This window comes from Pseudomonas sp. B8(2017), from assembly GCF_002113575.1.
GTDB lineage: Bacteria > Pseudomonadota > Gammaproteobacteria > Pseudomonadales > Pseudomonadaceae > Aquipseudomonas > Aquipseudomonas putida_Z.
Genome location: NZ_NEIO01000011.1, coordinates 115,344 through 169,951, shown reverse-complemented (window position 1 = coordinate 169,951; position 54,608 = coordinate 115,344). Strand labels below are relative to the sequence as shown.

48 protein-coding genes, 1 tRNA gene and 1 pseudogene are annotated in these 54,608 nt (G+C 59.8%); 30 read left to right on the top strand and 20 right to left on the bottom strand.

What is annotated here, in order from left to right:
* Positions 1 to 2,120 (top strand): TonB-dependent siderophore receptor (locus CAG22_RS17275; protein ID WP_085705848.1); only part of this gene is annotated, 2,120 nt, incomplete at its 5' end.
* A 170-nt stretch (positions 2,121 to 2,290) separates the two neighbouring features.
* On the opposite strand, the gene CAG22_RS17270 is transcribed toward CAG22_RS17275, so the two are convergent.
* A tRNA-Ser gene (locus CAG22_RS17270) sits at positions 2,291 to 2,380 on the bottom strand.
* Positions 2,381 to 2,578: 198 nt separating this feature from the next.
* Between CAG22_RS17270 and CAG22_RS17265 the strand changes: the two genes are divergently transcribed.
* The 3 genes from CAG22_RS17265 (at position 2,579) to CAG22_RS17255 (ending at position 5,205) form a co-directional block, all read left to right on the top strand.
* A complete protein-coding gene (locus tag CAG22_RS17265; protein WP_085590072.1) occupies positions 2,579 to 3,268 on the top strand; it encodes a crotonase/enoyl-CoA hydratase family protein in 690 nt (229 codons plus the stop codon).
* A gap of 181 nt (positions 3,269 to 3,449) precedes the next feature.
* Positions 3,450 to 4,169 (top strand): 1-acyl-sn-glycerol-3-phosphate acyltransferase, encoded by a 720-nt coding sequence (locus CAG22_RS17260; RefSeq protein ID WP_025338167.1) that lies wholly within the window; start codon positions 3,450 to 3,452, stop codon positions 4,167 to 4,169.
* Between the two features lie 64 nt (positions 4,170 to 4,233).
* Positions 4,234 to 5,205 (top strand): magnesium and cobalt transport protein CorA, encoded by a 972-nt coding sequence (locus tag CAG22_RS17255; RefSeq protein WP_085590070.1) that lies wholly within the window; start codon positions 4,234 to 4,236, stop codon positions 5,203 to 5,205.
* A 132-nt stretch (positions 5,206 to 5,337) separates the two neighbouring features.
* Here CAG22_RS17255 and CAG22_RS17250 read toward each other — a convergent pair whose 3' ends face one another.
* A complete protein-coding gene (locus CAG22_RS17250) occupies positions 5,338 to 6,069 on the bottom strand; it encodes an amidotransferase (protein WP_085705847.1) in 732 nt (243 codons plus the stop codon).
* Between the two features lie 219 nt (positions 6,070 to 6,288).
* Here CAG22_RS17250 and CAG22_RS27860 point away from each other — a divergent pair, with 219 nt between their 5' ends.
* Complete coding sequence (locus tag CAG22_RS27860) at positions 6,289 to 6,531, top strand: hypothetical protein (RefSeq protein ID WP_128637193.1); 243 nt, start codon at positions 6,289 to 6,291, stop codon at positions 6,529 to 6,531.
* A 66-nt stretch (positions 6,532 to 6,597) separates the two neighbouring features.
* Positions 6,598 to 7,398, top strand: a complete 801-nt coding sequence (locus CAG22_RS17245; protein WP_085590066.1) for a cytochrome c — start codon at positions 6,598 to 6,600, stop codon at positions 7,396 to 7,398.
* Positions 7,399 to 7,513: 115 nt separating this feature from the next.
* Here the strand turns inward: CAG22_RS17245 and CAG22_RS17240 are convergent, their stop codons facing one another.
* From CAG22_RS17240 to CAG22_RS17225, 4 genes are all read right to left on the bottom strand, one after another.
* A complete protein-coding gene (locus CAG22_RS17240) occupies positions 7,514 to 7,846 on the bottom strand; it encodes a ribonuclease E inhibitor RraB (protein ID WP_003260395.1) in 333 nt (110 codons plus the stop codon).
* 176 nt (positions 7,847 to 8,022) lie between these two features.
* Positions 8,023 to 8,259 carry a hypothetical protein gene (locus CAG22_RS17235; RefSeq protein WP_025338164.1) on the bottom strand — a complete coding sequence of 79 codons (237 nt, stop codon included), beginning with the start codon at positions 8,257 to 8,259 and terminating at the stop codon, positions 8,023 to 8,025.
* Positions 8,260 to 8,466: 207 nt separating this feature from the next.
* Complete coding sequence (locus CAG22_RS17230) at positions 8,467 to 10,542, bottom strand: LTA synthase family protein (RefSeq protein ID WP_025338163.1); 2,076 nt, start codon at positions 10,540 to 10,542, stop codon at positions 8,467 to 8,469.
* Between the two features lie 240 nt (positions 10,543 to 10,782).
* On the bottom strand, positions 10,783 to 10,974 hold the full coding sequence (locus tag CAG22_RS17225) for a PLDc N-terminal domain-containing protein (protein ID WP_012271091.1): 192 nt from the start codon (positions 10,972 to 10,974) through the stop codon (positions 10,783 to 10,785).
* 124 nt (positions 10,975 to 11,098) lie between these two features.
* Between CAG22_RS17225 and CAG22_RS17220 the strand changes: the two genes are divergently transcribed.
* Positions 11,099 to 12,037, top strand: coding sequence for a ZIP family metal transporter (locus CAG22_RS17220; RefSeq protein ID WP_085705846.1), 939 nt, complete (start codon positions 11,099 to 11,101; stop codon positions 12,035 to 12,037).
* Between the two features lie 122 nt (positions 12,038 to 12,159).
* Here CAG22_RS17220 and CAG22_RS17215 read toward each other — a convergent pair whose 3' ends face one another.
* Together CAG22_RS17215 and CAG22_RS17210 are read right to left on the bottom strand one after the other, a co-directional pair.
* The gene (locus tag CAG22_RS17215) at positions 12,160 to 12,690 is read right to left on the bottom strand and encodes a hypothetical protein (protein ID WP_075044091.1); all 531 of its coding nucleotides are present in this window, start codon (positions 12,688 to 12,690) and stop codon (positions 12,160 to 12,162) included.
* Between the two features lie 60 nt (positions 12,691 to 12,750).
* Complete coding sequence (locus CAG22_RS17210; protein WP_085590060.1) at positions 12,751 to 13,275, bottom strand: ankyrin repeat domain-containing protein; 525 nt, start codon at positions 13,273 to 13,275, stop codon at positions 12,751 to 12,753.
* A gap of 265 nt (positions 13,276 to 13,540) precedes the next feature.
* On the opposite strand from CAG22_RS17210, the gene CAG22_RS17205 reads away from it, so the two are divergent.
* The gene (locus CAG22_RS17205) at positions 13,541 to 13,813 is read left to right on the top strand and encodes a DUF3509 domain-containing protein (RefSeq protein WP_025338158.1); all 273 of its coding nucleotides are present in this window, start codon (positions 13,541 to 13,543) and stop codon (positions 13,811 to 13,813) included.
* A gap of 123 nt (positions 13,814 to 13,936) precedes the next feature.
* Here CAG22_RS17205 and CAG22_RS17200 read toward each other — a convergent pair whose 3' ends face one another.
* The 3 genes from CAG22_RS17200 to aroC form a co-directional block, all read right to left on the bottom strand.
* Positions 13,937 to 14,473 carry an oxidase gene (locus tag CAG22_RS17200; protein WP_085590058.1) on the bottom strand — a complete coding sequence of 179 codons (537 nt, stop codon included), beginning with the start codon at positions 14,471 to 14,473 and terminating at the stop codon, positions 13,937 to 13,939.
* A complete protein-coding gene (locus tag CAG22_RS17195; protein WP_085692431.1) occupies positions 14,473 to 15,627 on the bottom strand; it encodes an MFS transporter in 1,155 nt (384 codons plus the stop codon). Before CAG22_RS17195 ends, CAG22_RS17200 begins: the two co-directional genes overlap by 1 nt.
* A gap of 132 nt (positions 15,628 to 15,759) precedes the next feature.
* Positions 15,760 to 16,851, bottom strand: coding sequence for a chorismate synthase (gene aroC, locus CAG22_RS17190; protein WP_025338155.1), 1,092 nt, complete (start codon positions 16,849 to 16,851; stop codon positions 15,760 to 15,762).
* Between the two features lie 236 nt (positions 16,852 to 17,087).
* Here aroC and CAG22_RS17185 point away from each other — a divergent pair, with 236 nt between their 5' ends.
* Together CAG22_RS17185 and CAG22_RS17180 are read left to right on the top strand one after the other, a co-directional pair.
* Positions 17,088 to 18,050, top strand: coding sequence for an alpha/beta hydrolase (locus tag CAG22_RS17185; RefSeq protein WP_085705845.1), 963 nt, complete (start codon positions 17,088 to 17,090; stop codon positions 18,048 to 18,050).
* A 200-nt stretch (positions 18,051 to 18,250) separates the two neighbouring features.
* On the top strand, positions 18,251 to 19,033 hold the full coding sequence (locus tag CAG22_RS17180) for a hypothetical protein (RefSeq protein ID WP_085665305.1): 783 nt from the start codon (positions 18,251 to 18,253) through the stop codon (positions 19,031 to 19,033).
* 123 nt (positions 19,034 to 19,156) lie between these two features.
* Here CAG22_RS17180 and prmB read toward each other — a convergent pair whose 3' ends face one another.
* Positions 19,157 to 20,065 (bottom strand): 50S ribosomal protein L3 N(5)-glutamine methyltransferase, encoded by a 909-nt coding sequence (prmB, locus tag CAG22_RS17175; protein ID WP_015269350.1) that lies wholly within the window; start codon positions 20,063 to 20,065, stop codon positions 19,157 to 19,159.
* 180 nt (positions 20,066 to 20,245) lie between these two features.
* On the opposite strand from prmB, the gene CAG22_RS17170 reads away from it, so the two are divergent.
* From CAG22_RS17170 to CAG22_RS17150, 5 genes are all read left to right on the top strand, one after another.
* Positions 20,246 to 20,836 carry a cysteine hydrolase family protein gene (locus CAG22_RS17170; protein WP_025338152.1) on the top strand — a complete coding sequence of 197 codons (591 nt, stop codon included), beginning with the start codon at positions 20,246 to 20,248 and terminating at the stop codon, positions 20,834 to 20,836.
* 86 nt (positions 20,837 to 20,922) lie between these two features.
* Positions 20,923 to 21,243 carry a hypothetical protein gene (locus tag CAG22_RS17165; RefSeq protein ID WP_024086500.1) on the top strand — a complete coding sequence of 107 codons (321 nt, stop codon included), beginning with the start codon at positions 20,923 to 20,925 and terminating at the stop codon, positions 21,241 to 21,243.
* A gap of 163 nt (positions 21,244 to 21,406) precedes the next feature.
* The gene (locus CAG22_RS17160) at positions 21,407 to 21,967 is read left to right on the top strand and encodes a Smr/MutS family protein (RefSeq protein ID WP_024086499.1); all 561 of its coding nucleotides are present in this window, start codon (positions 21,407 to 21,409) and stop codon (positions 21,965 to 21,967) included.
* A gap of 70 nt (positions 21,968 to 22,037) precedes the next feature.
* On the top strand, positions 22,038 to 22,583 hold the full coding sequence (folE, locus tag CAG22_RS17155) for a GTP cyclohydrolase I FolE (RefSeq protein ID WP_013971502.1): 546 nt from the start codon (positions 22,038 to 22,040) through the stop codon (positions 22,581 to 22,583).
* A gap of 59 nt (positions 22,584 to 22,642) precedes the next feature.
* On the top strand, positions 22,643 to 23,014 hold the full coding sequence (locus CAG22_RS17150; protein ID WP_075044087.1) for a glutaredoxin: 372 nt from the start codon (positions 22,643 to 22,645) through the stop codon (positions 23,012 to 23,014).
* Positions 23,015 to 23,144: 130 nt separating this feature from the next.
* Here the strand turns inward: CAG22_RS17150 and CAG22_RS17145 are convergent, their stop codons facing one another.
* Entirely contained in the window at positions 23,145 to 23,747 is a 603-nt protein-coding gene (locus CAG22_RS17145; RefSeq protein ID WP_061302973.1) for a glutathione S-transferase family protein, read from the bottom strand.
* A 145-nt stretch (positions 23,748 to 23,892) separates the two neighbouring features.
* Between CAG22_RS17145 and CAG22_RS17140 the strand changes: the two genes are divergently transcribed.
* Positions 23,893 to 25,083, top strand: coding sequence for a benzoate/H(+) symporter BenE family transporter (locus CAG22_RS17140; protein ID WP_084785075.1), 1,191 nt, complete (start codon positions 23,893 to 23,895; stop codon positions 25,081 to 25,083).
* A 144-nt stretch (positions 25,084 to 25,227) separates the two neighbouring features.
* Here the strand turns inward: CAG22_RS17140 and CAG22_RS29010 are convergent, their stop codons facing one another.
* From CAG22_RS29010 to CAG22_RS17130, 3 genes and pseudogenes are all read right to left on the bottom strand, one after another.
* Positions 25,228 to 26,091, bottom strand: coding sequence for a methyl-accepting chemotaxis protein (locus tag CAG22_RS29010; protein WP_371858040.1), 864 nt, complete (start codon positions 26,089 to 26,091; stop codon positions 25,228 to 25,230).
* Positions 26,089 to 26,616: pseudogene (locus tag CAG22_RS29005) on the bottom strand (HAMP domain-containing protein); the annotation flags it as partial. The pseudogene CAG22_RS29005 and the gene CAG22_RS29010, both read right to left, overlap by 3 nt.
* A 668-nt stretch (positions 26,617 to 27,284) precedes the next feature.
* Entirely contained in the window at positions 27,285 to 28,682 is a 1,398-nt protein-coding gene (locus tag CAG22_RS17130) for a PLP-dependent aminotransferase family protein (RefSeq protein WP_085590048.1), read from the bottom strand.
* A 226-nt stretch (positions 28,683 to 28,908) separates the two neighbouring features.
* Here CAG22_RS17130 and CAG22_RS17125 point away from each other — a divergent pair, with 226 nt between their 5' ends.
* On the top strand, positions 28,909 to 30,084 hold the full coding sequence (locus tag CAG22_RS17125; RefSeq protein ID WP_085705844.1) for an MFS transporter: 1,176 nt from the start codon (positions 28,909 to 28,911) through the stop codon (positions 30,082 to 30,084).
* A gap of 59 nt (positions 30,085 to 30,143) precedes the next feature.
* Here CAG22_RS17125 and CAG22_RS17120 read toward each other — a convergent pair whose 3' ends face one another.
* The gene (locus tag CAG22_RS17120; protein WP_025338144.1) at positions 30,144 to 30,905 is read right to left on the bottom strand and encodes an SDR family oxidoreductase; all 762 of its coding nucleotides are present in this window, start codon (positions 30,903 to 30,905) and stop codon (positions 30,144 to 30,146) included.
* A gap of 175 nt (positions 30,906 to 31,080) precedes the next feature.
* Here CAG22_RS17120 and CAG22_RS17115 point away from each other — a divergent pair, with 175 nt between their 5' ends.
* Together CAG22_RS17115 and CAG22_RS17110 are read left to right on the top strand one after the other, a co-directional pair.
* Positions 31,081 to 32,082 (top strand): NADP-dependent oxidoreductase, encoded by a 1,002-nt coding sequence (locus CAG22_RS17115; protein WP_085705843.1) that lies wholly within the window; start codon positions 31,081 to 31,083, stop codon positions 32,080 to 32,082.
* 470 nt (positions 32,083 to 32,552) lie between these two features.
* A complete protein-coding gene (locus CAG22_RS17110) occupies positions 32,553 to 32,828 on the top strand; it encodes a DUF3077 domain-containing protein (RefSeq protein WP_085705842.1) in 276 nt (91 codons plus the stop codon).
* Positions 32,829 to 33,016: 188 nt separating this feature from the next.
* Here CAG22_RS17110 and pyrF read toward each other — a convergent pair whose 3' ends face one another.
* Positions 33,017 to 33,718: an orotidine-5'-phosphate decarboxylase gene (pyrF, locus tag CAG22_RS17105; protein WP_085705841.1), complete on the bottom strand. Its 702-nt coding sequence runs from the start codon at positions 33,716 to 33,718 to the stop codon at positions 33,017 to 33,019.
* A gap of 181 nt (positions 33,719 to 33,899) precedes the next feature.
* Here pyrF and CAG22_RS17100 point away from each other — a divergent pair, with 181 nt between their 5' ends.
* Positions 33,900 to 34,067, top strand: a complete 168-nt coding sequence (locus tag CAG22_RS17100; protein ID WP_010952850.1) for a DUF2897 family protein — start codon at positions 33,900 to 33,902, stop codon at positions 34,065 to 34,067.
* A gap of 245 nt (positions 34,068 to 34,312) precedes the next feature.
* Here the strand turns inward: CAG22_RS17100 and CAG22_RS17095 are convergent, their stop codons facing one another.
* Positions 34,313 to 34,648, bottom strand: a complete 336-nt coding sequence (locus CAG22_RS17095) for a ComEA family DNA-binding protein (RefSeq protein WP_085705840.1) — start codon at positions 34,646 to 34,648, stop codon at positions 34,313 to 34,315.
* Between the two features lie 692 nt (positions 34,649 to 35,340).
* Between CAG22_RS17095 and wecB the strand changes: the two genes are divergently transcribed.
* From wecB to CAG22_RS17050, 9 genes are all read left to right on the top strand, one after another.
* Positions 35,341 to 36,483: a non-hydrolyzing UDP-N-acetylglucosamine 2-epimerase gene (gene wecB / locus CAG22_RS17090; RefSeq protein WP_085617718.1), complete on the top strand. Its 1,143-nt coding sequence runs from the start codon at positions 35,341 to 35,343 to the stop codon at positions 36,481 to 36,483.
* Positions 36,480 to 37,742, top strand: coding sequence for a UDP-N-acetyl-D-mannosamine dehydrogenase (gene wecC / locus CAG22_RS17085; protein ID WP_085590040.1), 1,263 nt, complete (start codon positions 36,480 to 36,482; stop codon positions 37,740 to 37,742). Before wecB ends, wecC begins: the two co-directional genes overlap by 4 nt.
* Before the next feature lie 13 nt (positions 37,743 to 37,755).
* A complete protein-coding gene (locus CAG22_RS17080) occupies positions 37,756 to 43,764 on the top strand; it encodes a glycosyltransferase (protein ID WP_085705839.1) in 6,009 nt (2,002 codons plus the stop codon).
* Positions 43,765 to 43,930: 166 nt separating this feature from the next.
* Positions 43,931 to 46,141, top strand: a complete 2,211-nt coding sequence (locus tag CAG22_RS17075; RefSeq protein WP_256582438.1) for a heparinase II/III family protein — start codon at positions 43,931 to 43,933, stop codon at positions 46,139 to 46,141.
* Positions 46,142 to 46,158: 17 nt separating this feature from the next.
* Entirely contained in the window at positions 46,159 to 46,545 is a 387-nt protein-coding gene (locus CAG22_RS17070) for a hypothetical protein (RefSeq protein WP_085705838.1), read from the top strand.
* 55 nt (positions 46,546 to 46,600) lie between these two features.
* Positions 46,601 to 48,352, top strand: coding sequence for a hypothetical protein (locus CAG22_RS17065; protein ID WP_085705837.1), 1,752 nt, complete (start codon positions 46,601 to 46,603; stop codon positions 48,350 to 48,352).
* A complete protein-coding gene (locus CAG22_RS17060) occupies positions 48,349 to 49,569 on the top strand; it encodes a glycosyltransferase family 4 protein (protein ID WP_085705836.1) in 1,221 nt (406 codons plus the stop codon). Before CAG22_RS17065 ends, CAG22_RS17060 begins: the two co-directional genes overlap by 4 nt.
* On the top strand, positions 49,569 to 50,777 hold the full coding sequence (locus CAG22_RS17055) for a glycosyltransferase family 4 protein (RefSeq protein WP_085705835.1): 1,209 nt from the start codon (positions 49,569 to 49,571) through the stop codon (positions 50,775 to 50,777). Before CAG22_RS17060 ends, CAG22_RS17055 begins: the two co-directional genes overlap by 1 nt.
* A gap of 67 nt (positions 50,778 to 50,844) precedes the next feature.
* A complete protein-coding gene (locus CAG22_RS17050; protein ID WP_139833480.1) occupies positions 50,845 to 51,594 on the top strand; it encodes a CatB-related O-acetyltransferase in 750 nt (249 codons plus the stop codon).
* A gap of 42 nt (positions 51,595 to 51,636) precedes the next feature.
* Here the strand turns inward: CAG22_RS17050 and CAG22_RS27850 are convergent, their stop codons facing one another.
* Complete coding sequence (locus CAG22_RS27850) at positions 51,637 to 52,869, bottom strand: hypothetical protein (RefSeq protein ID WP_139833479.1); 1,233 nt, start codon at positions 52,867 to 52,869, stop codon at positions 51,637 to 51,639.
* 609 nt (positions 52,870 to 53,478) lie between these two features.
* Here CAG22_RS27850 and CAG22_RS17045 point away from each other — a divergent pair.
* Positions 53,479 to 54,573, top strand: a complete 1,095-nt coding sequence (locus tag CAG22_RS17045) for a DUF6270 domain-containing protein (protein WP_085705833.1) — start codon at positions 53,479 to 53,481, stop codon at positions 54,571 to 54,573.
* Positions 54,574 to 54,608 lie beyond the last annotated feature (35 nt).

Sequence of the window (54,608 nt, the reverse complement as noted above, 5' to 3'; positions counted from 1 at the left end):
ACCCCCGCCTCCCCCTGAGCCTGCTCAGCCTGGGCCTGGCCCTGCATTGCCCCCATGTGCTTGCCGAAGACAGCGTGCTACTGGCCCCGCTGCAGGTGTCCGACACCTACACCAACGACGGCTACCAGGCACGCCAGGCAGCAGTAGGCGGCTTCCAGCCCGCGCCCCTGCTCGACACCCCGGCCTCGATCAGCGTGTTCAACCAGCAACTGCTGGAAGACCGCCAGGTGCGCCAGCTCAGCGAGGTGCTGCAAAGCGACGCCTCGGTGGGTGAAAGCTATGCCCCCATCGGCTACTACGAAAACTTCAACGTGCGCGGCTTCGAGCTGAATGCCACCAGCAGCTACCGTATCAATGGCCAGACCATCGCCGGCGAGCAGAACGTGGCCCTGGAGAACAAGCAGCAGGTGGAGCTGCTCAAGGGTTTGTCCGGGCTGCAGAGCGGCGTGTCGGAGCCGGGCGGCCTGATCAACTACGTGACCAAGCGCGCCGAAGACGTGCGCAGCGTCACGGTCTCGACCAACGAACAAGGCGAGCGCTACCTGGCCACCGATCTGGGCGGCTGGTTCGGCAGCGAGCGGCAGTTCGGCCTGCGGGCCAACCTGGCCCATGAAGACATCCGCTCCTACGTCGACCACGCCGACGGCAAGCGCGACTTCGCCTCGCTGGCCTTCGACTGGCAGATCAACCCGGATGCCACCCTGCAGCTGGATGCCGAATACCAGCACCGCGAACAGCGCTCGGTGCCGGGTTACCAGCTGCTCGGTGGCAGCGAAGTACCCCATGGCATCGACCCCGACGACCGCCTGGCCTACCAACACTGGGCCAAGCCGGTGCAGAACGATTCGCTGAACCTGGGTGGGCGCTTCGAGTACCGTTTCAACGAAGCCTGGACCGGGACCTTGAGCGCCTCGCGCAGCAAGGTGGTTATCGATGACTACAGCTCGTTTGCCTGGGGTTCGAGCGAAGGCGCGTTCTTCGGCAGCAACGGCGACTACGACATCTACGACTTCCGCAGCCCCGACGACACCCGCCGTACCGACGAGGCGCAGGCCATGCTCAACGGGCGTTTCGATGCGCTGGGCGTGGGGCATGAGCTGACCGTGGGCACCAGTGCGCAGCGGCGCACGCTGGATCAGCGCCCCAGCTATATGGAATGGGTAGGTACAGGCAACATCTACACGGGTGCACCGGCCTTTGATCCATCCGACAAGCCCATCAGGTCTAGCGAACGTCGCCTGGACAGCCGCCAGTACGGGTTGTTCGTGAGCGACCGCATCAGCTTCAACGAGCACTGGCAGACCGTACTGGGTGCCCGTGAAGTACGCCTGGACGAGAAAACCTGGAATGAGGACGGCGTTGCCGGTCGCCATACCCGGCAGTACGAGTTGCTGCCCAACGCCGCGCTCATCTACAAGCCGCAGCCGGATACCACGGTATATGCCAGTTATTCCAAAGGCCTGTCGGCAGGCGGCACCGCACCGTGGTTCGCCGAGAACAAATTCGAAATCCTGGCACCGACGACCTCGCACCAACTGGAACTGGGCCTCAAGCATGACTGGCAAGGCCTGAGCTTCAGCGCCGCACTGTTCCAGATACGCCAGGCATACCAGTACGCCCGCCCGGACGGCGCCGGCCACTTCACCTACGTGCAGCAAGGCCAGCAGAAGAACACCGGCCTGGAACTGGGCGCCAGCGGCTGGGTGACCTCGAACCTGCAGGTGCAGGCCAGCGCTGCGGCGATTCGGGCGCGGGTGCAGAACAGCGATACCGATGCCTATGAAGGCCACCAGGCGATCAACGTGCCCAGGTTCCGGGCGGCGCTGCAGGCGGAATACACCCTGCCGGTACCGGGCTTGGCACTGCTGGGCGGGGCGCGCTACAGCGCCAGCAAGTATGCGAGCCAGGCGGGGAATGTGGAAGTTGGTAGGTATACGGTGTTCGATGTGGGTAGCCGCTACCGCACGCGTATCGGGGGGTATGACACGGTGCTGCGGCTGACTGTGGATAACGTGTTCGACAAGCGTTATTGGCGCGATGTGGGGGATTACCTGGGGGATAACTACCTGTTCCAGGGGGCGCCGCGGACGGCTCGGCTTTCGGCTTCGGTTACCTTCTAGATTTTTTGGGGCTGCTTTGCAGCCCTTTCGCGACACAAGGCCGCTCCTACAGGAGACCGCGCACGCTTGTAGGAGCGGCCTTGTGTCGCGAAAGGGCCGCAAAGCGGCCCCCAAAGGCCCCAAAAACAAAAAGCCCCCGGCTTCTCAGCTCGGGGGCTCTTCGTAGAATGTGGCGGTGAAGAAGGGATTTGAACCCTTGATACGATTTCTCGTATACACACTTTCCAGGCGTGCTCCTTCGACCACTCGGACACTTCACCGTTTCTCTTCAAGCCTTGCAGCCTGTCGAGGTGCGCTAATTTAGTGAAAGACCTTCCCTTTGGCAAGCATTTTTTTCAATTTTTTCATGCATTTGCATTTGAGCCCCGGCGAACGCTGACCGACCAGTCAGCCTTACTGCTTTACCTCGCCCCTGGCGCTGGGTAACGTCGTCGCCACGCCAACAAAAGGACTCTGCCATGAGCGAGCTGATTACCTACCACGCCGAAGACGGCATCGTTACCCTGACCCTGAACAACGGCAAGGTCAACGCCATCTCGCCAGACGTCATCGCCGCCTTCAACGCCGCGCTAGACCGCGCCACGCAGGAGCGTGCGGTGGTGATCATCACCGGGCAGCCGGGCATCCTGTCTGGCGGCTACGACCTCAAGGTGATGACCAGCGGCCCCAAGGAAGCAGTCAGCCTGGTCACCGCCGGCTCCACCCTCGCCCGCCGCCTGCTTTCGCACCCGTTCCCGGTGGTAGTCGCCTGCCCGGGCAATGCCGTGGCCAAGGGTGCCTTCCTGCTGCTGTCGGGCGACTATCGCATTGGCGTCGAAGGGCCGTACAAGGTGTGCCTGAACGAAGTGCAGATCGGCATGACCATGCACCATGCCGGTATCGAACTGGCCCGCGACCGCCTGCGCCGCTCGGCCTTCCACCGCTCGGTGATCAATGCCGAGGTGTTTGACCCGCAGGGCGCGGTGGACGCAGGCTTCCTCGACAAGGTCGTGCCGGCCGAGCAGTTGCAGGAAGCGGCACTGGCGGCGGCGCGAGAGCTGAAGAAGCTGAACATGCTGGCGCACAAGAACACCAAGCTGAAGGTGCGCAAAGGGCTGCTGGAAGCGCTGGACAAGGCGATCGAACTGGACCAGCAGCATATGGGTTAGCCGGGCCGGCCTCTTCGCGGGCTTGCCCGCTCCCACAGGGACAGCGCCAGAGCCGAGGGCAACGCTGTACCTGTGGGAGCGGGCAAGCCCGCGAAGAGGCCGCAGCAGGCTTGCACCAGGGTTTGCCCCAACCAGTGCACATCCGTACACTGCCCGACGACTGTCTGGTGTGAGTCGTACCATGCTTTATTCATTGCGCATGTTCCTGCTGGCGCTGCATTTCCTTGTGGTTGGTACCCTGGGCCTGGTCATTGGCCTGTGCCGTCCCTTCAACCCCGACAACAGCCGCCTGTTCGCCCGCCTCTACAGCCTGCCGGCCACCTGGCTGATGCGCATCAGGGTCAAGGCCGAAGTCGGTCCGCTGTGGGATCAGCCGCCAGGCTGCGTGATCGTCGCCAACCACCAGTCCAACTTCGACCTGTTCGTGCTAGGCCAGGTGGTGCCGCAGCGCACCGTCGCCATCGGCAAGAAAAGCCTGGGCTGGATCCCGCTGTTCGGCCAGCTGTTCTGGCTGGGTGGCAACGTGCTGGTCGACCGCAAGAACGCCTACCAGGCACGCAAGGCCATGCAGAAGACCACTCGGGTGCTGCAGGACGATACCTCGATCTGGATTTTCCCCGAAGGCACGCGCAATCCCGGCGAGCACCTGCTGGCCTTCAAGAAAGGCGCGTTTCACATGGCCATCGAGGCCGGTGTGCCGATCGTGCCGGTATGCGTCAGCCGCTATGCCGGGCGCCTGAGCCTGAACAGCTGGCGCCAGCGCACGGTGATCGTGCGCTCGCTGCCACCGATCGCCACGGCGGGCATGACCCTGCAGGACCTGCCGGCGCTGATCGAACAGTGCCGGGGGCAGATGCAGCAATGCATCGACCGCATGGAAGGGGAACTGGCCAAGCGCTAGGTTGCTCTTGAGCCCACTACAGCCCAAGCTGTAACCCGTGTCCAACCGGAATAAGCGAACAACCATGGGTCGAGTCGTGGCATCGGCGGTGTACAGCGCCGGCAGAAAGGTCACCAACATCAGCATCGATGAAGGCAGCGAGTGGGCGCGCAAGCCGGGGCACTTTGTATGGATCGGCCTGGAAGAGCCCAACGCAGAGGAGCTGGCCAACCTGCAGTGCCAGTTCAACCTGCACGAACTGGCTATCGAAGACGCCCTGGAAAAGCACAGCCGGCCCAAGCTGGAAACCTTTGGCGACGCCCTGTTCATCGTCACCTATTCGCCGGTGCGCCACGAAGGCAAGCTGGAGTTCATCGAAACCCACATCTTCGCCGGCAACGGCTACATTATCACCTGCCGCAACGGCCACTCGAAATCCTATGCCCTGGTGCGCCAGCGCTGCGAGGCGCGGCCGTTGCTGCTGGAGCACGGCGAAGACTTCGTGCTGTACGCCCTGCTCGACTTTGTCACCGAGAACTACCAGCCGGTCAGCGAGGCCATTCATGGCGAGATCGAAGAGCTGGAGCAGAGCGTTCTGGGCGGTTCGCTGCAAGAGGACGATATCCGCCGCTTGCACAGCCTGCGCCGCGACATCCTGCGCCTGCGCCGCTACGTGGCACCGATGGTGGAAGTGAGCGAGGAACTGCAGCGCCTGAGCTTCCCGTTCATCGACAAGAACATGCGCCCGTACTTCCGTGATGTGCAGATCCACGTGACGCGGCAGATGGAGGACCTGGCAGGCATCCGCGACATCGCCAGCCAGACCATCGAGATCGGCATGCTGCTGGAGTCGTCACGGCAGAGCATCGTGCAGCGCAAGTTTGCAGCCTGGGCGGCGATCCTGGCGTTCCCCACGGCAATTGCCGGGGTTTACGGGATGAACTTCGAGAACATGCCGGAGCTGGGGTGGCACTATGGGTACTTCGGGGTGCTGGGGGTGATTGCGGCGGGGTGTTCGGGGTTGTATGCCAGCTTCAAGAAATCGGGCTGGCTTTGAGATTGTCGGGGCGCTTTGCGGCCCTTTCGCCGGCAAGCCAGCTCCCACAAGGACCGCACAAGTCTCAGGCCTGTGATGCCCCTGTGGGAGCTGGCTTGCCGGCGATTGGGCTGCGAAGCAGCCCCCGGCCCCTCACGCCGCGTCGTGTTTGCTCACCGGGTGCTGGATAAACCGCAACATCCACTCCCCCACCAGGTCGCCCTGGTGCTCGGTGGCCAGGCTAGCCACGGCCTTGTGGTACACCTCATCACCCAGATACTGCTGGCGCGCATCGAGCAGTGCGCGGGAGTAGTCGTGCACGAACTCGGGGTGCCCCTGGAAGCACAGCACCTGGTCACGAATGTGGTACGCAGCGTTCGGGCAGAAATCGCTGGAGGCGATCACCGTGGCGCCTTCCGGCAGCTCGGTCACCTGGTCCTGGTGGCTGATCAGCAAGGTCAGCTCCGACACCTCCGGGTCCATCCACGGCGCATGGGCCGCCAGCGAATAGCGGTGGATACCCACGCCCCAGCCCTGCTCGGCACGCTCGGCCTTGCCACCCAGGGTCAACGCCAGCAACTGGTGGCCGAAACACACACCCAGCAGCTTCTCGCCACGCTCGTACAACTTCAGCAGGTAGACCTTGAGGGTCTGGATCCACGGGTCGGTACCAAACGAGTCGGCCTTGCTGCCCGTCACCAGGTAGGCATCGAACACTTCGTTGTCGGCGGGGTAATCGCCATTCATCACGTTGTACACACGAAATTCGGCGGCGATCGGCTGACGCGAGAAGAGCTGCTCGAACATCCTGCCGTAGCCCTGGTACTGCGCGGTCAACTCCGGTCGCAGGACATCGGTTTCAAGGATGCAGATGCGTAACGACATAGGGGTAGTCCTGAACGACATGGGTGGGAATCTGCTGTAGAGACTGACGCGAAAGGCACGTACAAGCAAGTAGGCCGCACTGACGAACGGTCACATTTCGTCGGTGCCCTGCTGGCACTTGCGCCACCGTCTAGCCAGAGCATGCCAGCTGGCTGGCACTTGGCCTCATAGCCAGACGAAATCAACGAACTACAGTATTAGAACAAAGGGTTCTCAAACATGGATGACGCACACCCTACTGTTGGTTGTATATCCACTTTCAAGAGGCAGGCAGTTCAGGCGTCACGCAACGCCACTGCGATCGACCCGAAGCGCGACAGGGAAGCCAACGGGTATTCAGGAATAACAACAAGAAGGCGGTCCGCCATGTTCAGACAATCGAAAATTCGCCAAGCTGGGCTCATTCTCTTCGCCACGACTTTGCTGCTGATCCTGCCGAACCTCACACGTTTGTTCGGCTGACTGCCGCTGTGGCGCCAACAGGCAACGCACAGGTAACCTGCTGGCCTTGATGGTCGGAGATTATCCATGCGCCACTGCCTTGCACTGTTAGTGTTGCTTCTGAGCCTGCCGCTGTCGGCGGCGCAACTGCACCTTGAACTGGGCTCCACGACGCGCCAGTGGAGCAGTGCCGAACTGCTCGACCACCCGCAGGCCCGGGACATCAGCATCGACCAGGACGTTTCCTACAAGCAGCCCATGCATTATCGGGCGGTGCCGCTGGCCGCGCTGCTGGATGGCGTGAACGCCAGCGACCACCTGCAGGCGGTGGCGCTGGACGGTTTTGCCGCCGAAATGCCGGCGGCGCCACTGTTGCAGCACGGGCCGGCACAGGCCTGGCTGGCGGTGGAGGAGCCGGGCCGGCCGTGGCCACCACTGGGCCAGGGCAAGCCGAGTGCGGGGCCGTTCTACCTGGTGTGGACTGCACCGCAGGCAGGCGGCATCCGCCCGGAGCAGTGGCCGTTCCAGATTTCCACGATTCGCAAGCTGGCTTCTGTCGAGGCGCGTTTTCCGGCGCTGCTGCCCGACCCGAAGCTGCCGGCCGACAGCCCGGTGCGCCGGGGCTTTGCCTTGTTCCAGCAGAACTGCCTGGCGTGTCACCGGCTGAACGGCGCGGGGGATGCCCAGGTGGGGCCGGACCTGAATGTGCCGCATAACCCGACCGAGTATTTTCGGCCTGAATATCTACGCCAGCTGATTCGTGACCCACAGAGCCTGCGGCAGTGGCCGCAGGCGAAGATGCCGGGGTTTGCAGAAAGTGTCTTGAGTGAAACGGAGCTGGATGAATTGCTGGCCTATTTGAGGCATATGACTGGGCGCAGGCCTTGAGGGCCGTGTGTGCTTCTTCGCGGGCTTGCCCGCTCCCACAGGATCACCACAGGCTTGAAGGCCGTGAGATACCTGTGGGAGCGGGCAAGCCCGCGAAGAAGGCAACACAAAACTCTCAGGCTATGGGCCGCTCCTGCTTGACCCCCCACCCTTCCACCTCACCGCCATAAGGTGTCACCAGCTGCTCGAAGGCCTCTTCGAAGTCGCCAATCCCGCCATGGGTGGCATACATGACCTTGCTCAGCTCCAGATGCCAGGCACCGTCGCCCAGCTCCTTGACCTGGGCATTCAGCGATTCACCGCGAAACTGCCCGGCCGCGCGGCGGGCCCCTGCTTCGTCGGGGAATATGGCGTAGAACTCGATGGGGTGGATCTGGGTGAAGTCGAAACCGCCTGCCTTCATCTGGCGCAGGACGTTGCTGCTGATATCGTCGTTCTGGCTGCTCATGAAACGTCCTCCTGAATAATGCGATGGATAGACTTTCCGTGCACTACGCACCTGCCGGCAGCGGCCGGGCAGTTCGAGCTGATGCAAGACGCGAAGGGATGCGGTGCCGACCCGCAGAATAGGCCGGCACCTTCTTGCAGCGTAGTGCCTGCCAGGGCACCACGCAAACGTGTGGTTCAGGGCGTTTCGTGGATGCTGGTGATGGTCACGCCACTCTGTTCCTTGAGCCAGCGTGCGGTGGGTGAAACAGTGCGGTCCTGGAAGTCGTTGAGGTCCAGCTCGTCCATCACCGGGAACAGGTGCGAACGGATGGCCCGCGCGGCGTCCTCCTCGCTGGGGCACTGGTCGCCGTGCAGCGTCAGGGTGGTGAGCACGCCCTTCTGGTCGGCAAAGATGACTTCCCACTCTTTCATTGAACGAACCCTCTAAGTCAACGAACACCGGGTGTGTGATGCCTGAAACAAGTGACCTTGAGGTGGGGAGAATGTTCAGTCTGAGGGATTTGTGTTGGGCCCATTCGCGGGCACGCCCGCTCCCACAGGGCCACCACAAGGTCCGAAACCTGTGCTGTACCTGTGGGAGCGGGCGTGCCCGCGAATGGGCCGTGAAACGGCCCCGATCTACTTCGGCGTGCCGTGCACTACACCGGCAGTGTTATCCAGCAAGCTCTTGGTCGCGGTCTGGATATACGCTTCCAGCTTCTTCAGCATTTCCGGCTGGTCCGGGCTTTCGATCAGCTCGGCCTTGAACTCGCTGCCCAGCTGGTAGCGGTACATGCGCGGGGTCATGTCCTTGGACTCGATCAGGATGCGGTCGCCCTGCACCAGGCCGACGATCTGCTCGCTGCCCGATGGCTTGATCATGCCCACGCCCTGGTCGCCCTCAGGCAGGTTGAGCAGGTCGCGACCCCAGCACTGGTGACGGGCCTGGCCACCCAGGCGGCCCATGATGGTCGGCACGATGTCGACCTGGGTACCCACGGTGTGGTTGACCGCACCGAACTTCTCCTGGATGCCCGGGGCAATCAGCAGCAGCGGCACGTTGAAGCGGCCCAGATCCAGCTCGGTGACCTGCTGGTGGTTGCCAAAGCCATGGTCGCCAACGATGACGAACAGAGTTTCCTTGAAGTACGGCTCCTTGCGCGCCTTCTCGAAGAACTGCCCCAGCGCCCAGTCCGAATAGCGCATGGCGGTCAGGTGCTCGTCCAGGCGGCCCTGGCCGGTTACCGGCTCTACCGGCAGGTCCTTGGGCAGCGCGTACGGGGTATGGTTGGACAGGGTCTGCAGCAGCGCGTAGATCGGCTTCTTGCCATCGTGCTTGGCCAGCTCTTCGGCGCCGCGGTCGAACATGTCCTGGTCGGACACGCCCCAGGTCGGGTCGGAGAACACCGGGTTGACGAAGTCGTTACGGCCAATGAAGGTGGTCATGCCTTGGTTGCCGAAGAACCCGGACTGGTTGTCCCAGGCAAAGTCGCCGTTGTAGACGTACACGTCGTCGTAATCGCGGGCGCTGAGCAAGGCTGGCAGGCCGGACAGCTTGTGGCCGCCTTCCGGGGTCTGCATCAGGTATTCGAAGCCTGGCAGGTTGGGGAAGCAGGCCATGGTGGCGAACATGCCCTGGTGGGTATGGGTGCCGTTGGAGAAGAAGCGGTCGAACAGCAGGCCCTCTTTGGCCAGCTTGTCGAAGTACGGGGTGATGTTGTTGGGGCTGCCCAGCGCGCCCACCGAGTGGCCGGCGAAGCTTTCCATCAGGATCACCACCACGTTCTTGATCGGCAGGGTGCGCTCGGCCGGCGGCACGAAGTCGCGGCGGATGGCAGCCTCGTCGGCATCGACCAGGGTGTCGTTGGCGGTCAGCAGCTGCTCGCGCACGCTCTGCGTGGCCACGTCCTGCTCCAGCACCGGCTTCCAGATGTTGGCGCGGTCTTCGCCGAAGCGGCTCTTGGCAGCATCGATCAGGGTCAGGGTGCCGTTCAGGCCCAGCTGGTTGACGAAGTTGGAATCGGTGGTGAAGGCATCACCCCAGCGCATCGGCGGGCCCTGGCGCAGGGTGCCACGGGCGGCGACCACGGCCACCAGCAGGATCACCATGAACACCGCCAGGCGGTTGTACCACGGCGCCGCGCGGCGCTGCAGAGTGACCTCGCCGTCGCCATTGCCACGGGTCATGCGGTCGATGCCCTTGAACAGCAGGCTCAGCAGCCAGGTGCCGAACAGCCAGGCCAGCAGGTAGCGCACCACCGGGAAGCCGTACCAGAGCATGCTCAGCACGGTCTTCGGGTCTTCCTTGATGTACTGGAATACCAGGCCGTTGAGGCGCTGGTGGAACTCGCGATAGAAGTCCATCTCCATCAGGCCGAGGAACATCACTACGCTCGAGGTGATGGTCAGCCAGAAACGGAACAGGCCACGCCGGGCCATGGCCCAGGGGCTGAGGATGGCCAGCAGCAGCGGAATGCTGATGTACACCACCACCCGCAGGTCGAAGCGCAAGCCGTTGAGGAAGCCTTCGGCGACGGTCGCGTTGGGGGTATCGCCGATCATGTCGCTGTTGTAGACCAGCAGCGCCAGGCGCACGAGGCTGAGCATCAGCATGATCACCAGGCCGCTGAGCAGCGTGTAGGCCAGGTGGGATTTCAGGGTGGGCGAGAACGACGCTCGCGCGCCCCGTTGCTTCAAGGCGTCCGGGTTAGCCATGAATGGGAAGGTCCTAGGATTGCGGGTTTGCGGAGATGGCGCAGGTGTATACCAACGCAGCATTGTGCGGGTGCGGATTCTGTTTAAACCAATGTGAAAATTTTGTCACGGGGGTGTTGCCGCTTTTGTCTGTTCCGGCCCTATCGCCGGCAAGCCAGCTCCCACAGGATCACCACAGGCCCTGGCATTGTGGGGTACCTGAGGGAGCTGGCTTGCCGGCGATAGGGCCAGCACAGCCATTCAGATCCGCACATTCCCCCGCGGCCCGGCGATCGCCCAGATCACCAGGCCCACCACCGGCAGCAAGGCGATCAGCAGGATCCACAACACCTTGATGCCCACTTCGCTGCCACTCTTGATCACATTGAGGATGGCCCAGATATCCAGCGCCAGGATGATCAGCCCGACAAGGCTGTTGAACGTCGACCCCATGCCTAAACTCCTGTCCAGAGGCTTTGCCACAGCATAGCCAGCTATCACGTCGATAGAAGGGAATCCTTGGCCGTTTGCGCGGGTCACTGCTTAAACTGCTGTATCCATCGATTTCGAGGTTGCCATGCCCCCCGCTCATACCCACCCCGTTGCCCTGCCCTCGCCCGTCAGCGCCTGGCGCCAACAGATGCACGACAACCCATGGATAGGTGCCGGCCTGGCCCTGAGCCTGCTGGTGGTACTGATACTGCTGGGGGCAAGCCTGTGGAACGCAGTGAACGGCGACCACGCCGAGAACCTGCACCTGGCCGCACTGGGCGGGTTGTCCGGCTTTGGCGCCACGGCGCTGGGCGCGGTGCTGGCGGTGGTGCTGCGCGATGTCAGGGCGCGCACCCAGGATGTGATGCTGGGTTTTGCCGCCGGCATGATGCTGGCGGCCAGTTCGTTTTCGCTGATTCTGCCGGGCCTGGATGCCGCCCGCGAAATTACCGGCAACGGCCCGGCCGCGGCCTTTACCGTGGTGCTGGGCATGGGCCTGGGCGTGCTGCTGATGCTGGGCCTGGACCGCTTCACCCCGCATGAACACGAAAGCACCGGCCCGTGCGGCCCGGAGGCCGAGCGCATCAGCCGGGTGTGGTTGTTCGTGCTGGCGATTACCCTGCACAACCTGCCTGAGGGCATGGCCATTGGCGTGAGCTTTGCCAATGGCGACATGAACATCGGCCTGCCGCTGACCAGCGCCATCGCCATCCAGGACATCCCCGAGGGGCTGGCCGTGGCGCTGGCCTTGCGCGCTACCGGGTTGTCGAACCTGAAGGCTGCACTGGTGGCGATCGGGTCGGGGCTGATGGAGCCGCTGGGTGCGGTGATCGGCCTGGGGATTTCAACCGGCTTTGCCCTGGCCTACCCGGTGAGCATGGGGCTGGCGGCGGGGGCGATGATCTTTGTGGTTAGCCACGAGGTGATTCCCGAAACCCACCGCAATGGGCACCAGACAGCGGCGACCCTGGGGTTGATGGGTGGGTTTGCGGTGATGATGTTCCTCGATACCGCGCTGGGCTGAAGTTCTGGGCTGACTGTACCGGCCCTATCGCCGGCAAGCCAGCTCCCACAGGTACAGCACAGGTTTCGAACTCTGTGGTGATCCTGTGGGAGCTGGCTTGCCGGCGATAGGGCCATCAGCCTTTAGATGTGTACAGCCACTTTCAATGCCTCCAGGGCAGGCTCGACCTTGATCCCCACCTCTGCCCCCAGCTCCAGCACCCGCGCCAGGTCTTTCTGCCCCACCATCACCATCTGCAGCTCGTCATCCAGCAACTGGCTGAAGTTGAGCAGCACATAACCACCGGCCTCTTTGTTCAGAGCGCCCATCTGCACCTGGATGCGGTTGAGTGCGGTCAGCGGCTCGGTGCGGGCCAGTTGCTTGGGCTTGAGGGTGAACGGCACACTCTGGTCGAACGAATCGCTGATCTGCTGGAACAGGTCCTGGTAGCTGTCGGCCTGGAACACCACGGTGTCCGGCAGGCTGCCCAGCACCACCCATTCGCCCAGCGGGATGGGGAAGCTGTCGTCGTAGTTGATGTCGGGGTTGGCGGCCAGGAAGGCGGCGGGGTCGGCGTAGGCCTGGGCGGCCTCGTCGGCGATGCGCTCGATGTCTTCCTCGCGCATGCAGCCAGCGCCAATGAGGCTGATGAATTCGAGCAACTGAGTTTTCATGAAAGGGGGCCTGCGACGGGTGAAAAGTCGCCAAGGATAGCCGCAAATGCCCCCTTGCGGTTAGCCGGCCAGCACTTGCAGGCGCGCTGCGGCGTCCACGGCCCCCATGGTTTGCGCTGCCATCAACGCGGTGGTACCACGGGCATCCTGACGGGCCGGGTCGGCCCCCTGGGCCAGCAGGTAGTCGAGGATTTCGCTGCGGTTGAACATGGCCGCCAGCATCAGCGCGGTGCGGCCATCCTGCGCGGCGGCGTCCACCGGTACGCCGTGCTCCAGCAACAGGCGGATCATGGCCAGGTCGCCCTTGAACGCGGCACCGGCGATGGGTAGCTGGCCGTTATCGTTGGCAATCAGCGGGTCGGCGCCATGCGCCAGCAGCACGCGCACTGCGTCGTGGTGGCCGTGGTAGCTGGCCAGCATCAGCAGGGTGTCACCCTTGTGGTTGCGCAGGTTGGCCGGCATGCCGCTGGCAAGCAGGCGCCCGAGCATCTCGGCATCGCCTTGGCGAGCACGTTCGAACACCTGCTCGGCGAAGGCGGCGGTTTCGTCGTCAGTCATGGTGGCAGGCGTGGGTTGGCTGGACATTTGGAACCTCCTGGCAGAAATCGTTGCCCAAGTCTTTGTCAGGCAAGGCTGCCGGGTCAAAGGTTCAGATTCTATCGGGCCGATAGCTGGCCACGGGTCGTGCAATATGCACTGTGCAAAATGCACGACCGTGCAGCTTGCACGACAGCGTTTTGGAAAAAAATGCGTAAACGACTGAATTTAAAGGGATTTTTCAGAAAAAAATTCCTGGCACGGTCACTGCAACAATCAACTCACGTCTGCCACGCAACAGCCAGGAGTTGATATGGACCTCATCCAGGAAAAGTTCGTTTCGGTATTTTCGGCCTACCAGGTAAATACCCAGGCCCGGCCCGACGGCGGTGTGCTGCTGACCCTGCGCGCAGCTGATGGCAAGGTCACCCGCCGGGTACTGACCTATACGCAATTGCACAGTGCCGAACAGCTTTCGTGGGCGATCAGTGCGATTCGCCGGGATCTGGCCGAACAGGCCAGTGAACTGCCGGTGATTTCGATGCTGCAGAGCCAGCAGCGGTTTGCCTTGCCGACTTATCGCTGAGTTCTGTGTTGGTTGATCTGGCCTCTTCGCGGGCTCGCCCGCTCCCACAGGGATATCGCCGAGCCTGAGGGCAGCGCTATCCGTGTGGGAGCGGGCGAGCCCGCGAAGAGGCCGGCAAAGCCATCACAACTCATCAATGCCCAGAAACGCCCGCGCAGTCACATCCCCGGTAAACCTCGGCTGCATCCCCTGCTCGCTGCCATACAACCGCAACGCCAGGCAAAACGGCGCATCGCCCAGCTCGACCCAGCGCCGGGTCCCCGCTGGCACCACCAGCTGGTCACCCTTCTCGCACAGCACCGAATACACCCAATCCCCCAAACGCAGGCCAACCTGCGCCCGCCCGCTGATCACGGCAAACACCTCGTCGGCGTCATGCACATGCTCATCGCGCACATCCACCTGCGCCGGGGCCTCGCCGTCACGGTTGAGCACCACGAAGGCTTTGCTGCCATGCGCCGTCATCAACTGGTCCAGGTGCCCGCGGCAGGCCTCCAGCACCTCGTCCTGGGCCGTGCCCGGGCGCACCCGCAGGCCATGCTCGGCCTGGGTAAAGCGCACGCCCTGCTCGGCCAGGGTGGCGGCGATGTCGTCGTGGTGGGTCAGCACCTTGTTCGGCAGTTCCGGGCTGGAGGGGTGGAAAACGCTGAGAATGCTCATCAGGGGCGGGTCCTGGTCGGTTGCGAACAAAGGGCAATGATAACGGCTGCAGCCAAGGCTGCGGCACTGGCCATACCAAAGGTGAAGGTGGGCCCCAGCAGTTTCCAGCTGTAACCCGAATACAACGCCCCCAGCGCACCGCCAGTGCCCGACAGCGCCGCATACAGCGCTTGGCCCTGGCCCTGCTGGCGGGCGCCGAAGCTTGCCTGGACGAAAGCGATGCTGGCGGCATGGAAGCAGCCGAAGGTGGCAGCATGCAGCACCTGGGCGAACACCAGCACCGCCGGCTCACCGGCCAGGTTGCCCAGCAACAGCCAGCGCAGCGCCGCCAGCACGAAGCTGGCCAGCAGCACCTGCTGCACCGAAAAGCGCGCGAAGATGCGGCTCATGGCCATGAACACCAGTACTTCGGCCACCACCCCCAGTGCCCACAGCAAGCCAATGGCACCCCGGGCATAGCCCAGGTGTTCCAGGTGCAGGGTGAGGAAGGTGTAGTACGGCCCGTGGCTGAGTTGCATCAGTGCCACGCAGGCGTAGAACGCGATCACCCCGGGCGCCCGCAGCTGCTGCAGGAAGCCGCCCGCGCCGCTGCGCTCGCCCTGCTCCACCGGCTGGGCATTGGGTACCCACAGGCTGGCGGCGACGATGCCGGCCATGATCGTGACCAGCGCCACCGGGTAGATATCCAGGCTCAGCCACTCGAACAGCCGGCCCAGGCCGACCACGGTAAGGATGAAGCCGATCGAGCCCCACAGGCGCACCTGGCTGTAGCGCGCGGTTTGCCCGTGCAGGTGGGCCAGGGTGATGACCTCGAACTGCGGCAGCACCGCATGCCAGAAGAACGCGTGCAGGGCCATGACCAGCGCCAGCCAGGCGTAGCTTTTGCCTAGGAAGATCAGGGCGAAGGTGGCCAGGGTCGACAATGCGCCCAGGCGCACGATCAGCAGGCGCTGGCCGGTGCGGTCACCCAGCCAGCCCCACAGGTTGGGGGCGATGCAGCGCATGAGCATGGGGATGGCCACCAGCTCGCCGATGCGTGCTGGAGAGAAGCCCAGATGGTCGAAGTACAGCGCCAGGAACGGGGCGGTGGAACCGAGCAGGGCGAAGTAGAACAGATAGAAGCTGGACAGGCGCCAGTAGGGGATTGGTTGCATGGGGTGGCCTATGGGGTTGCCGGTACTGGCCCTATCGCCGGCAAGCCAGCTCCCACAGATACCCCACAATGTTCAGGCTTGTGGTAATCCTGTGGGAGTTGGCTTGCCGGCGATAGGGCCAGTGCAAGCGAATCAGAGCTGGCCCAGCACCGGGGTATTCACCTTCACATCGGCATTCTGCGCACGGTGGCGCAGCAGGTGGTCCATCAGCGCGATGGCCATCATCGCCTCGGCGATCGGCGTGGCGCGGATGCCCACGCACGGGTCGTGGCGGCCTTTGGTGATGACGTCCACCGGGTTGCCGTCGATGTCGATGGAGCGGCCCGGGGTGGTGATGCTGGAGGTCGGCTTCAGCGCCAGGTGGGCAACGATCGGCTGGCCCGAGGAAATACCGCCGAGGATGCCGCCAGCATTGTTGCTGAGGAAGCCTTCCGGGGTCAGCTCGTCACGGTGCTCGGTGCCGCGCTGGGCCACGCTGGCGAAGCCGGCGCCGATTTCCACGCCCTTGACCGCGTTGATGCTCATCAGCGCGTGGGCCAGTTCGGCGTCGAGGCGGTCGAAGATAGGCTCGCCCAGGCCCGGCATGACGCCTTCGGCGACCACGGTGATCTTGGCCCCCACCGAGTCCTGGTCACGGCGCAGCTGGTCCATGTAGGCCTCCAGCTCCGGCACTTTGCTCGGGTCAGGGCTGAAGAAAGCATTCTGCTCCACCGACTCCCAGGTCTTGAACGGGATTTCGATCGGGCCCAGCTGGCTCATGTAGCCGCGCACGGTAATGCCCTGGGTGGCCAGGTATTTCTTGGCGATGGCACCGGCGGCCACGCGCATGGCGGTTTCGCGGGCCGAGCTGCGGCCACCGCCGCGGTAGTCGCGGATGCCGTACTTGTGGTGGTAGGTGTAGTCGGCGTGGGCCGGGCGGAACAGGTCCTTGATCGCCGAGTAGTCCTTGGACTTCTGGTCGGTGTTGCGGATCAGCAGGCCGATCGAGCAGCCGGTGGTGCGGCCTTCGAACACGCCGGAGAGGATCTCCACCTCATCGGCTTCCTGGCGCTGGGTGGTGTGCCGGCTGGTGCCGGGCTTGCGCCGGTCGAGGTCGTGCTGCAGGTCGGCGAGGGAAATTTCCAGGCCCGGTGGGCATCCATCGACAATGGCGACCAACGCCGGGCCATGGCTCTCGCCAGCGGTGGTGACAGTGAACAGCTTGCCGTAGGTATTGCCGGACATGGACGCTCCGCGAGATCTGCCTGAAGTGAACGAAAGCGGCATTATACAGATGGATTGATCGCCTGTGCTGGCCTCTTCGCGGGCTCGCCCGCTCCCACAGGTACCCCACACGACTTGGGCCTGTGGTAAGCCTGTGGGAGCGGGCGAGCCCGCGAAGAGGCCGAACCTGCCAGGCAAGGCCCGAGAACCTTCCCGCAAACACTGGGTCAAACCCTCATCTCCCCATGTAGTACCGCATGATGTCGCGCCTCGTCGCCCTCTTCTTCCTGCTGTGCACCGGTCTGGCCCAGGCCGCCGCCCCCACCGTGCTGCAACGCCCGATCGACCTCGACACCGGCCAGGGCGTGCTGCACGGCAGCCTGCTGCTGCCGCAACAGCCCACCCCGCCACCGGTGGTGCTGATCATCGCCGGCTCCGGCCCAACCGACCGAGACGGCAACAACCCGGCGTCAGGCCGGGTCGACAACCTCAAGCGCCTGGCCCTGCTGCTGGCCAACGAGCACATCGCCAGCGTGCGCTACGACAAGCGCGGGGTGGCCGCCAGCCAGCCGGCCACGCCCGACGAGCGTGACCTGAGCGTGGAGCGCTACGTGGCCGACGTGGTCGCCTGGAGCCACAAGCTCAAGGCCGACCCGCGCTTTGGCCCGTTGATCCTGATCGGGCACAGCGAAGGCGCGCTGATCGCCAGCCTGGCCGCCGAGCAGGCCGGCGCCAGCGCGGTGATTACCCTGGCCGGCAGCGGCCGGCCGCTGGCCGAGGTGCTGCGCGAACAGCTGGCCCAGCGCCTGCCGCCGGCACAACTGGCCGGTGGCAGCGCCCTGCTCGACCGCCTGCAGGCCGGGCAGACCAGCCTGGAGGTGCCGGCGCCGCTGCGCCAGGTGTTCCGCCCCAGCGTGCAGCCCTACCTGATTTCGCTGTTCCAGCAGAACCCGGCGGCGGCCTTTGCCCGCCTGCCCATGCCCGCGCTCATTGTGCAGGGGCGCAACGACGTGCAGGTGGGGGTGGTCGACGCCGAACGGCTGAAGGCTGCCAAGCCGGATGCCCAACTGGTGCTGATCGATGGCATGAACCACATGCTGCGCATCAGCCCCAAGGCGATGAGCCAGCAGCGCGACAGCTATCTCAACCCTGAACTGCCGCTGGCAAGGGAGCTTGGCGAGCAGATTGTGTCGTTTATCCAGCATTTGCCTTCTGCCTGACCCTCAGGTCTTGGCCGGTACGGCCGATATTTCAGTATTAGCGGAACTTTGGGGCCGCTGGCGCGCCCCATCGCCGGCAAGCCAGCTCCCACAGGAACACAATAGGCCTGAATGCCCTGCGGTCCCTGTGGGAGCTGGCTTGCCGGCGATGGGCTGCGCAGCAGCCCCTGCCGCATGCCCGTACCCAAGGACAAGCCCTGATGACAACCGCCCCCGCCGCCGTAGAGCCGGCCGAAGAGCCCGAGGAAAGCACCGCCCTGCCCTGGGCCGAGCTGGCCGCCGAACATTTCCAGCTGTTGCGCCTGGCCGCCCTGCCCACCGACCGCAACACCGGCGCACGGCCGCTGCGCTTTGTGCAGTTCGGCTATGCCGAACGCCACGACAAGGCCCACAGCCTGTTGCGCATGGAAATCCAGCTGCCCGGGCAGAAGGTGCACAAGGAACAGAACCGCCTGGACATTCGCGTCGACCACACCGCGCGCCTGGTGCGCATTGGCAATGAACATGGCCTGCAACTGGAGCCGCTGAACCGTGGCATCGGCCGCTTCCTGCTGGCCCAGGCCGCGCAGTGGCTGCAGCGCAAGTGGTCGCACTACCAGATCGAGGGCATGGCGCTGCCGAGCAAGGATGCGCTGAACGAAGACTCACGCCTGCGTCGTGACCACTGCCTGCGCGGGATGGGTATCGAGGTGGAGTACGAGGACAGCCAGCATCTGAAAGGCCGTACCGTGGAAATGACGGTGGGCCAGCTCAAGGGCGCGTGGAACAGCGAGCGCTTGCAGCGAGTGGGGATACTGGATGCTGCCGGCCTGCTGCAGCAGGCTGACCAGCAGTTGCAGGAGAAGGAAGGGCAACTGCGTGAGCGGGATGAACGGGTTGCCAAGTACCAGCGTGAGGACAGCGGGTTGCGCTTTACCATCACCTGCCTGGTGGCGTTTGCGGTGTTCCAGGCGGGGTTGCTGATCTGGATTGCCACGCGCTGAGACCGCGTTGCGGCCATCGCCGGCAAGCCAGCTCCCACAAGTCCACCACAATGCTCGGGCCTGTGATATTCCTGTGGGAGCTGGCTTGCCGGCGATTGGGCTGCAGAGCAGCCCCTTTCAGGTTCAGACCCGGGCCTTGAACAGTTCCTGATGCTGGCGGCACTGCTCGGCAGTCAGCATGAACACCCCATGCCCGCCGCGCTCGAACTCCAGCCAGGCAAAGTCCACTTCGGGGTACAGCGCCTCGACATGCACCTGGCTGTTGCCCACCTCGACAATCAGCAAGCCCTTGTCGGTCAGGTGGTCCGCTGCTTCGGCCAGCATGCGCCGCACCAGGTCCAGGCCATCGTTGCCGCAGGCCAGGCCCAACTCGGGCTCGTGGTGATACTCGGCCGGCATGTCGTCGAAGTCCTCGGCATCGACATACGGCGGGTTGGACAGGATCAGGTCGAAACGCTGCCCCGGCAAACCGCCAAAGCCGTCGCCCTGCACGGTGTACACGCGCCCGTCCAAGCCGTGGCGTTCGATGTTCTGGTTGGCCACTTCGAGCGCTTCGAACGACAGGTCGGCCAGCACTACCTCGGCCTCGGGGAACACGTCGGCGGCAACGATGCCGATGCAGCCAGAACCGGTGCACAGGTCGAGAATGCGCGCCGGCTCGCTCGCCAGCCACGGCTCGAAGCGTTTCTCGATCAGCTCGCCAATCGGCGAACGCGGCACCAGCACGCGCTCGTCGACGATGAACGACATGCCGCAGAACCAGGCCTCGCCCAGCAGGTAGGCGGCCGGCACGCGTTCTTCGATACGGCGCTTCAGCAGGTGCTGCAGGCGTACCCGCTCGTCGTCCTCGAGCATGCAGTCCAGGTAGCTGTCGGCCACCTCCCACGGCAGGTGAACCGCCCCCAGTACCAACAGGCGGGCCTCGTCCCAGGCGTTGTCGGCACCGTGGCCGAAGAACAGGTCGTGCTCGTGGAAGCGGCTGACCGCCCAGCGGATGTAGTCGCGCAGCGTGCGCAGGCGGGATGTGATCACGGGGTACTCCTAATTCAGACCGGACAAAAGTCTAACAGCCCCACCCGCACATTTGTTCCTTTGCCTTACCCAATGGCTAGCCACAAGCCAGTAACCATGCCGCTTGCGTTGTCAACCATTCCCATTGGCGCCAAGGCAGGGGAGAATAGGTATACAAAAGCCCTATCCAAGGAGCCCTTGATGTCCGTTCCAACCACGATGTTTCGCCTCACTGGCCGCGACTACCCGCCGGCCAAGCTGAGCCACGCCAGCCTGATCATCATCGATGCGCAAAAGGAGTACCTCAGCGGGCCCCTGGCGCTGTCGGGCATGGACGAGGCCGTGGCCAACATCGCCAGGTTGCTCGACGCCGCGCGCAAGAGCGGCCGTCCGATCATCCACGTTCGCCACCTGGGCACTGTCGGTGGCCGCTTCGACCCACAAGGGCCGGCCGGCCAGTTCATTCCGGGGCTGGAGCCGCTGGAAGGCGAAATCGTCATCGAAAAACGCATGCCCAATGCATTCAAGAACACCCAACTGCATGAGACCCTGCAGGCGCTGGGCCACCTGGACCTGATCGTCTGCGGCTTCATGAGCCACTCCAGCGTCAGCACCACGGTACGCCGCGCCAAGGACTATGGTTACCGCTGCACCCTGGTGGAAGACGCTTCGGCGACCCGCGACCTGGCATTCAAGGATGGGGTGATCCCGGCCGCGCAGATCCACCAGTGCGAAATGGCCGTGATGGCCGACAACTTCGCTTGCGTGGCCCCCACCGCCAGCCTGATCTGATCGGCTGGGTACAACCGCCCGGCAGCCGGGCGGAACCCGATGGGCGGCTCCAGGTCGAATTCCGGATATCCACAGAGGAGAGCGGAATGAAGCTCAAAGGCAGTTTCGACGCCAAGCGCCTGCGCCCGCGCGAACCGCGTAACTGGGGCGCCCGCCTGGCGGCCGGCCTGTCGGCCATGCTGGCGACCCTTGGCGTGCTGCTGGCGATGGCCGGGGTCGCCGGCCTGCTGGGCAACTACCCTGCCCTGGCGGAGCTCAATGCCAACAAACCGCTGGCCGGCATCCTCACCGTGGCCGGCCTGCTGCTGCTGTGGCTGGGCGTGCGCTTCTGGCGGCGCAGCCGCATTCGCCTGCGCCGCGGGCGGGAACTGAACCTGTCGCCGCACCTGATGAAGAAGCATGACTGAAACCTGTACCGGCCCTATCGCCGGCAAGCCAGCTCCCACAGGTACCCCACAAGTCCTCAGGCCCTTGGTAATCCTGTGGGAGCCGGCTTGCCGGCGATAGGGTCCACACAGGCTGCACAAGGCCCCACAGTCGCGTAAACTACGCCGCCCACGTGGAGGCATCATGCAAGACGACGATTTTTCCCTGTTCAAGGCCGAAGTGCGCGGTGTCAAACCGATCACGCACGACCGCGCCGAAGTCGGCAAGCCCAAGGCCGACCGCCAGAAGCTGGCCGGCCTGCGCCAGGCGGCGACCGTGCGCAGTGACAAGGCGCTGGTTATCGACGGCATGTCCGACCAGTTCGTCATCGACGTTGGCGCCGAAGACGAGCTGCTGTGGCGCCGCGACGGCGTGCAGGAAGGCCAGCTGCGCAAGCTGAAGCTGGGGCAGATCCCGTTCGAGGGCAGCCTCGACCTGCATGGCATGACCGTGGAAAAGGCCCGCGAAACCCTGTGGGACTTCATCGCCGAAGCCACCAAACTGGAAGTACGCTGCGTGCGGGTTACCCACGGCAAGGCCGCGCGCCTGGACGGCAAGCGCCCGATGATCAAGAGCCACGTCAACACCTGGCTGCGCCAGCACCCGCAGGTGCTCGGTTTTGCCTCGTGCAACGCCCGCCACGGCGGCACCGGCGCGGTGTATGTGATGCTCAAGCGAACCATGCTCGAAGGCCGCGACGAGTAACGCCGCGCTTGCAGCGCCGCCCTCACCGCCGTACCCTTCGTTTTTGCGATTTTTTCCCACAGGTAGATCCATGTCCCTGGAACAGAACTACACCGAGATCCTCAGCCAGATTGGCGAGGACGTCTCCCGTGAGGGCCTGCTCGACACGCCCAAGCGGGCTGCAAAGGCGATGAAGTACCTTTGCCGCGGTTATGAGCAAACACTGGAAGAAGTCACCAACAACGCGCTGTTCAGCTCTGACAACAGCGAAATGGTGCTGGTCCGGGACATCGAGCTGTATTCGATGTGCGAACACCACATGCTGCCGTTCATCGGCAAGGCGCACGTGGCCTACCTGCCCAAGGGCAAGGTACTGGGCCTGTCGAAGGTGGCGCGCATCGTCGACATGTACGCTCGCCGCCTGCAGATCCAGGAAAACCTCAGCCGCCAGGTTGCCGAGGCCGTGCAGCAGGTAACCGGCGCCGCCGGCGTTGCCGTGGTCATCGAAGCCAAGCACATGTGCATGATGATGCGCGGTGTCGAGAAGCAGAACTCGACCATGATCACCTCGGTGATGCTGGGTGAGTTCCGCGAAAACGCCGCCACCCGCAGCGAGTTCCTCAGCCTGATCAAGTGATTGGCTGCTGACCCCGAGCCGACCCTGCCGGGTCGGCTTTTTCATTTCAGGAGTTGCCCATGATCGTCAAAGCCCTGCGGGTTGGCCTCGGCCAGCTCATCGTGTTCGGCGACTGGATCAGCCGCCCGGCCAAGCGCAAGCGCGACGCCGCCGCCCAAGCCCGCGTCGAGCAAGCGGCCCAGGGCCTGGCGCTGTACCAGTTCCACGCCTGCCCGTTCTGCGTCAAGACCCGCCGTACCCTGCACCGTTTGAACGTGCCGGTGGCGCTGCGCGATGCCAAGAACGACCCGACGCACCGCCAAGCCCTGCAGGAAGGTGGTGGCCGGGTGAAAGTGCCGTGCCTGCGCATTGAAGAAGCGGGCAAGGTGACCTGGATGTATGAGTCCAAGGCGATCATTGCCTACCTGGATGAGCGGTTCGCTTCGGCCTGACAGTTTGCAGGTTTCCTGTACCGGCCCTATCGCCGGCAAGCCAGCTCCCACAGGGATCCCACAGTATTCAGCCCTGTGGTGAACCTGTGGGAGCTGGCTTGCCGGCGATAGGGCCAGTACAGGCTAAAGATCAGCCCACCATCGGCACATGCCGTGGATGGCTGCTGACCCGCTCCAGCCAGGCCCTCACTGCCGGGTAGTCGGCCAGGTCGAACCCGCCCTGCTGCGCCACATGGGTGTAGGCATACAACGCCACATCGGCAATCGAATACTGCTCGCCGACCAGATACGGCGTCATCTGCAGCTGGCGCTCCATGACCCTCAGAGCCTTGTAACCGCCCTTGTGCAGCTTGCGGTACTCCTCCAGGCGCTCGTCTGGCAACCCCAGGTAGAACTGGATGAAACGCGCCACGGCAATGTACGGCTCATGGCTGTACTGCTCGAAGAACTGCCACTGCAACACCTGGGTGCGCAGGCGTGGCTCGGTGGGCAGAAACTCGCTGCCATCGGCCAGGAAGTTGAGAATGGCATTGGACTCCCACAGGTAGCTGCCGTCTTCCAGCCCCAGCACCGGCACCTTGCCGTTGGGGTTCATCGCCAGGAACTCGGGCGTTTCGGTCTCGCCCTTGAGGATGTCCACCGGGTGCCATTCATATGGCCGGCCCAGCAGGCTCAACATCAGCTTGACCTTGTAACAGTTGCCCGACTGGTAGTCGCCATAGACCTTGTACATCACCCCTCCACTCCCAAGCAGTTCTGCATTTGCGCCCAATAGTTGGCGACTGTACGGCTAAAAGCAATGGCCGCTGTATGGCAAGGATCAACCTTGCTCGCTGTAGTCTGAAAAAACTGCTTACACCTTTACAAGGATTTTGTTCATGACCGATGCCACTTCCGCACGCCTTCGGCCCCTGGCAGACAGCTCCCCGTCGGCGGTGGTCGCCGGCTTCATCGCCATGCTCACCGGCTATACCAGCTCGCTGGTGCTGATGTTCCAGGCCGGCCAGGCTGCCGGGCTGACCAGCGCGCAGATTTCGTCATGGATCTGGGCGTTGTCGATCGGCATGGCGGTGTGCAGCATCGGCCTGTCGCTGCGTTACCGCACACCGATCACCGTGGCCTGGTCCACCCCCGGCGCCGCCCTGCTGATCACCAGCCTGGGCGGGGTCAGCTATGGCGAGGCGATCGGCGCCTACATCACCTGCGCCGTGCTGGTGCTGATCTGTGGCCTGACCGGCAGCTTCGAGCGCCTGGTCAAGCGCATCCCGGCCTCGCTGGCCTCGGCGCTGCTGGCGGGCATCCTGTTCAAGATCGGCAGCGAAATCTTCGTTGCCGCCCAGCACCGCACCTTGCTGGTACTGGGCATGTTCTTCAGCTACCTGCTGGTCAAGCGCCTGTCGCCGCGTTACTGCGTACTGGCCGCGTTGCTGGTGGGCACGGTGCTGTCCGGCGCCCTGGGCCTGCTGGACTTCAGCGGCTTCCGCCTGGAAGCGGCCACGCCGGTGTGGACCACGCCAAGCTTCTCGCTGGCGGCGACCATCAGCATTGGCATCCCGCTGTTCGTGGTGGCGATGACCTCGCAGAACATGCCGGGTGTGGCCGTGCTGCGCGCGGACGGCTACCAGGTGCCGGCCTCGCCGCTGATCTCGGCCACCGGCTTTGCCTCGCTGCTGCTGGCACCGTTCGGCTCGCACGGGGTCAACCTGGCGGCGATCAGCGCGGCGATCTGCACCGGGCCGCATGCCCATGAAGACCCGGCCAAGCGCTATACCGCGGCGGTGTGGTGCGGGATTTTCTATGGCATTGCCGGGGTGTTCGGCGCGACCTTGGCGGCGTTGTTTGCGGCGCTGCCGAAAGAGCTGGTGCTGTCGATTGCGGCGCTGGCGCTGTTTGGCTCGATCATGAACGGGCTGACCGTGGCGATGAGCGAAGCGCGGGAGCGGGAGGCGGCGGTGATCACCTTCATGGTTACCGCTTCGGGGCTGACCTTGTTCTCGATCGGCTCGGCGTTCTGGGGGATTGTGGCGGGGGTACTGGCCTTGATGATCCTCAACCCGCGCAGGGCCTGAAGGTATTTGTTGCCTGTACTGGCCTCTTCGCGGGCACGCCCGCTCCCACAGGTACACCACTGCCCTCAGGTTCAGTGATATCCCTGTGGGAGCGGGCGTGCCCGCGAAGAGGCCGGTACAGGCAACACAAGCCCCGGACCCAGATCACAACCTGAAATGCCCCACCATCCCCTTCAGGTCGGTACCCAACTGCGCCAGCTCGATACTCGACCGGGCATTGTCCTGCATTGCCAACGCCGCCTGATCGGCACTACCACGGATCTGCGTGACGCTGCGGCTGATCTCTTCCGCCACCGAACTCTGCTGCTCGGCCGCCGCGGCAATCTGCTGGTTCATCTGCTGGATCAATGACACCGCCGCCGCGATACTGCCCAGCGCGCTTTCGGTTTGCAGCGCATCGGCCACCGCCAAACGCACCAGCTCGGTACTGCCGCGAATCTGCGCCACCGACTGCTGGGCATTGCCACGCAGGCTGGCGACCAGGGTCTCGATCTGCTCGGTAGACTGCCGGGTACGCCGCGCCAGCGCACGCACCTCATCAGCGACCACGGCAAAACCACGGCCCTGCTCACCCGCCCGGGCGGCTTCGATAGCAGCATTCAGCGCCAGCAGGTTGGTCTGCTCGGCCACGCTCTTGATCACTTCCAGCACGTCGCCAATGGTGTGGATCTCGGCACTGAGGCTGTCGATGCCGGCGCTGGCCGTCTCCGCCGCCGACGCCAGTTGCTCGATGCGCTGCATGCTCTGGCGCACCACCTGCTGCCCGGAATCAACCTTCTCGTCCGCAGCCTGGGCTGCCTGCGCCGCCTCTTCGGCATTACGCGCCACATCGTGCACCGTGGCGGTCATCTGTTGCATGGCGGTGGCCACCTGCTCGGTCTCTTCCTTCTGGCTGCCCACCTCGCGGTTGGTCTGCTCGGTCACCGCCGATAGCGCCTGCGCATTGCCGGCCAGTTGCTCGATGCCCTGCTGCAAACCGCTGACAATGCCCGACAGGCCCGCCGCCATCTGCTGCATGGCCTGCATCAGCTGCCCTACTTCGTCACGCCGTGGTGCCTGGGCATCAAAGCTCAGCTCGCCGGCAGCAATGCGCTGGGCGCGGGCAATCACATGCTTGAGCGGGCCGACCACGGCGCGGGTGATCAGCCAGGCGGCCAGCACACCTACCAGAAGCGCCAATGCCGTAGCCAGGCCGATGGCCACGGCATTGCGTTGCAGTTCGCCCTGCAGGGCCTGCTCCTGCCCCAGGTAGGCCTGGTCGACCCGGCTGGTGACTTGTTCGGCACTGGCCTGCAACTGCGCCTTCAAGCCCTGCTCTCGGGCCAGTTGATCAGTGTATTCGTTGAGCTTTTCCGAGAAGCTGCCGATGTGCCCCGCCACTTCGCCCAGCACACTCTGGTAGCCGGCATCGCTGACGGCGCCCTGCAACTGGCTGACCAGGCTGGCGGCCTCGACAGTCTGGGCGATGCGTTCCTGGCTGACGCCCTCTTCGCCCTTGCGGCTTTTTTCCAGGCGTACCCGCGCTTCGTCCATGGCCTGCAGCATCAGCCGCGACACCTGTGCCACCTGCCCGGCCTGCTCGAGGAACGCGCCGCCCTGCTGGCCCTGGGACTGCTTGAGGGTATACACGCCATCGTCAGCCAGGCCGGCCTGCAGCACATCGAGGTTGTTGGCCACGCTGGACACCGACCAGCTGGCCATGTCCAGCGCCAGCTCCTTGGCCTGCACCGCTTCGACAAAGGCCTCGAATGCCTGGCCGTAGGCGGCCAGGTCGGTTTCCGCCGCCGCCAGCGCCGGCAGGCCACGGGCGCGTTCGGCCAGGCCCTGCAGGCCACTGCGCAAGGCCTCGGCCTGCTGCAGGTCGGAGCGCAGGGCAAAGGCCTGCTCGTGCTGGCGCAAGCGCAGCAGGTCGGTATTGAACTGAGCCAGTTGGCGCAAGCTGTCGAAGCGCTGGCCAACGCTGTGCAGCGCGGCAATGCCAATGGCCGCCACCGCCAGGGTCAGCACCAGCACCAGGGCAAAGCCCAGGCCGAGTTTGCGGGCCATGCCCAGGTTGGCCAGCACACCGTGCTTGCTCGCGCCCATGCCGATTCCCCTTCTGCGTGCGAGGTTATCCCGAAGGCCAAGGGTGGCAACGTTGCCAGCCGATGAACAAGGGCCTGACGTCAGAATAGTGTCAAATAGCTATGAGCATGTCGCTATCAGCTTGGCAGAGGTCGCCCTGCGTGCTGAAGGAAGGCCTGGGCGCGAGAGTCCTGCCCGTAGGCGACATTGATGCGCAGCCAGGTGCTGGCCGTGCCCTGGTAATCGAAGGCGCTGCCGGGGGTGAGCAGCACATCGTGTTCCAGCGCCAGGCGCTCCAGGCTGGCGAAATCCCGGCCCGGCACGCAGGCCCAGACGAACATGCCGCCGTAGGGCTCGCAGAACACCTGCCAGCCCGCCTGCTCCAGCTGGCCGAGCAGCCTGGCCATGTGCTGCCCCAGGCGCACACGCAGCCGCTGCACGCTCTTGCGGTAGCTGCCGTTGGCCAGCATCTGCCCCACCACCTGCTCGGCAAAGCGCGAGGTGCCGATGCCGCTGACCATCTTCAACTCGGCCAGGCGCGCCAGCAACGCGGGGTCGGCGACCAGGTAGCCGACCCGCAGCGAGCTGCTGAGGGTTTTCGAGAAACTGGCCATGTAGATTACCCGCTGTTCGCTGTCGAGGGTGGCCAGGCGGGTGGCCGGGCCTTCCTGGAAGTCGGCGTAGATATCGTCCTCGATGATGCGCAAGTCGTGCTCGCGGGCCAGCTCCAGCAGGCGATACGCCACCTTGGGCGTCAGGCTGGTGCCGGTGGGGTTCTGGTACAGGCTGTTGATGAACAGGCAGCGCGGCTTGTGCGCCGCCAGCAGGGCTTCGAGGGTGGCCAGGTCCGGGCCTTCGGCGGTGCGCGGCACCGGCAGCATGTGCACTTGGTGCTGGCGCAGCAGGTTGTACAGGTTGTAGTAGCCGGGGTTTTCCACCAGCACCGTGTCGCCCGGGCGCAGCAGGGTGCGCACCAGCAGGTCGAGGCCGTGGCTGGCGCCGTGGGTAGTGAGGATACGTTCGGGGCCGGCGGCGATGCCCAGCTGCGCCAGGCGCTTGTGCAACTGCTGGCGAAGGCTGGCCAGGCCCAAAGGTGGGCAATAGTCGAACAGGTCCTGTGGGTTGCCGCGGCTGACCTGGCGCACTGCCTGGGCCAGTTCGGTGGCGGCGCGCCAACTGCTGGGCAACCAGCCGCAGCCCAGCTTGAGCAACTCGTCATGGCCCTCGCGAAACTGCCGCCAGCTGCCGTCGCCGGCCTCGCCCCAGGGTTGGGCGTCTTCCACGGCCAGGCCGGGTTTGCGCTCGGCGACGAAAAAGCCAGTGCCGTGGCGAGCCTCCAGCCAGCCGCTGGCGACCAGGCGGTCGTAGGCTTCGATCACACACGACGCACTGACCGCCTGGCTGCGGGCCAAGGCCCGGATCGACGGCAGGCGCGCGCCGGGGCGCAGGCGTTGCTGGTCGATCCAGGTTTGCAGGTGGTCGGTGAGTTGCTGTACCAGCGGGGTGGTGCTGGTGCGGTCGAGGGGCAAGTGCATGGGGCAAGTGTTCGCTGGTTTTGAGCGAACAGTTAAGCATAAAAGGGTTGGCGGTGTGTCTGGTGATGGGAATGGGCTGGCATCAGAGTGGGCAGGCCCGGCCCTTTCGCGGGTGAACCCGCTCCCACAGAGATCGCACCCAACCCGAGAGCGGTGCAGTACCTGTGGGAGCGGGTTCACCCGCGAAAGGGCCGGTACAGCCACTACAGAACCAGGATCCCTACCCATGCCCTCCGCCCCGGCCCGCCTGGCCTTCGCCCTCTGCCTGATCACCCTGGCCGTCAACCTGCAGGCCCCGCTGTACATCACCTACGCCGATCTCTCCGGCCAAGGCGCCGCCGCCACCGCGGTGGCCTTTTCCGGCTATGTGCTCGGCGTACTACCCGTGCTGCTGGCCCTGGGCGGGCTGGCCGACCGGGTTGGGCGCCGGCCATTGGTGCTCGCCGCACTGGCCTTGTCGATGGTCGCCACCGTGCTGATGCTGCTGGCCCCCAGCCTGCAAACCCTGGGCCTGGCGCGACTGTTCCTCGGCCTGGGCACCGGTCTCGCCTCGGCCACGGCCACCGCCTACATGGGTGAACTGATGGGCGGCGCAGACAACACCCGCGCCGCCAATTGGGTTACCGCCAGCACCTCGCTGGGCTTTGGCCTGGGCGCGGCGCTGACCAGCCTGTTCCTGCTGCGCGGCCCCAGCCTGACCCCAGGCAGCTTCCACCTGCAACTGCTGCTGGCGGCGCTGGCCATGCTGCTGGTGTGGCGCCTGCCGGACCCACGCCCGGCAGCACGCAACCCCATGCTGCGCCTGCCCTGCTACCCCCGTGGCAGCGTGACCTATGGCCTGGCCATTTTGCTGGCGTGGGCCTGCGTGGGGCTGGTGATCGCCCTGCTGCCGGGCATCCTGCGCCAGCATGGGCTTAGCGCCTGGTCGGGGTTCTCGACCTTTTGCGTGATCAGCTGCGGGTTGTTGTTCCAGCCCATGGCACGGCGCCTCAGCAGCCGTACGGCCACGTTGCTGGGGCTGGTGATATTGCCGTGCAGCTATGCCGTGCTGGCCTGGGGTGCGGACAGCGGCCAGCTGGGCGCGGTATTGCTGGGTGCGGTGGCGGCCAGTAGTGCGTGCTACGGGTTTACCTACCTGGGCGGGCTGGCGGCGGTGAACGAGCTGGCCGGCAGCGAGAAGACACGGGCCAGTGCCGGATTCTTCCTGCTGGCGTACCTGGGGTTCAGCCTGCCGGTGATCTTTACCGGGTTGTTGAGCGACCGGCTGGGATCACGATTGGCGTTGCTGGTATTTGGTGGGGTGTTGATGGTGGGGTGTGTGGTTGTAGGGCTGGCATTGTGGTGGTCTGCCAGGGCCTCTTCGCGGGTAAACCCGCTCCCACAGGGACATCACAGGACCTGAGGGCAGCGGGGTACCTGTGGGAGCGGGCAAGCCCGCGAAGAAGGCCACGCGGTTTCGGCTCAGATCGCCGTAGCCCCACCATCCACCGCCAGGCAATGCCCAGTAGTGAACGCCGCGCCATCACTGCACAGGTACAGCACGGCACTGGCAATTTCCTCGACCTTGCCAATGCGCCCCACCGGATGCATGGCAGCGGCAAACTCGGCCTTGCGTGGGTCGGCCTCATAGGCACGGCGGAACATGTCGGTGTCGATCACCGCCGGGCACACCGCATTCACCCGGATGCCCTTCTTGGCGTACTCGATGGCCGCCGACTTGGTCAGGCCGATCACCGCGTGCTTGGAGGCGCTGTAGATGCTCATCTTCGGCGCCGCGCCCAAGCCCGCCACCGAAGCGGTATTGACGATGGCCCCACCGCCCTGGGCCAACAGCAACGGCAGCTGGTACTTCATGCACAGCCACACACCCTTCACGTTGACGCCCATGATGGCATCGAACTCCGCCTCGCTGCCCTCGGCCAGGCGGCCCTGCTCTATCTCGATACCTGCGTTGTTGTAGGCATAGTCCAGCCGGCCGTAGGCGGCGATCAGGCGCTCGTGCAGTTGGCGCACCTCGGCGTCACGGGTAACGTCGCAGGCAATGAACAGCGCCTCCCCGCCCGCAGCGTGGATCAGGGCCACAGTTGCCTCGCCACCGGCCGGGTCGAGGTCGGCCACCACCACCTTCAGGCCCTCCCGGGCGAAAGCCAGGGCAGTTGCCCGGCCGATGCCGGCGGCACCGCCGGTGACCAGGGCTACCTGGCCGGAAAAGGTCATGCTCATCGCGTGCTCCAAAGCGTGCTTGGTGGGGTTCAGAGCATAGTCAGCCACCAGCCGCCCGGGCAGCATCATCACCCCACCGGTTGGGCTACCATGCTTGTCAGTGATGTTAAGGACCTGCCTACATCAACAGGGTAGATTTGACGCCTCCCCCTTCCACTGCCCACAAGGACCCGCCATGACCAACACCAACCGCCGCTTCCTGCTCGCCAAACGCCCGGTCGGCGCCGTGCGCCGTGACGACTTCAGCTTCGAGACCGTGCCCGCCGAACAACCCGGCGAAGGCCAGGTGCTGGTGCGCAACCTGTACCTGTCGCTGGACCCGGCCATGCGCGGCTGGATGAACGAAGGCAAGTCCTACATCCCGCCCGTGGCCCTGGGCCAGGTGATGCGCGCGCTGGGCGTTGGCGAGGTTGTTGCCTCCAACCACCCCGCCTACAAGCCGGGCGACCATGTAAGCGGCGCCCTTGGCGTGCAGGACTACTTCACTGGCGAACCCCAGGGCCTGCACAAGATCGACCCCAGCCTGGCGCCCCTGCCGCGCTATCTGTCGGCGCTGGGCATGACCGGCATGACCGCCTACTTCGCCCTGCTGGACGTCGGCCAGCCCAAGGCCGGTGACACCGTGGTCATTTCCGGCGCGGCCGGCGCGGTGGGCAGCATTGTCGGGCAAATTGCCAAGATCAAAGGCTGCCGCGTGATCGGCATTGCCGGCGGCGCCGAGAAGTGCCAGTACCTGAAGGACGAACTGGGCTTTGACGGGGTGATCGACTACAAGGCCGAAGACGTGCTGGCCGGCCTGAAGCGCGAATGCCCCAAAGGCGTGGACGTGTACTTCGACAACGTCGGCGGCGACATCCTCGACGCCGTGCTGACCCGCATCAACTTCAAGGCACGTATCGTGATTTGCGGCGCGATCAGCCAGTACAACAACAAGGAAGCGGTAAAAGGCCCGGCCAACTACCTGTCGCTGCTGGTGAACCGAGCGCGCATGGAAGGCTTCGTGGTCATGGATTACGCCAAGGATTACGGCAAGGCCGCGCTGGAGATTGCCGGGTGGCTGGCCAGCGGGCAGGTGAAGAGCAAGGAAGATGTGGTGGAAGGGCTGGAGACCTTTCCCGAGACCTTGCTGAAGCTGTTCAGTGGGGAGAATTTTGGCAAGTTGGTGCTCAAGGTTTGAGATTGAGGTAGCCAACACTGGCCTCATCGCCGGCAAGCCAGCTCCCACAGGTATAGCGCCACCCTTGAGCCCGACGCTGTACCTGTGGGAGCTGGCTTGCCGGCGATTAAGCCGCACAGCGGCCCCGGCGATAACTGCAGCACCGCGTTCGCAGCGCGTCAGACTTTCCTGAACCTTGCTCTCACCGCTTCAGCTTGAAGCAACAAGCGAACTATCCTACGCAGCGGTCGGAAGCAGCTGAATTGTCGGGGAAATCCCTCAGGGATAACTTCACCGGGTCGCCATGTTGGTGACCGGGTGTGAGAACCTGTTGCGAGTTAGCTGGCTTGCCTGTCATGGCAGTCGTACGCGGGCAGACCTCGGTCTGGCCGAGCTTTGAAGCTCCCTCGGTTTCTCACCCCGTGTACGACTGCCGCCCAGGTCCGTGAGAAAGATCCGCGTGGCAGTTCCACTTGTCAGGAGCTACTACCATGAAAAAGAACACCCCCTCCCCCATCCTCACCGCAGGCCTGGAAACCTTCCTGGAAGCCGGCAACCCCACCCTGGACCTGCTCCGCGTACAACCCGGCATACCGATCGATGATGTCTACGAGCACGTTTCAGTCCTGCTGGGCTACATCAAGCACCTTGTGCGCGAAGGCGACATGGAAGATGACCACAAACTGCTGGGCTCCGCCGATTACCTGCTGGCCATGGCCAAGGCCCTGATGAACGACATCGAACTGGCCAAGAACAAGCTGCACTGACAGGCTTTGAGGGAACAACCCAAAATCCAAAAGCTGACTCACCCGCTCCCACAGGTCCAGCTCTACCTGTGAGGCTGCGCTCTTCTGTGGGAGCCGGCTTGCCGGCGATCACCGCCAAAGGCGGTGCCATGTACCAAACAAAAAAGGCCAGCACTCTCATGCTGGCCTTTCTCTACAACGCGGGCTACTTACCCACGAATCTCCGCCACCACCGCAGCCAACGCCTGCGCCGGATCGGCAGCCTGGCTGATAGGCCGGCCGATCACCAAGTAATCCGAACCCGCATCCAGTGCCTGGCGCGGGGTGAGGATACGGCGCTGGTCATCCTGCGCACTGCCCGCCGGGCGAATGCCTGGGGTCACCAATTGCAGCGACGGGTGCGCCGCCTTCAGCGCCGGGGCTTCCAGCGCCGAGCACACCAAACCGTCCATGCCAGCCTTCTCGGCCAGCGCCGCCAGGCGCAGCACCTGCTCTTGCGGGTCGACATTCAGGCCGATGCCGGCCAGGTCTTCACGCTCCATGCTGGTCAGCACGGTCACACCAATCAGCAACGGCTGCGGGCCGCTGCGCTTGGCCAGCTCTTCACGGCAGGCCGCCATCATGCGCAGGCCACCGGAGCAATGCACGTTCACCATCCATACACCCATCTCGGCGGCAGCCTTCACCGCCATCGCGGTGGTGTTGGGGATGTCGTGGAACTTGAGGTCCAGGAACACTTCGAAGCCCTTGTCGCACAGGGTTTCGACAATGCCCGAAGCACTGCTGGTGAACAGCTCCTTGCCAACCTTCACCCGGCACAGCGCAGGGTCAAGCTGGTCAGCCAGCTTCAGGGCGGCCTCACGAGTAGGGAAATCCAGGGCGACGATCAGGGGCGTCTGGCAGGCGGACATGGGCAGGGTCTCTTGGCAAGTCGAAAACGGCGCGCATTGTAAACGAAGTGGCACAGGCTTTGGGGCCCGCGGGTCACGGAATTGGCCCGACAGTGGCTGGCTCCTATAATTGAACCAACGGAACGGGCAATTGCTCAACATTTGTACAAGCGCTGCCCATCACCAGCAAAGGAGAACGAAAATGCCCTGGTATGCCTGGCTGATACTCATCATAGCGCTCGGCTCGATCGTCGGCGGGCTGATGCTGCTGCGCGACACGGCAAAGAAACTGCCACTGACCGAAGAACAGCTGCGCAAGGTGCATGAGCGCAATGCCGAAGCGGATGCCAAGGATGCGCAGGACCGCTAGCGCCCCCGGTCGCTGGCGCTGCCACGATCTGACCGGCTGTTACGGTCCATGTAGGAGCGGCCTTGCATCACGAAAGGGCCGCAAAGCGGCCCCCGGGTTTCAGCGACACTGCAAGAATAGCTGGGGCTGCTTTGCAGCCCTCTCGCGACGCAAGGCCGCTCCTAAAGGGATCGCGTCAACCAGCCAATTAGACCGTCTACTTCATAAAAGTCAGGGCCAGGACACAAACCCCAGCCCCCTCCCCCTTATTCCACCATCACCTTATCCCGGTTGCGCTCCAGCAATGCATTACCAATCCCCTTGATCTCCAGCAGCTCATCCACTGAAGCAAACGGCCCATTGGCCTCCCGGTAGGCCACGATGGCCTCAGCCTTGGCCTTTCCTATCCCGTTCAGCTCCTTCTGCAGAGTAAGCGCGTCAGCGGTGTTCAGGTCCAGCCGCTGCGGCTGCTGGGCCTGCTGCTGGGTTACCACCGGGACCGGCTCGGGTACCGCCGTGGTGCTGGCCGGGGCGGCGCTTAGGGAAAAGGACAGGCTGGCGAACAGCGGCAGCAACAGGTACGACAGAACGTTGTTACGCATGGTGAACACTCCTTGGGTTGGTAATTTTCCAGCAGCCGTTTTCCTTCGGCTGCGTAATCAACCCTAGCGGCTCTGCCATTTTGCAAAAAGGCTCTTGACCCGGTTAATCGTTACCGAATCCGACATTAAAAAAAGCAACTTCGCCCACCCAAAAGCAATGGCGTTACGCCATATTTCAGGATAAGTTCATGAAACAAAGGCGATAGCAAATCGCCGCTAGGTAAATTCCCGTTTAACCTAGGTTTCATTCAGACCAAAAGCTGTTGTTTTTCCCACAAGCCTTGCCGGACAAGGCCCCATCCCATTCGTCGTATGCCTCGGTTGTATTGACTTTATTGGCATGATGCCTGAATAACATCAAACAATCGTTTTTCTTGATGCAACTTTCAAAAATAGGATCCAATCATCCGATAGATAGAGGCAAATTCGGACGATCAGGGGAAAAAAACGTGCCATACGGGATGTCATCTTGATGACGAAATGATAAATTTGCGGTCATTGGACAACCGCTATGCTTGAAGGATCCGAGCCACATGAATTTTTCTTCACCACCTTCAAAGCCTCCCGTTCGCGCTTGCGTGTGTGGAGCCCCCTAGGCCACTCCCCCCGGCCGATTTGCGTAATACCTGTGATCTGCACCCCGTAACACCAGATCCAATCGCCTTTACATCAATACACAGAAGACCGTCGCCGTGTCCCTCAAGACCCTCACCGTATTTGGCACCCGCCCAGAGGCCATCAAAATGGCCCCCCTGGCCCTCAACCTTGCCCAGGACGACCGTTTTGAGTCGCGTGTCTGCGTAACTGGCCAGCACCGCCAGATGCTCGACCAGGTATTGGAGCTGTTCGAGATCACACCCGACTACGACTTGAACATCATGAAACCCGGCCAGGATCTGACCGATGTGACCACTGCCATCCTGCAGGGTCTGAAGCCTGTGCTGGCCGAGTTCAAGCCCGACGTGGTACTGGTGCACGGCGACACCGCAACAACCCTGGCCACCAGCCTAGCCGCCTACTACCAGCAGATTCCGATTGCCCACGTGGAAGCCGGCCTGCGCACCGGCAACCTGTATTCGCCATGGCCGGAAGAAGGCAACCGCCGCCTGACCGGGGCACTGGCCGCCCTGCACTTCGCGCCCACCTCCACCTCTCAGGACAACCTGCTGCGTGAAGGTACGGACGCCGCGACCATCTACACCACCGGCAACACCGTGATCGACGCGCTGCTGGAAGTGGTCCGCAAGCTGGAAAGCCCCGAGCTGAAAAGCCAGTTCGAAAACCAGTTCAGCTTCCTGAACCCTGAGCGCCGCATGGTGCTGGTCACCGGCCATCGCCGCGAAAACTTTGGTGGCGGCTTCGAGCGCATCTGCCAGGCCCTGGTGCAAACCGCGCGTCAATTCCCTGATGTGGACATCGTCTACCCGGTACACCTCAACCCGAACGTGCGCGAACCGGTCAACCGCCTGCTGGCCGACGTCAACAACATTCACCTGATCGAGCCGCTGGACTACCTGCCGTTCGTCTACCTGATGACCCGTTCCTACCTGATCCTGACCGACTCCGGCGGTATCCAGGAAGAAGCCCCAGCCCTGGGCAAGCCGGTACTGGTCATGCGTGACACCACCGAGCGCCCGGAAGCCGTGGCTGCCGGTACCGTCAAGCTGGTGGGCACCGACGTCGAATCGATCACCGAAAACCTGGCGAAACTGCTGACCGACGATGCGACCTATCGCGAAATGAGCTTCGCCCACAACCCCTACGGCGATGGAAAAGCGTGCGCGCGAATCCTCGACGCACTTTCCAACTTCTCCCGTTCCAAGGAAGTAGCATGAGCTTCAACAAGATTTCCGTCGTAGGCCTGGGCTATATCGGCCTGCCAACCGCCGCCGTTTTCGCCGCCCGCAAGAAGCACGTGATCGGTATCGATGTAAACCAGCACGCAGTCGACACCATCAATCGTGGTGAAATCCACATCGTCGAGCCTGAGCTGGACATGGTGGTACACGCTGCCGTGACCGAGGGCTTCCTGCGCGCCTCCACCGTTCCGGAAGCTGCCGACGCCTTCCTGATCGCCGTGCCAACCCCGTTCATGGATGACCACCAGCCGGACCTGAGCTACATCGAGTCCGCCAGCAAGGCCATCGCGCCCGTGCTGAAAAAGGGTGACCTGGTCATCCTGGAATCCACCTCCCCTGTCGGCGCCACCGAGCAGATGGCCTTCTGGCTGGCCCAGGCCCGCCCGGACCTGAGCTTCCCGCAAACCCACGGTGAAGACTCCGACATCCGCGTTGCCCACTGCCCTGAGCGCGTGCTGCCAGGTCACGTGTTGCGCGAGCTGGTGGAAAACGACCGCATCATCGGCGGCATGACCAGGAAGTGCTCTGAAGCTGCCGTACGCCTGTACCGCACCTTCGTTGAAGGCGAGTGCATCGTCACCAACGCCCGCACCGCAGAAATGTGCAAGCTGACCGAAAACAGCTTCCGCGACGTGAACATTGCCTTCGCCAACGAACTGTCGATCATCTGCGACAAGCTGGACATCGACGTGTGGGAGCTGATTCGCCTGGCCAACCACCACCCGCGCGTCAACATTCTGCAGCCAGGCCCAGGCGTGGGCGGCCACTGCATTGCCGTCGACCCATGGTTCATCGTCAGCCAGACCCCAGAGCAGGCGCGCCTGATCCGCACCGCCCGCGTGGTCAACGACAGCAAGCCTGAGTGGGTGATCGACAAGGTCAAGATGGCCCTGGCCAACTTCCTGATCAAGAACCCGGGCAAGTCGGCCCAGCAAGTGAAAATTGCCTGCTACGGCCTGGCCTTCAAGGCCGACATCGACGACCTGCGCGAAAGCCCTGCCCTGAGCATTGCCGAGCGTCTGGGCAACGAGCTGGAAGCCACCCTGCAACTGGTCGAGCCGAACATCGAAGCCCTGCCGCAGCGCCTGGCGCGCCACGAGCATGTGGACTTCGACTTTGCCCAGGACAGCGCCGACATCCACGTACTGCTGGTGAAGCACCGCGAATTCCGCGGCACCTTCAACGTGCGCGACGCGGCATTCGTGATCGACGCCGCCGGCGTTACCCAGGCTTGATGGACCCAACCGCATGAACAACCCCACGCTTGAGAAACTTACCGTGAACACAGAGCTGCCTTCACCATTGGCCGATATTCATGACCGCGTGATGGAAGCCTATTACGGCAAGCTGGGGGAGCAATTCATGCGGGAAACGCAGTCCCGCATCCATTGGATCTGCGCCCAGGTCAAAGGGCGCCGGATCCTGGATGTCGGCTGCTCGCAGGGCATCGTGCCCCTGCTGCTGGCACGTGAAGGCTGCCAGGTCACCGGTGTGGATACCAGCCCGCAGGCCATCGAAGAGGCCAAGGGCTACCTGTCTGCCGAACCGGCCCACATCCAGCAGAACGTCACGTATATCAATTCAGACTTCCTCGCGCTGGACACGCTCGAGGTTGAACCGGACACCGTTGTCATCAGCGAAGTGCTCGAGCACCTGGTACGCCCGGAGCTGTTCATCGAAAAGGCCCACGACCTGCTCAAGCAGGGTGGCCGACTGGTGATTACCGTGCCGTTCGGGGTTAATGACTTTATTGACCACAAACACACGTTCTACCTGATGGAACCGTTCCGGTTGCTGGCCGAACACTTGCAGATCATCGATGTGAAGATGCTCGGCAAGTGGCTGGGTATCGTTGCCGTGAAGAGCGAAGCGCATAAACCTGGCGTTATTGACTCGCTGACTATCGATCGCGTCCGTGAGCTTGAAAAGGCCTTCGAATCCATCGAGCGCGCCCTGCGCGAGAGCCTTGGCGCAATCGGTAAGCGACTGGAAGACACGAACAAGAAGTATCGCACCGCCAACGAACAGATTGCTCAACTCAAGCCCGAGGCCCAGAAGGCTGAAACGCTATCCAGAACGTTGCAAAACCGCGATGCCGACATTGCGGCACTGCAACAGGCCAACCGCGAAATGCTCGACGCCAAGGCAAAGCGGGTACAAGAACTTGAGGAAATCAAGGAGCGCCTGGATGACGCCAACAGAAAGTACCGGCTGACCACTGAACAACTTTCCCTGCTAAAGCCCGAAGCTCAGAAAGCCGAGGCCCTCTCGCGTCAGCTGCAGGATCGCGAATCACATATCAGTTCTATCGAGCAAGCGAGCCGGGAAGCCCTTGAGGCCAGCGCGCGCAGCATCCGGGCGCTCAATGAAGAACTTGATTCACTCAAGTCCAAGTTGGGCGAGGCGAATGAAAAGTGCCTCGCCACTGCGCAGCAATATGCCCTGTTGGAGCAGCGATTCGCGGCGCTTGAAGAAACCCAGGCGCAGACATGCCAGGAACTGACCGTAGCCAACGACGAACTGGAGCAGCGGAACCAGGAGCTGGAAACCCTGCAGCAATCCCTTCACAGCATCGAAGAACGATTGCTGGCCACCGATCAGCAGCGTGTGGCTGCTGAAGCGCTGGCAGCAAACGAGACGGCAGAGATAGCCGCCCTGCAGGCTCAACACGATGACCTGGAAAGCCGGCTTCAGAAACAGCGTGACGAACTGGAGGCTCAGCTAGAGGCGTTGTCAGAGCAGCTTGTCCAAGCCCGGCAGATCAACGATGGTCATGTAGAAACCATCACAGTGCTTCGTGCACAGCAAGCCGCCTTGCAAGCCAGGCTGGAAAATCAGCGGCAGGCGGCAACCGAACTGCAGACCAAGGCCGAGCAGACCAATGCTGGCCATGTAGACACCATCACTGCCCTCCGCGCTCAGCAGGCAGCCCTGCAAGCCGCGCTGGAAAGTCAGCGGCAAGTATCGGCAGAGGCTCAGGCCCTGGCGGATCAGACAAGTGCTACTCATGAAGACACCATTGCCACCTTGCGCGAGCGCCTTGCGACTTTGGAGACCGCGCTGGAGAAACAGAAGGAGGCAATGAGCCAACTGCAAAACGAGAGCGATCAGGATATTGCCGAGAAGGATGAATGCATCACTACGCTGCGCATGCGCCAAGCGGAATTGGAAGCCGAACTTGAAAGCGAGTTGGAGTATATGAACGAATTGCAGGCCCAAACCCAACGGGCCGACGCTGCACAGGCCGAAACCATTGCCCTGTTGAAAGCGCGTCAAGCTGAACTGGAAAGCCAGTTGCAGGCGATGAGCGAAACACAGGCACGCAACGAGCGTGAGCATGCTGCCCAGGCCAACACCATCAATAAACTGGTCGACCTGCGCAATGGCCTGGAAGAGCAACTGCACGCAATGATGCAGGCCAATGCCCAAGCACAAGACACCCAGACAGAACAGGCAGAAACCATTGCCTCTCTGAATCAGGCCAAGGATGCGCTGGCCGAACAGTTGACGCTTGAGACTGCTAGCCGCCTGGCGGCGGAGGCAAGCCTTGCGGCCACCAATGAACAGTGGCAAGGCCTGCGCATGCAGCTGGAAAACGAGCTCAACTCGTCGAAAGCAGGCTTGGGTGCGGCAAACATGAAGTACCGCACCGTCAGCACTGAACAGATCCCGCAACTGAAGGCCAACCTCAATCAATTGCTAGAGCGCACTGCCGCGCAGCAGCGCAAGATCGACGAACTCAATGCGAATCTGGAACGTGCCAACACACAACGCCATCTAGCCGAACAGCGTTTGGTCAAGACACGCACCAGCATGACTTACCAGCTGGGCTACCAGATCAAGAACAGCGCAACCTCCTTGGGCGGGCTGGTCAAACTGCCCGTGCGCCTACTGCGCCTGTACCGCAAGGCCAACCAGCAACGCCAGCAGAGCGAACAGAAGCGGATCGCCAACGAACCGATGAAGGCCCTGCTGCCTCCTGCACCGATCGTTCAGGATGAGAACTACCTGAAGCTGCCGGAGGCCCTGCATACCAGCGCGCAGAGCCGCTCTACGCTGTTGCGCCAGGCCGACCAACCTGTAAGCCGCCTGAAAGTGGCGTGCGTAATGGACGAGTTTACCTTTGGCTCGTACCGCTACGAATGCAACCTGATGCAGCTCACTCCTAGCAACTGGAAGGCAGAACTGGAAGGTTTCGGCCCAGAACTGCTGTTCATCGAATCTGCCTGGCGCGGCAAGGATGAACTGTGGGGTAGCAAGGTTGGCCACAACAGCCAGGAACTTCAGGACATTCTGTCTTGGTGCCGTCAGAACAAGGTACCAACCGTGTTCTGGAACAAGGAAGACCCGGTTCACTTCGAGACCTTCCTGACCACTGCCAAGCAGTTCGACCATGCGTTCACCACCGACATCGACTGCATTCACCGCTACAAGGGTGCGCTCGGTCACGATCGAGTTTACCTGCTGCCGTTCGCCTGCCAGCCAGCGCTGCATAACCCGATCGAGCTGTATGAGCGCAAAGACGCCTTCTGCTTCGCTGGCGCCTACTACGCCCGTTACCCGGAGCGTACCCGCGACCTCGGCAATTTCGTCTGCGAGCTGCCGAAGTTCCGCCCGCTGGAAATCTTCGACCGCAACTTCGGCAAGAACGATGCGAACTATCAGTTCCCCGAGGAATACCAGCCCTACATCGTCGGCACCCTGCCCTTCGAAAAAATCGACACGGCTTACAAGGGCTACCGGTATGCGATCAACCTGAACTCGATCAAGCAGTCGCAATCGATGTTCGCACGTCGAGTATTCGAGCTGCTGGGCTGCAACACCATCACCGTCAGCAACTTCTCGCGCGGTGTGCGCCTGTTGTTCGGCGACCTGGTCGTCACTACCGACAATGGCGAAGAGATGCTGCGCCGCCTGGAGCTGCTGGCCGAAGACCCGCTCAACAGTGACAAGCTGAAGCTCGCCGCCCTGCGTAAAGTGATGCAAGAGCACACTTACACTCAGCGCCTGGAATACGTGCTCACCAAGGTGACAGGCACCGTCAAGACCCAGCGCCTGCCGGAAATCGTAGTCATCTGCGAAGCTCAGGATCGCCAGCAGTTCGACATGCTGCGCGCCCACCTGAACCGCCAGACCTACAGCCAGGTACGCATGGTCATCATCACCGATGCCTATCAGGGCAGCATCGTGAGTGATGACCCTCGTGTCGTGGTACTCAAACCAGCCCAACTGAAGAAATCCAGCCTTGGCGAGCTGGTTGGCAACACCCCGTGGGTTGCCGCGTTTGTACCGGGCGATTACTACGGCCCTAACTACCTGCTCGACCTGGCACTGGCAACGCGCTACAGCCGTGCACAGGTGGTTGGTAAAGCTGCTCACTTCACCTGCCAAGGGCAAGATGCCAAGCTGCAGTCGAATGAACTGGCATACCGTCCAGCTCAATCGCTGCGCGCACGGCGCTCGTTGGTCGCAACCGAAATCATTGCCGGCCAGCCATTGCTTAACTGGTTGAAGGGCCTGCCATCGCTGGAGTACGCACACGAGCAAGGCCTGGCGATCGACCCATTCAACTATTGCGAGAATGGCGCGGCACAGCACGACAAGATCAGCGCCAAGGTTGACGACCTGGACCTGAACCTCGGCATGACCATAGACCAGCTGCAGGCGCGGGCCCAAGCCATCGCGCCTCTGAAAGTCAGCCACGACTCACCGGAAATCACTGGCCGCGCCTTGGCCGAGATATTCGGAGTCAAGCACAACAAGTTCCTCGACCTGGCCGTCGATGTCGATAGCTGGCGCGTGAACTCCAAGCTGGCAGATGGCAAGCACGAGTATGTGTATGCGCTGAATGAAGTCAGCCTGGACCAGCTGAATATCCAGGACCGAAAGCTCAAACTGTACCTCGACTGCACGCCTGGCCTGAACCTGCAATTGGTGGTGCTGTTCCTCGATGCCGAGAAGCAGCGGATCAGCCACGTGATGCAGCATGCCAACCGTAACCAGACTTCCGATGTGCCGCCGGAAGCCGCCTTCGTGCGCTTCGGCCTGCGTGCCTATGCTTCCGGCAACACCGAGATCAAGGCGCTGGTGCTCGGCCACCGCAACCTGCAGCCGTCGGAGATGCTGGGCCGTTCGCAACATCTGGTTGTCACCAACCATTACCCGGCCTATGAAGACCTGTATCGCAACGGCTTTGTGCATAGCCGAGTGATGGCGTATCAGGAGCAGAACCTGAACGTCGACATCTTCCGCCTGCGCAAGAACGAGGCTGTCAGCTATCACGAGTTCCAGAACGTGGATGTGGTAACCGGGTGCCAGACTACGCTCACCAAGATGCTTGAAAGTGGCCAGTACAAGAGCGTGCTGGTGCACTTCCTGGATCCCGATATGTGGGAGGTGCTCAAGCGCTTCACGCACCTGGTCAAGGTAGTGGTGTGGGTGCACGGCGCAGAGGTACAGCCTTGGTGGCGACGCGAGTACAACTACTCGGATGAACACCAGTTGGCGCTGGCAAAAGTCGAGAGCGAAAAACGCATGGCGTTCTGGCGCGAGACGCTGAGCAACATACCAGCCAACCTGAAACTCGTCTTCGTGTCTCGCTACTTTGCTGAAGAAGTAATGGAGGATGTGGGCTTCCGCATTCCTGAAGATCGCTACGAGATCATTCATAACCCGATTGATACGGAAACGTTCTCGTACCAGGCCAAGCCGGAAGCGCAGCGTATGAAGCTGCTATCCATCCGCCCCTATGCATCCGCCAAGTACGCAAACGACCTGAGTGTCAAAGCGATCGAGCTGCTGGCAGAGAAACCGTACTTCAAGGACCTTGAATTCCGCATGATTGGTGATGGCGTATTGTTTGAAGACACTCTCGCCCCGCTGCGCAAGTTCAGCAACGTGACAATTGAGCGCGGCTTCCTCAAGCATCAAGAGATTGCAGCACTGCACAAACAGTACGGCCTGTTCCTTTGCCCGACACGCATGGATGCACAAGGTGTCTCCCGTGATGAGGCGATGGCTTCCGGTCTGGTCGCCGTGACAAACGCCGTTACAGCGATCCCTGAATTCGTCGATGATGAATGTGGGATTCTTGCACCTGGCGATGACGCCCAAGCGATGGCAGACGGTATCGCGCGGGTGATCGAATCACCGGAACTGTTCCGTAAGATGTCCGCTGCGGCACGTGCACGTGTTGAAAAACAAACCGCCAAGCATTCAATCATCAACCGTGAAATCGAGCTGATTCGACAAGCATGATCCTGGTGCAGAGCCAACTGTTGGCACCCTTGGCACCCTTGGCAGCGCGGCAGCAGATCAGCTGCCGCAGCGTGCTCTGCGATCATCTTTCGGCGAACTGACTGAGCGCCTTGCAGCGCCATTGAGGGCTGCGCCCTTTTCACTATTCAGAAAACATTACAAAGACATGCTTAAGAAAATCCGCGATCACCTCTTCAAGGAAGACGAAATCGAGGCCACACCAGTACCCGTGGCAGATAAGCCTGCGTTGGACTTCCTCTCCGACCGGGCCATTCTGGACTACAGATCATTCTGCAACCACGGTAGCGAAATCGACGAGCCTTTCAACCTGCAGGGTTTCAGCGGCAATGCGCGCGCTGCAATGCTGGATGGCAATCCAGTATTTACCTTTACTGGAAACGCGAACGTCTACCAACTTCGCTTCAAGATGCCGCGTAGCTTCCACGGGAACGGCCTGCACCTGAGGTTCCGCATATCCGATTGGGAAAAGCTGAACTACATCGGCGTTGGCTACACATTCGAAGGCAGCTACCGCCATGTAAAGATCGTGAATGCCGCACGAGGTGAGTGGGTAGATTTCACTATCGGGCACAACGACCTGGCATTCGGTATTCAGAATGACTGGGCTGCCCCGCCCGCCTGCGATTTTGAGGAAATAAAGCTCTATTTCAAAGGACAGCCGCAAGAAGAAGGCTCCACCCTGGAGATCGAGCGCCTGACTTGCTGGCATGAAAACGACAAGCCCGCTGCCTGGCTGACCGAAGGTTTTGCAAGACAGCCTCTTCCCGAAGCACTTCTCGATTCTCTGTATGCTTACATGGAGAAGTGCTTCAAGGACGTGCCGACTCAAGCGAATGATTATCTGGAGAAAGGCGTCTGCCCACTCTATGGAAACATTGGCCTGGACTGGGACTGGCAACTGACCCTGCCAGACGAACTCGACGCTGTTGGCACCTATCGTTTTTCGTGGCATTCGCTGCATCCGGCAATCATTCTGATGCTGCATGCACGGCAAGAGAGCAGCGTTGCTCCTCTGTTCCCGGCACGCGAGTTCACCAGTAACTGGCTGGAACGAAGCTATTTCAATGCCGACGAGGACAGGAAGTTTGCCTGGTATGACCATGGCACCGCCGAGCGACTGCTAGCGTTCTTGATGATCTGGGATATTGGTGCAAAGCAGCAGTTCGATACCCGCTTCATGGTGCGCCTGCGCGCAGCCATCTTCAAACACGCCCAGCTGCTGGCTTCGGAGATGTTCTACGCCTCTCACCAAGCATCCCGCTACCACAACCATGCCTGGTTCCAGGATATGGCACTGCTGGCAACCAGCCTGGCCATGCCCGATTTCCCATGCTCCGAACGCTGGCAGTCGCTGGCCTTGTCACGCCTGACTGACCAGCTTGACAGGTTGATCGTTCGCGACAACGGTTACGCGGTGTTTGTCGAAAACTCCATCGGCTATCACCAAGGTGTGCAACGGCTGATCGCCTTCGCCGGCGAACTGGCGCAGCAGAGTTCCCACGTCACCACCATTCCAACGGTCGCTGAAGAACTACTCAAATTCTCTGACTTCTTGCGCTACCCGGATAATCGCTCCCCTGCCCAGGGCGACACGTTCCGCCGCGCTAATCCGGACCTGGAAACGGTACGCAATTGCAAGAATTATCCAACTACCTCCGCGACGATCCTTCCGACTGCAGGATACGCGATTATCAAGGGCAACCATGCACAGACCGCTTACATGCTGACCATGTTTGCAACTTCGCTGTGCAAAACACACAAACATCAGGACAACCTGTCTTTCACGTTGTTCATGGATGGTATTGAGTGGCTTATCGACCCTAGCTTCTATTCGCACGAGTATGTCAAGCCAATACAGAGCTTCCTGAGGGGCCCCTACTCGCACAACAATCCGGTTATCGGTGATGTGCCATATAGCATTGAACCAGGGCACGCTCAACTTGCCGGTGAGGTCATTGATAATGCGTTTTCCCTGCATGGCTCACATGATGCCTTTGCCGATACTGTCGTCAAACGCAGCATCACAGGTCATCTGCAACACCTGCGGCTCGACATCAGCGACGAGATCCATACCACGCTGAAAGACAAGCCCATGTTTAGCCTGTTCCACTGCGGTGATGGCACGCAGGTGACAAAAACTCCAGATGGCGTGGAGATTCGTCATCCGGCGTCCAGCTATCGAATTATCATCGCTTCGAACTGCCCATGCACGGTCGTCACAGGCTGGAACGATGATCAACTTGTAAAAGGCATCAGCGGTGTTGGATTCATGCAACAGATTGACACGTCGATGGTTGCATTTGAAATGAAGAACGCTGTGAAAGCGCAATTCTCCATTACTGCCCACCAAAACTGAAATCCTCCGGAACAAACATGAAAAAGATTGCCCTGTACTCGATTATCGCTCTCTTCCTTACTGCATGCGACGCCCCGAACGTAGCGAAAGTAGATCTAAAAGAAGGCAAACAGATCACCTTCAACAACATTAAAACCACCAAGAGCTACACCGCTACAAAAGACAACCAGGATCGCCAACTGCACTTCTTTGAAACTTCGACTGATCTAAACTCCACCTATCAAGACTTTAACAAATCCTTTGAATCCAACGGTTACAAAGCAACAATCAAAACTCAAAGCGATTCGTTGATCCAAGTTTATTACAAAAAGCCAAGCGCTGCGCTGATCGTTGCTAACTTCAAGCAAATTCAGCCAAAGGAAGGCACTGCAAGCCAAGCTGTAATTTCCTGGCAGCTAAATTAAGCCAAAACGCCCCGACGATTAACTCAGGCGCAGGCCTGAAGCAAGGCAAGTTATTATGAGCGAAATGAAGTCGTTAAATTTCAACGCTGGCCGCTGGATGTACTCCGTAGCCAACAAGATAACTCGCATAATCCCGGGGCTTACACTAACAATTATAGTTCTGACTCTAGCAGCTCAAATCAGCCTACTAGCAGCATCATTCCTGCCGCTGAAAGCCATCATACTTATTGGCTCACCGAACATCCCTTCGTACTTCCCCGAGTACCTGAAGACATTCGAGCGAAAAGACCTTTTCCTTTTATTGTGCAGCACCGCTGCGCTTTTCTATGTTCTATACCTGACTTCTGAAGCACTAATAAAAAAGTTAACTAAGCTAGGTAGCGAACGGCTAATCCTGAACAGTCGAAAGTTAATTCTCTTTGACGGCCAAAACGAGGTAGCCAGCAAAGCATACTTAAGGTTCACCCGAAGCCTAGCCGCTATTGTATTTCTTGGCCTGACAATAGCAGCTCTTGGCTATATCTACCTAGAACTCACCGTCGCCACAGTAGCCTTTTGGCTTTGCTGGGGAATCATCGCAAAATTAAGAAAAAGAATTAAGAAAAACAGCAACACACAAGGCAATGAAACAAGTCACGAGTCAATAAACCCGATCGGTTCTATTGGTTTTTTTGCCGCATTTTCTTATCTTGCCTACGACTTACTCTCTGATACCCCACCAAAATTATTGCCCGCTATCATTGGCATTCTTCTTACACGTCAAATCATGCAGCGAGCAACGCTACTTGTTCAAGACCTGACATCACTAAAAGAGCAACACTTACAAATCTCCGCACTATTCTTCAAAGATCACAAGCTTCCTAGCGAAGCTCGCGGAAAACCAGAAAAATTCTGGAGCCTGTTCACCAGCGACAACGCAAAAATTTGGGCGCACGACCTAATTCAGGAGGTGACAGAAAAATCATACATAAAGCACGACATCAAGTGGCATCAAACAGGCATCCATGATGTATTCGCTATCGAGGTAGAAAGCGAAACAAACACCGGCCAAAAAGACGCTTACCTGATTAAAGTCTTTAACACCAATAGAACTACTTTGGCAATCAATGAGGCAACGCTCCTTACAGAGCCAAACCTTGCGAACATACCTACAGCACCCCTCATCCAGGCAACGCTTCTGGATGGCTTCCACTGCCATATTTTCTCGCCTCAATCACTGGATAAGATCCCAGCAATAGAAACTGGAATACACCAAGCGGCCTCTACAAAAATCCTGATGCGTTATACTCCGCCCCAGAGCCTGATTCAAAAATACTCACGCTCGCGCCCACTCCTTTGGGATCGCTTGAGCGATAATGTTCTCCACAGTTTCGGAACTGCGCTGGGTAACAATGAGTACACCCATGACTTTAAAAAATTCATGGAGTTAAAGCATCTAGTCCGAGATACTCTCCGAAGCACCCCACTGTATATCAGTAACAGCCAAATCGGTAAAGACCAGATACTAATATCAAGCAACGGCGTATTAAACATAAGTTACTGGGGCAACTGGAGCCTAGAACCGATTGGTGCCTGCCTGCAAACCAATAGTCTCTCTGCCAGCTTACCTTCATTGTTAGCCGACCTGCAGCAACATCGTGACGACATCCAGCAGATTGATGAAAAAAGACTTATGCTATCCGCCCTCTGCTACAATCTAGATCAGCTTTTATCAAGACAGCACTACCTGTCCGCAGCTGAATTACTTCCAGATATTTCGATGCTCGCCTCATCAATTGAAACTGATAATCTTGCGGTGATCAAATGAAGCGTATAGCCATGGTTGTTTGGAATGAGTTTCTAAACGATGCCCGCGTTCTTAAAGAAGCTCAAACACTTCAACGATCAGGTTACCAAGTTTGCGTGTTTGCTCTACATACTCCTGGAGTAACCAAATCACGTGAGCGCCTCCCAGACGGGATAGAAATTATTCGCGTAGCACGAAGCCCATTGTGGAAATGGCGCAAGCCAGCGGTTAATGGAACCAGCAACAACGGCTTAAGCTCGCACAAGAGCACTCTAAGCATTAAGCATCAGCTTCTACGCGTTATCACCAGAGCTTGGACCCACCTTTGCCTCATGGTTCAAATGCTGCGCTATCAAGCTGACGTAGTACACGCCCATGATGTAAATACTTTGCCCACCGCATGGCTCGCAGCTAGACTAGGCAAATCGCATTTAGTATATGACGCACATGAAATAAGCACCAGTCGCGAAGGCTATAGTAGCTTTCGCCGATTGGTGGGGTTTGTTGAAAAAACACTAATGCCAAAAGCTGACGGCTGCATTACCACAACTGACGCCAGAGCGAAGTTTTTCGCACGCGCGTATAATGTAAAGCGTCCTACTGTTTTACAAAATCGGCCTAGACTATCATCTTCTGACACCTCAAACCGCATTCGAAAGGAACTCGATCTAAATCCTTCATGGCCGATAATTCTATACCAAGGCGGATTACAGCAAGGCCGCGGATTAGAAAAACTAATTCATACCGCACCGTTCGTACCAAATGCCTATTTTGTTTTCATAGGCGGCGGTCGCCTAACTCAAATGCTGACCCAATTGACCATCGAGAAAGGCTTACAAGATCGTATATTTTTTATCCCGACGGTCAGCCTTGTAGATTTGCCAAGCTATACAGCATCAGCAGATATTGGCGTTCAACCAATTGAGAACACCTGTCTTAATCATTACACCACCGACTCCAATAAACTATTCGAATACTTAACAGCAGGCCTACCTGTGGTCGCTACCGACTTCCCTGAGATCCGCAAAATTGTAAGGGGCAATGAAGTAGGCCTTCTCGTCCCGCACAATGACTCGCCAGCATTAGCTAATGCCCTTAACCAGTTAGTTACTGACGTGTCGCTGCGCGCTAAACTTGCGAGCAATGCTCGAGCAACCGCATGCAAGCTAAATTGGGAGGAGCAAGAATCGCGCCTGGTTGAGCTATATGATCATGTTCTCGGAGCGCTGACCCGGTAATGGCCTCGAAAATCCTGTTACTTAGCTTTTATTATCCGCCGGATTTATCAGCTGGTTCCTTTCGAGCAGGGGCGTTGGTCCAAGCTTTACGCGAAGAGTTGGGACCAGATGTGGAAATTGAAATTATAACTACTCAACCTAACCGCTATCATTCTTTTATCGCGAATGCAGTTGGTGTAGAGCACTCAGAAAACCTTACCATTCGCCGTATTCAAATTCCCGCACATCGCAGCGGCATAAGAGATCAGGCTTGGGCCTTTGCGTGCTTTGCCATGAACACACTGAAACTAACCTATGGCAAGCGCTATACACTAGTATTCTCCACTTCATCCCGTTTGATGACTGCGTCCTTAGGAGCACTGGTCTCAAAGCGCAGCCGCTGCGGTTTATATTTGGATATTCGCGATATATTTGTAGATACTATTCGTGATTTGCTGCCGTCTCGATGGGGGCGTTTCGCAGCTTCCATATTTTCCCCACTTGAACGGTGGACTATTAATTCGGCTTTACGTGTGAATCTCATTTCCCCTGGGTTCCTACCATATTTCGCCAAACGTTACCCTGGACGGTCCTTTGCATTTTATACGAACGGTGTTGATGAGCTATTTGTCAAAACCGCACATACGCAACTGTTACCATCTTCAGAGTTCTGCCAGTCTCGATTACAGATTGTTTATGCGGGCAACATAGGAGCGGGCCAGGGACTACATCGAATTATTCCCGAACTAGCTCTGCGACTTGCAGACAGAGTAGAATTCCATCTCATCGGCGCAGGTAGCGCGCAAAAAACACTGGTGCGGGCATTGGAAGATGCAAGTGTCAACAATGTTAGAATTTCCGCCCCAATGAAAAGAGATCAACTACTTCGTGTATACCAAGAAGCCGACATTCTTTTTTTGCACTTAAATGACCTGAAGGCATTTCGACGAGTACTACCCTCAAAACTCTTCGAGTACGCTGCAACCAACAAACCCATATGGGGCGGTCTATCAGGCTATGCAAACCGCTTCGCCAAAAAACGCATAAACAATGTGGCCTTGTTTTCTCCATGCGACGTTGACGGCGCTATCACAGCATTAGAGGAACTAAAACTACAGAGCACACCTAGACTAGACTTTGTCACCGAGTTTTCACGTGCGACAATCAAAAAAAAGATGGCTCAAGATATAATCATGGCCTCAACAAAGAAGCACCACAAAAACAATTAGTGCGCCAACAATATATAGCGCTTTCTAGCCCCCCTAAAACAGAAAACAACATATAGAGCATCTCCAAGTGAACAAGTACGCAGCCATCCCGATAATCACTGCACTTGCCCAGCATAAAATTGGGGTCTGGCGTAAGCCTGCTACTGCGACACCAACCGCAGTACCAAACAAAGAAATCATTGTTCCCTTCAATTTCGCAATTGAACCACATTGCCGCCTGGCCGTTCACGACAACTTATATTCCGTCGGAAGCTTTACTTACTGCATGTCTTCAATGCCAGTTTCCGTCTCCATTGGGCGTTACTGCTCCATAGCAACAGGTGTTCGGGTACTTGGCCCACGCCATCCTCATGAGAGGATATCTTCCTCCCCATTTACGTACGACAGAAAGTTTTTTGAGATCCACTCAGAACTCGATGAGGAGGAAAAGTTTTCCCCTACACCGTACAAAGGCACAGGAAAGTATGGGATAACTATTGGTAATGATGTCTGGATTGGCGAAGGAGTTACGATCGCTGGCAGTGTGAAAATTGGTGACGGGGCAGTAATTGCAGGAAACTCACATATTATCAAAGATGTTGAGCCCTACACTATAGTTGGAGGAAATCCGGCGAAATTTATAAAAATGAGATTTGAATCCAACACGCTACTCAATGATCTTCAAGAAGTTCAGTGGTGGAAGTATAAGTTTTTAGACTTCGGCGGGTTTGACCTGGAGAACCCAAGCATTTTTATATCACAACTAAAACAAAAGCTCTCAGAAGGTGCCATATCTGAATATAGCCCTCAAAAAATTAGAATACAGGATCTTGCCTAAGTTAAAGGCGACAGACCATTAATAATGGCCCGTCGCCCTTACTCAAATAGCTTGACTTTTGACGCCAGCCTTCAAATCCATTGGAACATTAAACAAATGGGGACCTGCTACCTCTGCAAACGAAGCGAAATTCAAATGGAACGTTGTACGGCTGTACTCCAGAACCGACGTTAATAGATTCTGATCAACCCCCCAATTAAACCAATGCGGGTTATAGCAAGAAGAAAATCCAACCTCCATCAGCCTGAAAAATTCCCTGGCGGCATCAGTATCATTTACCCATACACTGCCTGCCATACTGCGTAGCCAAGGGAATGCCCACTGAGCACTTTTAGATTTGTGCTGAAGGAAACTTACATCAATAAAGCTCAGCTTTTTAATTGCATCAGATGGATCTTGGCCTAACTGAAAATCCAAATCAGTAATCAGCAATGGCAGGCGATAGTGTTCGTTCAGACGCCTCGCAACTAGAAACCTGGACTGAGCGAAATATGACTTCTTATCTAATACGTCCTCAACCTGCTCAAATGTCACATTCAAGCTTGGGAAAGCCAATTTTGCTTTATTTACTGTCAAATCGATAGAGTCAGATGACTCGTTCTTTTCTTTCACCCAGTGGACGTGCATCCCGCTAAAGGAACCTAATCCTTTTTCAGCAATCGATCTGGCATAATTCTCTAAAAATCGGTTGATATACAGTGCATTACCTGCAACCACCGCAACTGGCCCACCTGCAAAGTCAACTATTTCGTTCAAAAAAACAAGCGGGCTATCAGTTGATCTGGTTCGAGGCTGTTCAAACGCGGCACTTGCTGGCATCGCTCGCGACAACCCCATGAATGCAGTAATACAATTATTACGGCCTGCAATCGCATTCGACTTATTAAAGTAGTAAACGCCCAGATCATAGCGCCCCTCAGCTACATGAGACGCACCAAGCATCGCATAAGCCGAAGGAGTGTTAATCCCACATCTTATATCGGACTCCAGTCCGGAAATGAGTAGCTCAAGCGAGCTACCGGAACTCAACATTCCGTCAAGCCTTGCAATTTTTGCGAGCTCATACAACCGCTGTCGACCATGGGGTTTGTCTGCAAAGTGTGCATGTGCTGACAACTCCTCAACAGCATGAATCTCTGCTTCTGATAACTTCTTCCCTCGGACTACACGCCACTGCTCAGCTGTTAGCTGATCGCAGAATGGTTTCCCTGCTGCTGACAAGTCCGCCTCGCCTTTGGCGATAAGTTCCTTAGCGGCACTCAGAACGGCTTCCATTAACGCCCCTCAACATTAAAAAACTTATCATAACTCATTTCTACACATAATTGCCATGAGTCTAGATGAAGCGCTATAAACACCCCGAACCATAGGGCAACGGGCATAACGCACTTTCAATGATCCCTGCGGGCTCCTTAAGACCATCACATTTTGCTTAACCACTCCAACCATTCCTTCAATTTTAGAAGAAGTTTAATAGAGCCAGAAACACACTTGATAATCGAACACGCGCCCTTATTCGGGTTAATACGCTAAACTTTCGTGCACATGCCTCACCCTATCAGCAAAGGGATACCTGCCGGTTTTGGATCCAATAATCACATACAAAAAATAAACCTTGATATTTTCCACGAAAAATGATAATAAATCTTCGATTGAGCGGCGTAAGGGTAGCTCTTTTTATAGTGCAAGTCTGGATACTGCTCCCACTAGAGAGCCCTACGATGAGTTTGCTCTGCTCTGTAGCTCTGGCTTACCCGGGAGTAAAAAAAAATGAACTATGCGACACGAAAGTGGTCTCTACAGGGCATTGACTTAACGTAATTTGTGAGCTGACCTGTGTATGCAATCCTAATGATAGGCTCACTTAAGAAGGCTTAAAAGATAGTGATCAAAAACTTACTGATTTATGGTAGCTGCGTATCTCGGGATATTTTCAACCTAGAAGAAAGCCGGGATTTCAAGCTAACAGATTACTATGCACGTTCATCAATGGCTTCATTGTGTAGTGATGCCTATGAAAACAGTAATGCTTTGAGCCGAATTCCTTCCGCGTTTCGCCGCCGCATGGTCGCATGTGATTTTTCGAAGGAAATCTTATCCGCCAGAGATAAATTTTCAAACGCTGATGTCATTTTGATTGATCTAATTGATGAAAGATTCGATCTTATCACCTTGCCGTCTGGCCAGCTAATTACAAGTTCAAATGAACTGGCCGAAAGCGGCCTTCTCAACGATGAAAGCATCTCCGGTTTTAAGGTAATCCAGCAAGGTACGACTGAGCGTCGCGAGCTTTGGCTCCAAGGAATGCGAAAATTCTTTCAATTCTTGAAAGAACTAAAAAAAATTGACCAGGTCATCATCAATAAAGTTTTCTGGTCGTCCAAATTCGACACTGAAACAAATACCCCGTTCCCAGTTGCACATCCTTATATCGAGAAAGCCAATATAGAGCTTACCTGGATGTATGAGGCCTTGCTCAGCGAGTTGCGGGAAGACCAATTTATTACCTTCCACCCATCTCTCCTAACAGCTGACGAGCATCACCAATGGGGGCCGTCTGCCTTCCATTATTGCAAGAACTATTACAGAGAAGCGCTGGCACAAATAATTAACAAATCAGTTACCATTAATGAATCAGATGAGTCTATTCCCCCCCCTCTACCGCATTCCCCGTTGATATCCTCCGGGGTGAAGCTTAATGTTGCTGCCTATAGGACCAACCAAGGAATTTTTGCACATTGCTCTTTAGTAAAGGATGGCTTAATTCAAGAGCGTGGGAATTTCGCATTCTATCTGGTTGTTAATGGAACTCGCCATGCAGTTCGCTGGTACGACGCCGAACCATCTGCAAAATTTGACATTCCAGACTCAGTAGACAACCTGGAAATAATCGCATTTTATAAAGATATTCTAGAAGATCAAATTTCAGCCAAGTGCAGCGTCAGATCTATAGACGGGATGAAACACACCACCCCCTGATGGAACAATAGAATTTCTAACTAAGATCGTGACAC

What these genes read in the sequence shown, in the direction of transcription:
- CAG22_RS17265 (WP_085590072.1), top strand. Translation starts at nt 2,579, where the DNA reads ATGAGCGAGCTGATTACCTACCACGCCGAAGACGGCATCGTTACCCTG.
- CAG22_RS17260 (WP_025338167.1), top strand. Translation starts at nt 3,450, where the DNA reads ATGCTTTATTCATTGCGCATGTTCCTGCTGGCGCTGCATTTCCTTGTG.
- CAG22_RS17255 (WP_085590070.1), top strand. Translation starts at nt 4,234, where the DNA reads ATGGGTCGAGTCGTGGCATCGGCGGTGTACAGCGCCGGCAGAAAGGTC.
- CAG22_RS17250 (WP_085705847.1), bottom strand. Translation starts at nt 6,069, where the DNA reads ATGTCGTTACGCATCTGCATCCTTGAAACCGATGTCCTGCGACCGGAG.
- CAG22_RS27860 (WP_128637193.1), top strand. Translation starts at nt 6,289, where the DNA reads ATGGATGACGCACACCCTACTGTTGGTTGTATATCCACTTTCAAGAGG.
- CAG22_RS17245 (WP_085590066.1), top strand. Translation starts at nt 6,598, where the DNA reads ATGCGCCACTGCCTTGCACTGTTAGTGTTGCTTCTGAGCCTGCCGCTG.
- CAG22_RS17240 (WP_003260395.1), bottom strand. Translation starts at nt 7,846, where the DNA reads ATGAGCAGCCAGAACGACGATATCAGCAGCAACGTCCTGCGCCAGATG.
- CAG22_RS17235 (WP_025338164.1), bottom strand. Translation starts at nt 8,259, where the DNA reads ATGAAAGAGTGGGAAGTCATCTTTGCCGACCAGAAGGGCGTGCTCACC.
- CAG22_RS17230 (WP_025338163.1), bottom strand. Translation starts at nt 10,542, where the DNA reads ATGGCTAACCCGGACGCCTTGAAGCAACGGGGCGCGCGAGCGTCGTTC.
- CAG22_RS17225 (WP_012271091.1), bottom strand. Translation starts at nt 10,974, where the DNA reads ATGGGGTCGACGTTCAACAGCCTTGTCGGGCTGATCATCCTGGCGCTG.
- CAG22_RS17220 (WP_085705846.1), top strand. Translation starts at nt 11,099, where the DNA reads ATGCCCCCCGCTCATACCCACCCCGTTGCCCTGCCCTCGCCCGTCAGC.
- CAG22_RS17215 (WP_075044091.1), bottom strand. Translation starts at nt 12,690, where the DNA reads ATGAAAACTCAGTTGCTCGAATTCATCAGCCTCATTGGCGCTGGCTGC.
- CAG22_RS17210 (WP_085590060.1), bottom strand. Translation starts at nt 13,275, where the DNA reads ATGTCCAGCCAACCCACGCCTGCCACCATGACTGACGACGAAACCGCC.
- CAG22_RS17205 (WP_025338158.1), top strand. Translation starts at nt 13,541, where the DNA reads ATGGACCTCATCCAGGAAAAGTTCGTTTCGGTATTTTCGGCCTACCAG.
- CAG22_RS17200 (WP_085590058.1), bottom strand. Translation starts at nt 14,473, where the DNA reads ATGAGCATTCTCAGCGTTTTCCACCCCTCCAGCCCGGAACTGCCGAAC.
- CAG22_RS17195 (WP_085692431.1), bottom strand. Translation starts at nt 15,627, where the DNA reads ATGCAACCAATCCCCTACTGGCGCCTGTCCAGCTTCTATCTGTTCTAC.
- aroC (WP_025338155.1), bottom strand. Translation starts at nt 16,851, where the DNA reads ATGTCCGGCAATACCTACGGCAAGCTGTTCACTGTCACCACCGCTGGC.
- CAG22_RS17185 (WP_085705845.1), top strand. Translation starts at nt 17,088, where the DNA reads ATGATGTCGCGCCTCGTCGCCCTCTTCTTCCTGCTGTGCACCGGTCTG.
- CAG22_RS17180 (WP_085665305.1), top strand. Translation starts at nt 18,251, where the DNA reads ATGACAACCGCCCCCGCCGCCGTAGAGCCGGCCGAAGAGCCCGAGGAA.
- CAG22_RS17170 (WP_025338152.1), top strand. Translation starts at nt 20,246, where the DNA reads ATGTCCGTTCCAACCACGATGTTTCGCCTCACTGGCCGCGACTACCCG.
- CAG22_RS17165 (WP_024086500.1), top strand. Translation starts at nt 20,923, where the DNA reads ATGAAGCTCAAAGGCAGTTTCGACGCCAAGCGCCTGCGCCCGCGCGAA.
- CAG22_RS17160 (WP_024086499.1), top strand. Translation starts at nt 21,407, where the DNA reads ATGCAAGACGACGATTTTTCCCTGTTCAAGGCCGAAGTGCGCGGTGTC.
- folE (WP_013971502.1), top strand. Translation starts at nt 22,038, where the DNA reads ATGTCCCTGGAACAGAACTACACCGAGATCCTCAGCCAGATTGGCGAG.
- CAG22_RS17150 (WP_075044087.1), top strand. Translation starts at nt 22,643, where the DNA reads ATGATCGTCAAAGCCCTGCGGGTTGGCCTCGGCCAGCTCATCGTGTTC.
- CAG22_RS17145 (WP_061302973.1), bottom strand. Translation starts at nt 23,747, where the DNA reads ATGTACAAGGTCTATGGCGACTACCAGTCGGGCAACTGTTACAAGGTC.
- CAG22_RS17140 (WP_084785075.1), top strand. Translation starts at nt 23,893, where the DNA reads ATGACCGATGCCACTTCCGCACGCCTTCGGCCCCTGGCAGACAGCTCC.
- CAG22_RS29010 (WP_371858040.1), bottom strand. Translation starts at nt 26,091, where the DNA reads ATGGCGGCGGGCCTGTCGGGCATTGTCAGCGGTTTGCAGCAGGGCATC.
- CAG22_RS17130 (WP_085590048.1), bottom strand. Translation starts at nt 28,682, where the DNA reads ATGCACTTGCCCCTCGACCGCACCAGCACCACCCCGCTGGTACAGCAA.
- CAG22_RS17125 (WP_085705844.1), top strand. Translation starts at nt 28,909, where the DNA reads ATGCCCTCCGCCCCGGCCCGCCTGGCCTTCGCCCTCTGCCTGATCACC.
- CAG22_RS17120 (WP_025338144.1), bottom strand. Translation starts at nt 30,905, where the DNA reads ATGAGCATGACCTTTTCCGGCCAGGTAGCCCTGGTCACCGGCGGTGCC.
- CAG22_RS17115 (WP_085705843.1), top strand. Translation starts at nt 31,081, where the DNA reads ATGACCAACACCAACCGCCGCTTCCTGCTCGCCAAACGCCCGGTCGGC.
- CAG22_RS17110 (WP_085705842.1), top strand. Translation starts at nt 32,553, where the DNA reads ATGAAAAAGAACACCCCCTCCCCCATCCTCACCGCAGGCCTGGAAACC.
- pyrF (WP_085705841.1), bottom strand. Translation starts at nt 33,718, where the DNA reads ATGTCCGCCTGCCAGACGCCCCTGATCGTCGCCCTGGATTTCCCTACT.
- CAG22_RS17100 (WP_010952850.1), top strand. Translation starts at nt 33,900, where the DNA reads ATGCCCTGGTATGCCTGGCTGATACTCATCATAGCGCTCGGCTCGATC.
- CAG22_RS17095 (WP_085705840.1), bottom strand. Translation starts at nt 34,648, where the DNA reads ATGCGTAACAACGTTCTGTCGTACCTGTTGCTGCCGCTGTTCGCCAGC.
- wecC (WP_085590040.1), top strand. Translation starts at nt 36,480, where the DNA reads ATGAGCTTCAACAAGATTTCCGTCGTAGGCCTGGGCTATATCGGCCTG.
- CAG22_RS17080 (WP_085705839.1), top strand. Translation starts at nt 37,756, where the DNA reads ATGAACAACCCCACGCTTGAGAAACTTACCGTGAACACAGAGCTGCCT.
- CAG22_RS17075 (WP_256582438.1), top strand. Translation starts at nt 43,931, where the DNA reads ATGCTTAAGAAAATCCGCGATCACCTCTTCAAGGAAGACGAAATCGAG.
- CAG22_RS17070 (WP_085705838.1), top strand. Translation starts at nt 46,159, where the DNA reads ATGAAAAAGATTGCCCTGTACTCGATTATCGCTCTCTTCCTTACTGCA.
- CAG22_RS17065 (WP_085705837.1), top strand. Translation starts at nt 46,601, where the DNA reads ATGAGCGAAATGAAGTCGTTAAATTTCAACGCTGGCCGCTGGATGTAC.
- CAG22_RS17060 (WP_085705836.1), top strand. Translation starts at nt 48,349, where the DNA reads ATGAAGCGTATAGCCATGGTTGTTTGGAATGAGTTTCTAAACGATGCC.
- CAG22_RS17055 (WP_085705835.1), top strand. Translation starts at nt 49,569, where the DNA reads ATGGCCTCGAAAATCCTGTTACTTAGCTTTTATTATCCGCCGGATTTA.
- CAG22_RS27850 (WP_139833479.1), bottom strand. Translation starts at nt 52,869, where the DNA reads ATGGAAGCCGTTCTGAGTGCCGCTAAGGAACTTATCGCCAAAGGCGAG.